23 protein-coding genes (1 of these 23 running past the window's edge) are annotated in these 57671 nt (G+C 64.8%); 15 read left to right on the top strand and 8 right to left on the bottom strand.

Features of this window, described 5'->3' with window-relative positions; genetic code table 11:
- The 11 genes from FRC96_RS19445 to hutI form a co-directional block, all read left to right on the top strand.
- A protein-coding gene (locus FRC96_RS19445) for an efflux RND transporter permease subunit (protein ID WP_146977027.1) crosses the window boundary here: on the top strand, window positions 1-2122 show its 3' portion. 506 nt of this gene lie to the left of the window's left edge; only the last 2122 of its 2628 coding nucleotides appear in the window; its start codon lies beyond the left edge, outside the window; its stop codon occupies window positions 2120-2122.
- A gap of 375 nt (window positions 2123-2497) precedes the next feature.
- Entirely contained in the window at window positions 2498-3598 is a 1101-nt protein-coding gene (locus FRC96_RS19440; protein WP_146977025.1) for a carotenoid 1,2-hydratase, read from the top strand.
- Window positions 3599-4108: 510 nt separating this feature from the next.
- Complete coding sequence (locus tag FRC96_RS19435; RefSeq protein ID WP_146977023.1) at window positions 4109-6427, top strand: EcsC family protein; 2319 nt, start codon at window positions 4109-4111, stop codon at window positions 6425-6427.
- 58 nt (window positions 6428-6485) lie between these two features.
- Entirely contained in the window at window positions 6486-7469 is a 984-nt protein-coding gene (locus FRC96_RS19430; protein ID WP_146977021.1) for a metallophosphoesterase family protein, read from the top strand.
- Between the two features lie 61 nt (window positions 7470-7530).
- Entirely contained in the window at window positions 7531-7701 is a 171-nt protein-coding gene (locus FRC96_RS22475; RefSeq protein WP_230470481.1) for a hypothetical protein, read from the top strand.
- 39 nt (window positions 7702-7740) lie between these two features.
- Window positions 7741-8808, top strand: a complete 1068-nt coding sequence (gene plsX / locus FRC96_RS19425; RefSeq protein WP_146977020.1) for a phosphate acyltransferase PlsX — start codon at window positions 7741-7743, stop codon at window positions 8806-8808.
- A 12-nt stretch (window positions 8809-8820) separates the two neighbouring features.
- Window positions 8821-9870 (top strand): phosphatase domain-containing protein, encoded by a 1050-nt coding sequence (locus tag FRC96_RS19420; RefSeq protein ID WP_146977018.1) that lies wholly within the window; start codon window positions 8821-8823, stop codon window positions 9868-9870.
- Between the two features lie 644 nt (window positions 9871-10514).
- Window positions 10515-12665 carry a sulfatase-like hydrolase/transferase gene (locus FRC96_RS19415; RefSeq protein ID WP_146977016.1) on the top strand — a complete coding sequence of 717 codons (2151 nt, stop codon included), beginning with the start codon at window positions 10515-10517 and terminating at the stop codon, window positions 12663-12665.
- A 584-nt stretch (window positions 12666-13249) separates the two neighbouring features.
- Window positions 13250-14515 carry an AgmX/PglI C-terminal domain-containing protein gene (locus tag FRC96_RS19410; RefSeq protein ID WP_146977015.1) on the top strand — a complete coding sequence of 422 codons (1266 nt, stop codon included), beginning with the start codon at window positions 13250-13252 and terminating at the stop codon, window positions 14513-14515.
- Window positions 14516-14809: 294 nt separating this feature from the next.
- The gene (gene hutU, locus FRC96_RS19405; protein WP_146977013.1) at window positions 14810-16468 is read left to right on the top strand and encodes a urocanate hydratase; all 1659 of its coding nucleotides are present in this window, start codon (window positions 14810-14812) and stop codon (window positions 16466-16468) included.
- A 349-nt stretch (window positions 16469-16817) separates the two neighbouring features.
- A complete protein-coding gene (gene hutI / locus FRC96_RS19400; protein WP_146977012.1) occupies window positions 16818-18101 on the top strand; it encodes an imidazolonepropionase in 1284 nt (427 codons plus the stop codon).
- Here hutI and FRC96_RS19395 read toward each other — a convergent pair.
- The 5 genes from FRC96_RS19395 to FRC96_RS19375 all read right to left on the bottom strand — a co-directional run bounded on the left by FRC96_RS19395 (window position 18068) and on the right by FRC96_RS19375 (window position 32382).
- Window positions 18068-19033 carry a transposase gene (locus tag FRC96_RS19395; protein ID WP_146977010.1) on the bottom strand — a complete coding sequence of 322 codons (966 nt, stop codon included), beginning with the start codon at window positions 19031-19033 and terminating at the stop codon, window positions 18068-18070. The genes hutI and FRC96_RS19395 overlap by 34 nt on opposite strands.
- A 320-nt stretch (window positions 19034-19353) precedes the next feature.
- Complete coding sequence (locus FRC96_RS19390) at window positions 19354-20391, bottom strand: hypothetical protein (RefSeq protein ID WP_146977009.1); 1038 nt, start codon at window positions 20389-20391, stop codon at window positions 19354-19356.
- Window positions 20388-24011: a DEAD/DEAH box helicase gene (locus tag FRC96_RS19385; RefSeq protein WP_146977007.1), complete on the bottom strand. Its 3624-nt coding sequence runs from the start codon at window positions 24009-24011 to the stop codon at window positions 20388-20390. Before FRC96_RS19385 ends, FRC96_RS19390 begins: the two co-directional genes overlap by 4 nt.
- On the bottom strand, window positions 24008-28381 hold the full coding sequence (locus FRC96_RS19380) for a hypothetical protein (protein ID WP_146977006.1): 4374 nt from the start codon (window positions 28379-28381) through the stop codon (window positions 24008-24010). The genes FRC96_RS19385 and FRC96_RS19380 overlap by 4 nt, the downstream gene beginning before the upstream one ends.
- Window positions 28382-28617: 236 nt before the next feature.
- A complete protein-coding gene (locus tag FRC96_RS19375; protein WP_146977004.1) occupies window positions 28618-32382 on the bottom strand; it encodes a tubulin-like doman-containing protein in 3765 nt (1254 codons plus the stop codon).
- A gap of 1192 nt (window positions 32383-33574) precedes the next feature.
- Here FRC96_RS19375 and FRC96_RS19370 point away from each other — a divergent pair.
- The 3 genes from FRC96_RS19370 to FRC96_RS19360 all read left to right on the top strand — a co-directional run bounded on the left by FRC96_RS19370 (window position 33575) and on the right by FRC96_RS19360 (window position 47996).
- Window positions 33575-45655 (top strand): type I polyketide synthase, encoded by a 12081-nt coding sequence (locus FRC96_RS19370; protein WP_230470482.1) that lies wholly within the window; start codon window positions 33575-33577, stop codon window positions 45653-45655.
- A gap of 62 nt (window positions 45656-45717) precedes the next feature.
- Window positions 45718-46317 (top strand): biotin/lipoyl-containing protein, encoded by a 600-nt coding sequence (locus FRC96_RS19365; RefSeq protein ID WP_230470478.1) that lies wholly within the window; start codon window positions 45718-45720, stop codon window positions 46315-46317.
- Window positions 46314-47996 carry an acyl-CoA carboxylase subunit beta gene (locus FRC96_RS19360; RefSeq protein WP_230470477.1) on the top strand — a complete coding sequence of 561 codons (1683 nt, stop codon included), beginning with the start codon at window positions 46314-46316 and terminating at the stop codon, window positions 47994-47996. The genes FRC96_RS19365 and FRC96_RS19360 overlap by 4 nt, the downstream gene beginning before the upstream one ends.
- Window positions 47997-48277: 281 nt before the next feature.
- Here FRC96_RS19360 and FRC96_RS19355 read toward each other — a convergent pair whose 3' ends face one another.
- Together FRC96_RS19355 and FRC96_RS19350 are read right to left on the bottom strand one after the other, a co-directional pair.
- Window positions 48278-51070, bottom strand: coding sequence for a vWA domain-containing protein (locus FRC96_RS19355; protein WP_146976998.1), 2793 nt, complete (start codon window positions 51068-51070; stop codon window positions 48278-48280).
- Between the two features lie 159 nt (window positions 51071-51229).
- Complete coding sequence (locus FRC96_RS19350; RefSeq protein ID WP_146976996.1) at window positions 51230-52474, bottom strand: serine/threonine-protein kinase; 1245 nt, start codon at window positions 52472-52474, stop codon at window positions 51230-51232.
- A 492-nt stretch (window positions 52475-52966) separates the two neighbouring features.
- Between FRC96_RS19350 and FRC96_RS19345 the strand changes: the two genes are divergently transcribed.
- A complete protein-coding gene (locus FRC96_RS19345; protein ID WP_230470476.1) occupies window positions 52967-55948 on the top strand; it encodes an MXAN_5808 family serine peptidase in 2982 nt (993 codons plus the stop codon).
- A gap of 493 nt (window positions 55949-56441) precedes the next feature.
- Here FRC96_RS19345 and rnz read toward each other — a convergent pair whose 3' ends face one another.
- Window positions 56442-57365, bottom strand: a complete 924-nt coding sequence (gene rnz, locus FRC96_RS19340; RefSeq protein ID WP_146976992.1) for a ribonuclease Z — start codon at window positions 57363-57365, stop codon at window positions 56442-56444.
- Window positions 57366-57671: the final 306 nt, after the last annotated feature.

The raw sequence follows: 57671 nt of genomic DNA, 5'->3' as shown, positions 1-57671 counted from the left end.
GGATATGGAGGCGCGCTACGAGGATCTGGCGCACCAGAGCTACAAAGAGTACCTGATGAGTGATGATGGGTATTCGCTGACGATCGTGGTGCGTTTTGTGGAGACGTCGACGGATCTGGCGGCGACCAACAAGCTGCTGGATCGGGTGCGGGAGCTTGGCGAGTCGCTGGATCCGGCGAGCTATCATCCGGAGATGAAGCTGGAGTACGGGGGAGGGCTGGTCTCGCGGCAGAGTGAGTATACCTCGATCGTGGGTGATATTCAGACCTCGGCGTTGTTTACGTTGCTGGGGTTGTTTCTGGTGATCGCGCTGTATTTTCGGCGGTTTCGGGCGGTGGTGCTGGTGCTGGGGCCGCTGGTGATGGGGGTGTTGTGGACGCTGGCGCTGGCGTTTGTGGCGCACGGTGAGTTGACCACGGTGACGGTGTTTATCTTTGCGATTTTGCTGGGGCTGGGGATCGATTTTTCGATTCACCTGCTCAACGGCTACGATCGGGAGCGGGCCGAGGGGCGCGAGCCAGTGGACGCGCTGTGGGCGTGTTATAACTCGGTGGGGCGGGCGACGGTGATGGGGGCGTCGACGACCTTTGCGACCTTTGTGGTGCTCTCGTTTGCGCAGTTTCGGGGGTTGAGTCAGTTCGGTCAGGTGGCCGCGGCCGGGGTGTTGATGACGGTGGTGGCGATGGTGGTCACGATGCCGGCGATGATCCTTGTGTTTCAGCGCATCTGGCCGCATCAGCCGAAGGTGGTGGAGGGGGAGCGGGCGATTGAAAAAGCGTTGAAGCGGGGGCGCTTGTTGCGGCTGGCGCCGGCGTCGCTGTTTGCCGCGGCGCTGGTCAGCGTGTGGGCGATCACGCAGGTGGGGCAGGTGCGCTTTGAGGAGAACTTTCGGCGCGTGGGGCAGGTGATTATGCCCTGGGAACGTGGCGAGCCCGACGCGAAGGATGTGGCCGAGCAGCAGGCCAGGGCGATGGGGCGGCAGCTTGCGCGCGCGGTGCAGGGGAGGGCGGTGGAGGTTCGCCGGGAGGTCGATCCCGAGAGCTACGTGGCCGAGCGCAAGCAGTTGAGCACCGGCGCGAAGTATACGAGCGCGCTCAAGGGGCAGCAGTCGTCTACGCCGACGCTGCTGCTGGTGGATGAGGCCGACGATGCTCGCCGTCTCTATGAGCATTTGCAGGCGCGTCAGCAGGCCGGGGAGCTTGAGACGGTGAGCTCGGTGGCGTCGATCTATGCGTTTTTGCCGGGCAGTGAAGCGGAGCAGGCCGAGCGGCTGGAGGTGATCGAGGCGATCAAGACGACGCTCGATGATGATTTGAGCTTTTTGAGCGGGAGCCAGCGCGAGCGCATCGATGAGATGCGTGAGAGTCTGGAGGTGGAGGCGATCGGGGTTGAGGATCTTCCGGTGTGGACCAAGAGATTGTTCAGGGAGGCGGGGCCGGAGGCGAAAGCGCCGGCGGAGGGAGAGGCGTTTGCCTATGAGTACTTGATCTACGTGAACGAGCGCATCGATCACATGGTCGGGGAGCAGGCGCGGCGTTTTCTGGGGGAGGTGGAGGCGGCCACCGATCTGGAGGGGGTGGATGTGCGGGTGGCCAGCCAGTCGTACATTTATACGGCGATGCTCGATGAGATTAAGGAGGACGGGGCGCGGATGCTGGGGATCGCGCTGGTGATCGTGCTGCTGATTCTGAGCTTCTTTTTTGGCAGCCCGCTGCGGGCGGTGATCTCACTGAGCCCGCTGATTGTGGGGGCGTTGTGGATGTTCGGGTTCTGCGGGTGGTTCGGGATCAAGCTGGACTTTTTCAACGTGGTGATCTTGCCTGTGGTCATCGGGATCGGGGTGGATGACGGGGTGCATTTCTACCACCGTTATCTGGAGGAGGGGCGAGGCCAGCTGGTGAGCGTGATCGATCATGTGGGCTCGGCGATCGGGATGACGACGGTAACCTCGATGATCGGGTTTGGGGGGCTTGCGGTGACCAATTACGCGGGGTTGCAGTCGCTGGGGTACCTGGCGATTGTGGGGATCGCGTCGGCGTTTCTGGCGACGATTCTGGTGATGCCGGCGTTTCTGTGGGTCGCCGAGCAGCGGGGATGGGGGTGGGTGTCGGCGAAGAAGTAGGCGGTGCGGGTGCAGAAGCTCGGGTGCCAGGCGTTCGAACATGTTGCAGAAGCTCGGGTGCCAGGCGTTCGACCATGTTTCGGAAGCTCGGGTGCCAGGCGTTCGATCACATCGCAGAAGCGCGGGTGCTGTAGAAGAGCGGGTGCCAGGCGTTCGACCATGTTTCGGAAGCTCGGGTGCCAGGCGTTCGAACACGTTGCGGAAGATCGGGTGCCAGGCGTTCGAACATGTTTCGGAAGATCGGGTGCTGCCGAGCGGGGTGCAAGGTGACGGGGCCTCGGTGTTAGAATGAATGCCTGCAAGGGATACGCGTCGAAAGACATGTGCGACGATGAGCTGAGAACAAAGCGCCACGAAGTGGCCTGAGGAGCGAGGATGCGACAGAGACGGACGACGACGTCGATGGTGGGGTTGATGATGGTGTGCGCGCTCAGCGCGCTGCCGGCTCTGGCGAGTGCTCAGGTGCAGGGGTGGAGTGAGGGGGCGGCGGCGCGTCAGGTGTCGATGCGGGAGTTGATCCCGCGGATGAGCTCGGGGCAGGCGTATTCGGAGCGCTACGGGTTTTCGGTGGATCTGGAGGGGGGCGGGCATATCGGGATGGATTTTACGATCTCGAACCTGGGGATCCGCAGCGGTTATGGGGCGGCGCAGGTGCGGGTGCGGCTGCCGGGTGAGGAGCGCTACGAGTATGGCGAGCGGGTCAGCCGGGGGGATTGGACGACGGCCGAGGATCGCTTTGCGCTCGATATCGCCAAAACGCAGGTGGAAGCTCAGGGCGATGATACCTTTGTGCTGCGGCATGATGGGGATGTGAAGGTGGAGCTGACCTTTCGCAACACGATGCCGATGTGGCGTCCCGGTAGCGGACAGATTCGTCAGGGGGAGGATTATTATCGCTTTACGCTGATCTCGCCGCGGGCCGATGTGGAGGGGCGCGTGCAGATCGACGGGGAGTGGCATCAGGTGGAAGCGTCCAGGGCCGGGTACGCCGATCATGTGGCGACGAACGTGGCGCCCTACGAGCTTGCGAAGCGTTTTTCGCGTTTTCGGGATTATAACGACGACGTGTTTGTGATCTGGAGGGAGATCGAGCTGAGCGAGAAGTTCGGGGGGCGCACGTTGACCTGGGCGATGGTGGGGGTTGGGGAGCGCATTGTGTTCAGCGACGCGGACGCGCAGCTGCGCCCGGGCAATGTGCGCGGTGATGGTGAAACGGGCTATCAGGTGCCGCATGCGGTGCAGTTGGAGGGGGATAGCGGCCAGGGGCAGATGCGTTTTGTGATGCGGGGAGATCGGATGGAGAAAAAAGATCTTCTGGCGAGCTACGGTCGGGCCGCGCGGTTGGTGGCCTCGGCGTTGAGCAAGCCCTGGCAGTACAACATCCACGGCGACTATGCGCTGGAACTGGAGGTGGGGGGGCGTACGCTGCGTACCCGCGGGCGCGGGCATTATACGGTGGATTTTGTAAATCCTTGAGGGGATGGGGGGCTTCGATCGGGTGCCAGGGGTTCGATCGAATTCGCTATGGCGAGGAACGGGTGCTGGTGTGCGGGAGCCAGGCGTTCGAGCTTTAGTGCGGTGTGCGGGAGCTTCGGGACCGGGAGCCAGGCGTTCGATCGAGTTCGCTATGCCCAGGATCGGGTGCCAGGCATTCGATCGTGTTTCCTACGATCAAGATCGGGTGCCAGGGGTTCGATCGAATTCGCTATGACGAGGATCGGGTGCTGACGAGGATCGGGTGCCAGGCATTCGATCATTGGTGTGCGGGTGCCAGGGGTTCGATCGCTGGTCAGGGAGCGCGCAGCGTGTAGCTTTGTCGTGGTGTTGAGGGCAGGCAGATCGACGTGACGTCTGGGGGGAAGGGCAAGGGGTGAACAACTCGCCGCGCTGGCGTGTTAGGATGAGAAAGCCGACGTGCGGCGGGTGCGCGGCAGGTGAGGCGATGGTTGAGAGCACTTCTACGATAGGGTTGGCCCGATGAGCCCGATGTTTGTGAAGCCTGAGAGCGAGGAGTTGGCCGGGGCCGGAGCGTTGGAGACGTCCGGGCTGGGCTCGGAGACCAGCGAGGTGGAGGCGCTGGAGGAGGAGGCGCGGGCGGTGGGGCTTCCGCTCGACGATTTTAAGGCGCTGTGGGAGGCGCTCTCCCGACGTCCGGTCGATGAGATTCTGGCGGTGGTGGCCGAGCAGCTCTCCGATGCGCCGGACAGGCGTCGGGAGGTGTTAACGGCCTGGATGGCACAGATGTTGGGGTACTCGCGGGTGTGGCGTCGTCAGAAGACGCTGGTCAGCGAGCCGCTGTGGGATGTGCTCTCGGCGAAGGGGTACGCGGAGTTGAGTGAGCGGGGGGAGGAGGCGCTGGCGATGATCGGGCGCACGATGAGCCCGTATCGCACGTATCTGCATCCGATGGCGGCGCTGGCCACGCTGGCGATCTGGCGTCATAGCGAGCGGGAGGCCCTGGTCGAGGAGGCCCGGGGGCGGTTGTTGGGGCGAGCGCTGCCCGATGAGCTGGCCTGGCTCTATGAGGTGGTGGTGGTCTTTGAGCGCGATGAGCGCCGCGAACGCGGGGGCAAGGACGACGGCGGGGGCCGCGGGTTGATGGAGCTTGTGGAGCTCTGTCTGGAGGGCTCGTACTGGGAGCTGGGGGCGCTGTTGAGCGCGCTGATGGTGTTGCGCTTAAAGGGGCGGCGTCATTCCCCGACGGTGGAGAATCTGGTGAAAGCGTGTGATCAGGCCGCGGAGGTTCAGCCCAGGGAGCGGGAGGTGTGGCTGCAGGTGATGGCGGATGCGACGCTTCAGGGGCAGCTCAGCTTTGCGTGGCTGGAGCGTCCGCTGGAGGCCGCCGTGCGCCTGAGCGTGGACGATCCGCAGCGTCAGGAGCGGCTTCGGGGGTATTTGAACCGGCGCGCTTTTGACGCAGATTACAGCCGGCTGGAGACGCTCTATGAGAGCTGGCTGGGGAGTCTCTGGCGAGAGGGGAGCGCGGCGCAGACGTGGCTCTTTGCGGAGGTTGGGCGCACGGCGGCCTACAATCCGGCCCGGGCGCAAAGGCTTTTGGAGTTGATGGCGGCGCGACGCGGACGGCGGCGCCGCGGGGTGGGCTCCAGGGCGTATCGCGTGCGGCTGGCCGTGGAGGAGTTGGGGCTTGGGGAGGAGCTGGATCGGCTCGAAGAGGAGCTGATCGGGCTGTATGTGCATAACCTGGCGTTGGATAGCCACGCGGTGCAGCTCGTGCGGCGGGCGGGGGGGCGGGTGGACTGGTCGCGAAACCCGTATGCCGGGGAGGACGATCTGTCGATGTATCTGGTGGTCAGCGATTATGAGCGGGCGTTTGACCAGCTGACCTGTAAGTTTGACGGGGTGACGATGTCGCATGCCGACAAGCATGCGGCTGCGCGGGTGAAGTATTTTGTGCAGCGCCGCCTGGATCCCAACCGGGTGCACCGACTGGTGCAGCGGGTGTTTACGCCGGTGGAGTGGCTGGGGAGCGGGCTCAGCGAGATCGGGCTTGTGCGTGGGGCGGTGGAGCGGGGGATGGAGCGTTTTGAGGCGCACGTGGCCGCCCAGGATCTTCGCCAGGAGGTGGTCGAGGAGTTTGGCGAGGCCGGTGTGGAGGTGGCCGATTTTGAGGCGATCGCCGAGCTTCCGGTGGAGCGGGTGTTCGGGATGTTGCGACGCCGGCGCAAGCAGCGGCTGCTTCTGGGAGCGGTCAGCGGCGGGGTGTTCGGGGGCCTGGCACCCTTTAGCTGGGGGATGTTGTCGCTGGCCGATGTGCCGGTGCTGTTATCGATTGCGGCGGATATCTCCAGTCGTTTTTGCTGGTACTTCGGGTTTGATCCGCGGGAGCATAAGGAGCTTCCGATGGAGATTCTGGCGGTGGCGCTCGGCGGAAGTCGGCCCTCGGCGGTGGAGCCGATGCTGGTGAGGCAGAACCTCAATGAGTATGTGCTGCGCAAGACGTTGATGGTGGGGGCGGTGGCGCACGGGGGGCTGACGCAGCTTGCGGGCCGCGGGCTTGCGCAGGTGGTGGAGCGGCAGCTGGGAGCGCGGGCGGCGCAACAGGCCGGCGAGATGGCCAAGAGAGCGGTGACGCGCAATCTGCAGCGACGGGCGGTGGAGGCGGCGCCCTCGCGGGCGCTGCCGGTGGTGGGGGCGCTGCTGGGGGCGTCGCTTAACGTGGCCCTGATCTATGATCTGTGTGAGGCGGCGCAGGCGGTGTTGACCGACCGTTTTCTGGAGCGAAAGTATCCGGAGTGGGTGCGCCACATTGGCCTGGAAGAGGACTCGGAGAGTCTGGCAGGCTGAGATCGTGGTGAGCGAATTGGAGGGGGATAACCTGTAAGCGAAGCGTCGAGGGCCAGGCATGAGCATGCCGGGAGCAATTTTTAAATGGATAGACTGCACGGACAAGACGCGGCCGCGGGATCTGCGCCGTCCGGAGGATACGATCCTGAGGCTCGCGCAGCTCACCGATCTGCATGTGCCCGGCGAAGTGGAGTTGGTCAGCCGGCTGCGGGATCTGATCTCGCCGCATGTCTCGTTGCAGAACATCTCGCATGAGATCTCGGCGATCTCCAATGAGGTGGGGCATCATTATCGCTCGGCGCGTAAGCTCTACAACGGGCTTGTGCGAAAGACGCTGGTAGGGTTGCACCGGCTGGGGGTGGACCACCTGGTGATCACCGGGGATCTGGTGCACTGCGGTCTGGCCGAGGAGTTTCTCGATGTGCGCGCGGCGCTGGAGGTGACCGGCTGGTGGGGGGAAGAGCGGCTGACGGTGATTCCGGGGAACCACGATCGTTTTAACATCTATGAGAGTTATCCCAGCGAGCCGATGGAGCACTTTTTTCCGGTGGTGACACCGCGGGAGCCGATGCTCAAGGAGCTGCCGGGCGGGGTGGCGCTGCTGGCGCTGGACAGCAACCGGGACCCGGTGGACGACCGGCATTATCTGGAGCGGTGGTTGCCGAACACGGTGGGACGCATTTACCCGGAGGCGTTGGACTGGATTGAGCGGCATCGCTCGCAGGTGGAGGGTCGACGGCTGGTGACGCTTTTGCATCACCACATCAGCTCGGACTGGCATCCGCGCAGCGCGACGAAATCGTTTGGCGGTTTGATGGAGCCGGCCGATGGCGCGGATGAGTTGATCGAGGCGATCGACTTGATCGATCCCTATTCGCTGATTCTGCACGGGCATAAGCATGATGTGATGCCGGTGGACTATGCGCTGGGGACGCATCAGCTGGGGAATCCGGGTGGTTTTGCCAACGCGCTGCGCTTTAATGTGATCGACTTCAATGTGCATGGGGAGCAGGTGATGACGCAGTTGGAGCTGCGTCCCTGATCGGGGATGTACGGGTGCCTGAGAAGATCGGGTGCCAGGATCGGGTGCCAGGCGTTCGATCATGATTGAGAAGATCGGGTGCCAGGCGTTCGATCATGCTGTCGAAGATCGGGTGCTAGGATCGGGTGCCAGGCGTTCGATCATGCTGTCGAAGATCGGGTACCAGGCGTTCGATCTCGAGTGGTTGGGTGTCACGTCGCGGTGTCAGGCGATCGCGCATGTGGTAGGGTGAGCGAGTTCGAGTGAGTACTTATGACGCGGGTCAGCGGGAGTGGCGAGGATCGTGAGGAGCGAAGAGTCGATAACGATCGCGGTGGATGCGATGGGTGGGGATCATGCGCCGGCGGCCGTTGTGGCGGCGGTGGCGGAGGCGAGCCTGAGGGGAGGGGTGGGGCAGGGGGTAAATTTCTTGCTGGTGGGCGATGAGATCGCGATGACCGAAGCGCTCTTTGAGTTGGATCATAACTCGGAGCGGATTCAGCTTTATCATGCGCCTACGGTGATCGGGATGGGGGAGAGGGCGCAGGTGGCGTTGGAGGCGCGCTCGGACGCGTCGATCGTGCAGGCGTGTGCGTTGGTGCAAGCCGGAGAGGCTGATGCGCTGGTGTCGGCGGGGCACCCGGGAGCGGCGGTGCTGGCGGCGACGCGGCATTTCGGGCTGGTGGGAGGGCTGGGGCGGGCGGCGCTGGCGAGCGTGTATCCGACGCCCAGGGTGCGGGGAGAGGCTGAGGATCCTTTTAGTTTGATTCTGGATGTGGGGGCGAGCCTGAGGGCCAGGCCCGAGGAACTGCTGGGGTTCGGGTTGATGGGCTCGGCGTATGCGCGGATTGTGAGTCGAAATGAGCGGCCGCGGGTGGCGCTCTTATCGAACAGCCGCGAGAGCACGATGGGGACGCCGGAGGTGGTGCAGGCGCATGCGTTGTTGAGTCGCCATGAGGCGATTCACTTTTATGGCAATATCGAGGGGCACGAGATCCCGCGAGGGCTTGCCGATGTGGTGGTCTGTGAGGGGTTTGTCGGGGATGTGGCGATCAAGATTTTGGAGGGGGTCAGTGAGGCGGCTTTTGATCTGGCCCGCGCGGCCTACCACGAGCGCATGGCATGGCGGATGGGGCTGAAGTTGTTGAGCGGCGGGCTTCAGAAGATCAAACAACTCACGGATTTTGAGGCCTATGGTGGGGCGCCTCTGCTGGGTTTGGAGAAGGTGGTGATCTTGTGCCATCCGCGATCGGGGCGCCGGGCGGTGGGCAATGCGTTGCGCCTGGCGATTAAGAATGTACGCGCGGAGTTGCCGGCGGCGATCGCCGAGGCGTTGGATACCGGCTTGAGTCAGGGGTGAGGGGAGAGGGACGTGTCGGAGTTGATGGTACGCCACATCTATCGGTGGGATCTGGATAAGACGTATCTGCGTACGGATTTCGATACGCTGCGGGATCTGATTCGCACGGCGCTGCAGACTCCGGAGGAGAAGGTCAACGTGCCCGGGGTGGTGACCCTGCTCAAGGAGTTGACCCACCAGAATGATGGGAGCCGCGCGCTGGTGACCTTTATCAGCGGGAGTCCGTCGCAGATGCGGCCGAAGCTGGAGAGGAAGTTTGAGCTCGATGGGATTCGGCCCGATGTTTTTATTCTCAAGCCGACCCTGCAGAATATTTTGAAGGGGCGCTTTCGCGCGGTGCGCGGGCAGGTGGGCTATAAGCTGGACAGTCTGCTCCGGGTGCGGGAGGGCGGACCGTCGGCGCCGGAGACCTTGTTTGGCGACGATGCGGAGCAGGACGCGTTTATTTATTCGCTGTACGCCGATCTTGCCGGGGGAAAAGTCGATCGCGACGGGTTGTTTGAGATCCTGGACCGGGCAGGGGTCTACAGCACGACGCGGGCCTCGATTCTGGAGCGCTACGCGCGGATGCGCATCGACGGGAATGTGGGGCGAATATTCATTCACCTGGATCGGCACAGCGCGCCGGGGCGCTTCTGGGTGTACGGTCCCCGGGTGGTGCCGATCACCAACTATTTTCAGGCCGCGCTGGTGCTGTATGCCGATGAGAGTCTGACGTTGGAGCCGGTCTTGCGGGTGGCGGCCGGGATGATGCGAGAGCATGGCTACGGGGTGGTGGAGCTTGCGAATTCGTTTCAGGATTTGATTCGACGACGGCACCTGGGGGCGGAGGCGATCGAGCGTCTCTCGCAGGATGCGCGCGGCAGCGAGGCGGTGGGCGGGTTGCCGGCGGGGTTTGTGGAGCGTCTTCTGGGGAGGGTGCGGGCGCTGGCGCCTCGGGGCGGAGGCGGTGCGACGCGAGGGTGGGAGGGGCCGCCGGATTACGTGGGGGTGTTGGAGGCGGATCGGAGGTTGAGGGAGACGATTGAGGCGGAGCCGGGGTTGTTCGGTCGCCGTCAGTGAGGCGCCTGGGAGGGCGGGTAAGGGGGCTCGAGGGTCTGGCCATGAACGGGTGCCAGGCACCCGAACTTCTGCGGCGCCGTGATCGAAGGCCTGGCACCCGAACGTCTGTACGATGATCGGGTGCCTACGATGAACGGGTGCCAGGCATCCGATCGTCTGCATCATGAACGGGTGCCAGGCATTCGATCGTCAGTGGCACCCGATCGTCCGGATGCCTGGCACTCGATCGTTTGCGTCATGATCGAAGGGCTGGCACGCGTGCATCGGTATGGGGAGAAGAGGCTCGAACGCCTGGCACAGGGGAGAGACGTGTCGCCGGGAAGTTTTTTTGAGAAAGTGGTTGACGCTTATTTAATCAGACTTATAGTACCAACTGTGCCCTACGGAGGACGGTCGGCATGCACTCCCCCCAGGCCGTTAGTCAGGTGCTTGTCCTATGGCTAGTCTCTCTCCTCCGGGGGCACACATATTTTAAGCTCGCAAAGCGAGCGAGATCCCGAGCTCCGGCTCGGGATTTTTTATTTTAAGCGCCTTACATTCATGGCAGCCTTGGCGGCGGCAAACTTCGGGTTTGCGGATGTCGTTGCGCGGAGCTGTGCGCAGTGGCGGGGAGCAGGACAAGACGAAAGGAGTGGCGAGTGGCCATGCGAGCGGTAGTCGAGGGTGTGCGTGCGGGGGTGGTTGTCGGGGCGGTGCTGGCGCTGTGGAGTGCGGCGGCGGTGTGGGGAGAGGTTGAGGGGCTCGGGGCGAGTTATGTGATGGCGGCGTATGGCTTGCTGGGGGTGTGGCAGGTGCTCTACGGCGCGGCGTTGGGGGTGGTGGTGGCGATCGCGCTCGACGTGTGTCGTCGCATGAGTGTCTGGCCCCCGGGCGAGGCGTTGAAGCGCGAGGAGGTGGACCGTCGGGTGGCGGCCGGGCTGTTGAGCGCGCCGGTGATGCTGGCCATGATCGGCGGTGGGGTGCTGGGCACGCATCTCGTCGTGACCTCGAAGATGGTGCGGGTCTCGTTTCAGGCGCTGGGGCTGGGGCTTGTATCGGCAGGGTTGGCTGCCGGGGCGTTGGTGGTAGCTCCGCTGGTGTATGGGGGGATCCTCTGGGTGGTGCAGCGGCTGGGGATGGGCGGTATGTGGACCCGTCTTGTTGCTGGCGTTTACGGTGTGGGAGCTGTAGGGGCGCTTGTGGTGGGGTACCGGTGGGCGGCCGGGCTCAGCGTGTGGGATAGCGCGACGTTGCAGATGGGGGTGGCCGGCGTGGTGCTGGTGCCAGCGGTGATGTGGGCGATGGCGAAGGTGTCGCCGGCGAGCCCTGTGTGGCGGTGGGGCGTGCCCGCGGTCGGGGCGGTGCTGGCGGTTGTGTGTGCTGCCCTGGCACCCGGTTGGGCGGTGTCGAGTGCGGCGATGCGGCAGGCGACGTTGCGGGATGCGCCGCTGGTCTCGATGATCGCGCCGCGTCTGGTGGATGTGGGAAGCCAGGGCGGCGAGGCGTTTGCGTTTGAGGACTGCGAGGAGGGGGAGGAGTGCGCCGACGAAGGAGCGCAGATCGCGCTGACCTCGGCGGAGCACCCGGCGCGGCGCGCGGTGCAGCTGGCGGTTGCGGCCGGGGATAAAGCGCAGATCGACCGGTTTGAGGCGATCCCTGAGCCGCCCAAAAACCTGGTGATGATTCTGGTCGACACGTTGCGCCAGGATCATATGGGCTATGCCGGATACGAGCGGCCGACGACGCCCCGGATCGATGCGCTGGCCGAGGACGCCACCGTCTTCTTAAATGCCTACGCCACCTCGCCGCATACGCCCCGCTCGGTGCCGCCGCTTCTGTTCAGCAATTACGCCAGCGAGATGAAGTGGTGGGGCGCGCAGTATAACTACCCGCGGGTGCGCCCGGAGAATGTGGGGATGTTCGAGGTGCTGGAGGCCGGAGGGTGGCGCAACCAGGCGTTTTCGAGTCATTTCTACTTCGATGAGCGCCGTAATGTGCATCAGGGGTTTGAGCGCTGGGATAATGAAGGTGCGCTTTCGATCGCGGAGTCCAACGATGACATCGCCGCGCCGCGCACCTGGGAGCGTCTGGAGCCGGTGATCGAGCAGCTGGGCAGGGAGCGGCGCGAGAAGGGGGATGAGGCCGAACCCTTCTCGCTCTTCGTGCACTTCTTTGAGCCGCACGCGCGCTGGATCGGTCATAAAGAGTACGATTTCGGCCGAGGCGAGACGACGCGGGAGCGCCACATCAACAACTACGACTCGGAGATCGCGTTTACCGATGCGTATGTGGGGCGGGTGATCGACAAGCTCAAAGAGGAGGGGCTCTACGATGAGGTCGTGATCGTGCTGACCAGCGATCACGGAGAGGCGTTTAATGAGCACGGGCACTATTTTCATGGCCAGACGCTCTACAATCCGGTGATCAAGGTGCCGCTTCTGGTGCGGGTGCCCGGGTGGTTCGGCCGTCAGGTGGAGGGGCCGGTCTCGATCATCGATGTGGCGCCGACGGTGGTCGATCTCTTCGGGCTGACGATTCCCACCGAGTTCGGAGGGCGGAGCATGACCGATGTGATGCTGGGGCGTGCGGAGGTGCCGGAGCGTCCGGTGTTTTCGGAGCTTTTGCCTTACACGAACTGGAAGGAGCACCACCGGGCGGTGGTGTTGGGGAATGAGAAGTTGATCGTGAACTTCACGCTGGGGCTGGAGGAGTATTTTGATCTCAGTGTGGATCCCGGCGAGCAGAACAACCTGGCGGCGCAGCGCCCGGAGCGGGTTAAAGCGTTGCGGGCTCTGCTGGAGGCGCGGATGCAGTGAGGGGGAGAGGGGCGTGTGACTGTCGGGGTGCCAGGCCTTCGATCGTGCTGGTGAGTCTGAACGGGTGCCAGGCATTCGATCGTGCTGGTGAGTCTGAACGGGTGCCAGGCATTCGATCGGAACGGGTGCCAGGCATTCGATCGCGGGCATTCGATCGGTGAGCCTGAACGGGTGCCAGGCATTCGATCGCGGGCATTCGATCGGTGAGCCTGAACGGGTGCCAGGCATTCGATCGCGGGCATTCGATCGGTGAGCCTGAACGGGTGCCAGGCGTTCGATCGCGCTGGTGAGTCTGAACGGGTGCCAGGCATTCGATCGCGTTGGAGAGTCTGAACGGGTGCCAGGCATTCGATCGCGCTGGTGAGCCTGAACGGGTGCCAGGCGTTCGATCGCGCTGGTGAGTCTGAACGGGTGCCAGGCGTTCGATCGTGAGGGTGGTCGCCAGGATATATGCGAGGGGCGTGGGACAGTCCGATGGAAGACGATCCATGGGTTGAAGCGTTTTGACCGGGCGTTTACTGATTGACGTGCCTGAGGAAGTGCCTCGGGTCGTGGCTGAACACAGAGATGACGAGAGGATCGCGATGAAGTTAAAGACGGCGTTATTGAGTCTGTTGGGAGTGATGATGGTTCCGGCGATGTCCGCAGCCGAGGTCGCTGTATACGACTGGCCCGATGCGGAGGCACCTGTGCTCGTGGATGCGGGAGAGGGGTTGGTGCTCCTGGGCAAGGATGGTGCGCCGATGCGAGCCTTTGACTGGCGAGCTAACAGCGGAGAGCGCGACCCGGGGCTGCGGCTTGTGGATATGCTCGGGGATGGAAAGCCTGAGATTGTGGGGTCGGGGAAGCCGAGTTTCGTACTTCGGGCGAACGGGGAGCCTGTCTTTGAGATCGAGGACGGGTGTGAGCAGCTGATTGTTGCCGATATTACGGCCAGTCGTGGGCTCGATGTCGGGTGTGTGAGCCGCAATGAGTTGCGGGCGTTTACCGGGGACGGGCAGTTTGCCTGGGGGGTGCAGCCGGGGCGCGCCCTGGAGTGGTGCCAGGTGGAGGATGTGACGGGGAATGTGAAGGCGGATTTTGAGTGCAAGCTGCGGGGGCGGGATGCTTATATCCGGATCTCGGACAGCGGCGAGCTGCTCACCGCGGAGCCCGGGGAGGCGGGGATGAGCGGGGAGGCGCCGGAGCTCAATGAGGCCGCAGCAGCCTCGGATGCCGTGTTGAAGGGGGAGGAGCGGTTTGACTTTGATGGGGACGGCAAGGCTGAAGAGCGTGTGGTGGCGGGGGAAGGGAGTCTGAAGATCGTTGGGGCTGCGGGTGAAGAGGCGCCGCTGGCGGAGGTGGCTGTGCGCGGCGGGGAGGTCGAGGCAGCGCTGGTCAAGCAGCTTGGTGAGCAAGGGGGGGTGAGTGTGGTCGCCGTCTCTGCGGAGCGGATTTATGTGGTGGACAAGGCGGAGGGGGAGGTGCGCGTGCGCGATTTCAGCGCGGATGCGTCGCGCTATCGTCGGGTGCCTTTTGCGGATCTGGCGAGCGTGTATGCCAATGGGTTTGAAGATGCGGGGGCAGCGCAGGAAGCGGTGCGGGCGATCGGGGATCGCATCGGCCAGTGTTATGCGAGTCGGCTGCGAGGCAACGCGTACGCGGGCAGTGGCCGACAGATTGTGCAGTTGACTGTGGGTCAGGATGGGAAGGTCAGGGAGGCGATGCAGATGCACAGCGATGTGGGGGACTCGCAGGTGGAGCGTTGCGCGCGTCAGGCGTTGGAGCGTGGGAGTTACCCGGGGGTGCAGGGGGAGAGTGGGACGATCAATGTGAATATTCTGTTTACGTTTCGGGATGTGGAGCGATGACGGGGATCGGGTGCCAGGCGTTCGATCGAAGTGGAGAGGTTGATGATCGGGTGCCAGGCGTTCGATCGAAGTGGAGAGGTTGATGATCGGGTGCCAGGCGTTCGATCGAAGTGGAGAGGTTGATGATCGGGTGCCAGGCGTTCGATCGAAGTGGAGAGGTTGTTGATCGGGTGCCAGGCGTTCGATCTCTACGTAGGGGGCGATGTGGTGGATAGTGGGGGGAATATGGTAGGGGCGGGGAGTACGTTGCGCACCGGAACAACGAAGTTAACCGACTCGAGCATGAGGTAGAGGATGTCGAAGCCCAGGACCATACGAGCGCCCCGAGGAGCCGAGTTGAGCTGCAAGGGTTGGGTGCAGGAAGCCGCGTTGAGGATGTTGATGAACAACCTCGATCCGGAGGTTGCCGAAGCTCCGGACCGCCTTGTGGTCTACGGTGGAAGTGGGCGGGCGGCGAGGTCCTGGGAGAGTTTTGATCGGATTGTATCGACGCTGCAGGGATTGGAAGAGGATGAGACGCTGCTAGTCCAGTCGGGCAAGCCCGTGGCGGTGTTTCGCACGCATACAGACGCGCCGCGCGTGTTGATCGCAAACTCCAATCTGGTGGGGAAGTGGGCGACCTGGGAGCACTTCCGGGAGTTGGAGCGGCAGGGGCTGATGATGTACGGCCAGATGACCGCGGGGAGCTGGATCTACATCGGGACGCAGGGGATCTTGCAGGGGACCTATGAGACCTTTGCTGAAGCCGCACGCCAGAAGTTCGGCGGAGACCTGAAGGGTCGGCTTGTGTTGACGGCCGGACTCGGAGGAATGGGCGGGGCGCAGCCGCTTGCGGCGACGATGAACGGGGCGGCGTGTCTGGTGGCCGAGGTCGATGCGAAACGTGCTCAGCGGCGCGTGGAGACGCGTTATGTGGACCGGGTTAGTGAGGACCTTGAAGAGGCGCTCTCGTGGGTTCTGGAGGCTAAAGAGGCCGGGGAGGCGTTGAGTGTGGGGGTGGTGGCCAATGCGGTGGATGTTTATGAGGGGCTGCTCAAGCGCGGTGTGGTGCCTGACGTTGTGACCGATCAGACCAGCGCGCATGATCCGCTCAACGGGTACGTGCCCGCCGGAATGAGCCTGGAGGAGGCGGAGGCGCTCAGGGAGCGGGATCCGCAGGGCTATGTGTTGGCGTCGAAAGCGTCGATGGCGCGGCATGTCTCGGCGATGGTGGCGTTTATGGATGCCGGGTCGGTGGTCTTTGATTATGGCAACAATATTCGTCAGGAGGCCTTTGAGGAAGGGGTGGAGCGCGCGTTTGATTTTCCGGGGTTTGTGCCGGCGTTTATCAGGCCGCTTTTCTGTGAGGGAAGCGGTCCGTTTCGTTGGGTGGCGCTCTCGGGAGATGAGGAGGATATCTATAAGACCGATGAGGCGCTTAAGGAGCTGTTTCCAAAGAAGACGTCGCTGCACCGGTGGCTGGATCTGGCGCGGGAGCGGGTGGCGTTTCAGGGGTTGCCGGCCAGGATTTGCTGGCTGGGCTACGGGGAGCGAGCCAGGGCCGGATTGAAGTTCAATGAGATGGTGGCAAGCGGGGAGTTGAAGGCGCCGGTCGTTATCGGCCGCGATCATCTGGATTCGGGGAGTGTGGCCAGTCCGAATCGTGAGACCGAGGCGATGAAGGACGGCAGCGATGCGGTGGCGGACTGGCCGATTCTCAACGCGTTGGTCAATGCGGTTAACGGAGCGAGCTGGGTGAGCTTTCACCACGGCGGGGGGGTCGGCATGGGGTATAGCCTGCACGCCGGTCAGGTGATTGTGGCCGATGGAAGCGAGGCTGCAGCTCGCCGGCTGGAGCGGGTGTTGACGAGTGATCCGGGGATGGGGGTGGTACGGCATGCGGATGCGGGGTACGAGCGGGCAAGAGCGGTTGCTCGGGAGCGAGGGGTGCGGATTCCGGGGGTGACGGAGTGATGCGAGTCAAATGGGGGGGCGGGGTGACCGGGTGGATTGAGACAATCCGGGTGGCGATCGGGTGCCAGGCGTTCGATCGAGATGAAGTGTGGGATCGGGTGCCAGGCGTTCGATCGAGATGAAGTGTGGGATCGGGTGCCAGGCGTTCGATCGTGTTGAAGTGCGGGATCGGGTGCCAGGCGTTCGATCGTGGGCGTTCGATGAGAAGTACGGGGGAAAGTGGTTGGGAGGGCGAGCGTAGAGACGCCTCGGGCTACGGGCTGTGGTATATGGCCGGTGATGTCGAGGTTGAGCCCCTTGCGGGCTGTTGTTTGCGGATTTGGGCAGTAAGAGCAGGAGAGGATAGGCGATGGGATATGTGATTCGGGCCGCGCAGTTGCTGACGATGCCGCAGGATGTGGCGCAGCTATCGCAATACGGGGATGGTGGCGAGGAGCGTGACGACGCCATCGTCGGTTTGATTGAAGATGGCTGCGTGCTTGTGGAGGACGAGACGATCGCGTGGGTGGGGCCATGGGAAGAGCGTCCGAAGGTTGCTCGGAGAGGGGATGTGGACGTGTTCGAGACGGCGGTGGCGATGCCCGGCTGGATCGATTGTCATACGCACGCTGTTTTTGCCGGGGAGCGCTCTCAGGAGTTTGCCTGGCGTAATGCGGGGAAGCCCTACGTCGAGGTGTTGGAGGAGGGCGGGGGGATATTGACGACTGTGGAGGCGGTACGTCGGGCCTCGGCGCAGGAGTTGACCGATACGCTGGTACGGCGGGCGTTTTTGTCAGTGCGCCAGGGGGTGACGACCCTGGAGGTCAAGAGTGGCTACGGTCTTACAACGGCCGACGAGATCAAGAGCCTGAAGGCGGTTCAGCGGGCCCAGAAGGAGGTGCCGTGTGAGCTGGTAGGGTGTTTTCTGGGGGCGCATGCGGTGCCTGCGGAGTATCGCGATCGTCGGGAGGCGTACATCGATTTGGTGTGTGAGGAGATGATTCCGCAGGTCGCAAAGGGGGGGTATGCGGCGTATTGCGATGTGTTCTGCGATCGGGGAGCGTTCAGTGCGGAGGAGGCCGAGCGCATCTTAAGGTGTGGTCAGGAGCACGGTTTAGCGGCTCGGATTCACGCCGATGAGATCACCGATGCAGGCGCGGCGATGGTGGCCGCGAAGGTCGGGGCGTCGAGCGCGGATCACCTTGAGTTTGTGAACCAGGACGGCATCGAGGCGATGGCTAAAGCCGGGGTAGTGGGGGTGTTAATGCCGGCGGTGAATCTTTTTCTGGGGACGATCGATCACCTGGCACCGGCGCGGGCTCTCCTGGATGCCGGGTGTGAGGTTGCGCTGGCGACGGATTTCAACCCGGGAAGTGCGATGACCCAGGACCTGGGGACGATTCTGATGCTGGGGTGCACGCTCTACAAATTAACGCCTGGCGAGGCTTTGCGCTCCATCACTGCGGGGGCAGCCAAGGCGCTGAAAAGGACGGATATCGGGGGGCTTCGCGCCGGGGCGCGCGCCGATGTGGCGTGCTTTGATGTGCCCCATTACCGCTATTTGACCTATCACTTCGGACAGACGCATACCGAGGCGGTGATCTACCGCGGAAATTTCGTCTACTGGACCGAAGAGGCTGATGTTGAGGAGTAGGGTGGGGGGATGTCCGGGGCGGAGGTGGTACAGCTCCATCCGGGGGGGATCGTCCCCGGGGGGAAGGTGGGAAGGTGTCCCTCGCGCCAGAGCGCGTTGGCGGCGCGGTAGGCCTCGGTGATCTCGCGGACGTGCTTTCGATATGTGTTTCGCCGGATGGGGCATCGGGTGTGGCAGAGGGGGCGCGGAGAGCGGGCGGGGTTTTTGGGACGCTCAAGAGGGTTCTGGGTACGGACGTTGATAGCGCCCAGGACCTTCTCACCGCGCTTATTGCGGTGTTTTGTGAGCACGCGGGTGTGGGCACTCAGCGCGCGCTTGAAGAAGCGCGTGCGTTGGACTGGCGTGTGGTCTTTTAGAAAGGGCAGGGGGGCGAGGTGAAGTTCGATGTGTCGGTCGGCCAGGACCTCGTCTTCGGGGACGTGGTTCTTGCGGCGGCGCAGGGCGCGTAGTTTGTCGCGATCGGTCCACACCGCGTTGATGGGGGCCTGGTCCATGTGGGCCTGGTAAGAGGACTGGCCCGGCCAGAATCGGACGTGGGAGACGAGGTTGGCCTCCACGGGGTTGGTCATGGTGTAGCGCCATTTTTGCATCATGGCGTCGTCATCGAGCATGGGCTCGGCGCTGTAGCGGCGTGCGAACAAAGAGCCGGTGCGTTTGAGGATTTGGTTCACGTCGCCGGCGAGGTTGCATTGAAAATAGCCCATGAAGCGATGGAGGTTTTCGCGGGGCGCGCGCACCGCCAGGTGAAAATGGTTGCTCATAAAGAGAAAGAAAAAGATTTCGACGTCGTAGCGTTTGGCTGCGCGGGCCAGCCAGCCCAGGATCAGGGCGTTGATCTCGGGGGTCGGGGTTAGAAAGAAGCGCTCCTGGAAACAGCGGTTCGTGACGAAGTAGCAGTGCGAGGGGTCCTGGATGCGGAGAGGGCGTCCCATGTCGGTCTCGTGGTTGAAGGTCAGAGAGTGAGAGACGTCGTAGGACTATTATCGTGTGGGATGATGTAGGTTTGCGTGGGATGTGAAGTTTTTTCATGGCGACGAGGAACGAACGCCTGGCACCCTTACAGGCGCATTTCCGAATGCCTGGCACCCTTACAGGCGCATTTCAATCGCTCGAATGCCTGGCACCCCAACGCAAGGCATACAATCGCACGGACGCCTGGCACCCTTACAGGCGGGCACCCTTGGCGGCTCGAATGCCTGGCACCCTTACACGGCAGCACCCGTACACGAGGGCACCCGTTCAGGGCGCAGGTTCAAGGGAGGGTGATCTGGAGTTGTTGCGAGTGTTCGGCGAGCGAGAGCGTAGGAGCGGAGGTTGGGACGCCATCCGACGAGATGCTCTCGAGGAAGCGAGTGATGTGGGGGGCCTGGGGGCAGCTGGTGGTTCCGGAGCAGAGGAGGGCCAGGTGAAGGCCCTGCGAGGGCGATGCTTCGATGGTCGAGACGATGAGACGCGCCGACTCCGGGGGGCGGCGAGCTTGAGGTGTTGAGCCGGTGGCGCTTGGAGAGGGCGTTGAGAGACTCTCGAGCATGTTGAGCGATTCGTTGAGGCGATCTTCGGGGATGAGGCCTGCGGGGAGGTTTTTGGCGAGTTGCAATGAGAGCGACGAGATACTCTGTGGGGTAAGGCCCACGGGGAGGTTGGGCTGGGAGGTCCAGGTGCCGTCGTAGTGCGCCAGGCGGATGTGGGTTCCCGACGCGTTCTGGCCGATGGTTCGCCAGCCCGAGAAGGTGTCGGGTGAGGGGGAAAAACCGAGTCCGCGGCCGCCCGTCAGCGCAGTTTGCAAGGATTGCAGTTCAGTAGCGAGTTGAGGAAGGTCGCCTGCGATTGAGGTCAGCGAGAGGGGAGAGGCGTCGGGGAGGAGCTCGTCGATGAAGTTATGAAGGGCCTGCGAGGGGCGTTGCGCGCGAGCAGGTGAGTAGGGTTGGGCGAGGATGAGGATGTCGGGGTGTGGGGCGGCGCTCTGGTGAGAGATCAGGGTGAGGCCGGTGCGTTGGGACCAGGACCAGTCGGGGCTGTGGGGGAGTTCGCCTGAGAGTGAGGCTCCCAGGGGGATGCGGATGCGCGAGTGGGCGGCCGGGGAGGGATCGGGAGCGTCGGCCAGCTGACGGAAACGCTCCTCGCTGGTGGTGAGGTCGGTCCCGAGCGCTGCCGTGGCATCCGTCTGGGGAAAGATCCGGGAGAGGTCGAGGCGCGGGGCGGGAAGCTCTCGGGGACCCTCGGGGGGGGCGCAGGCGACCAGGCAGAGAGCCGCAGTCGTGAAGACGGAGAGCAGGTGAGAGGTCTTCATACGCGATCGCCGTTGTGGATATGGTTTTGAAGCCAGATCAGCGCGCCTTGAAGGGCGCTGGATGCTTCTTCATCGGAGAGGGGGGCGTCCCAGTCGTCGTGTGCGTTGAGCAGCGCGTGGGGGGAGGGGAGGTTGGCCAGGAGGCTCCAGGCCAGGCGCAGCAGGAGGGAGACGCCATCGCGTTCGATCGAACGGCTGGCACCGTTACCGTCGCTGTGAAGGTCGATGAAGAAGATCGCGTCGGTGGTGGTGAGGAGGTGGTCCTGGGGGAGGTCCGATTCGGGGATATCGGTGGCGACGCTGAGCGCTGTGGTGATGGCGTTATCGGCGCCGCGATAGACCAGCGGGATGATCACGCGCAGGGCTGCGGCAAGCAGACGCGCGGAGGCCAGGCTCAGGCAGGCGTCAGCCTCCAGGTTGGGGAAGATTCCTAAGGCGCGGGTGCGCATTCTGGGGGGCGGCTCGTCGTCGGGGCGCGGGTAGATGCGCTCGCGGATGCTGGCAGATTCGGGTGCCAGGCGTCGGGTCGCCCGATGGTGGAGGCGACATTGTACCGGGAAGTGCGCCAGGCCCAGGGGCTGCTCGCCCAGAAAATGTCGCTCGGGGGTAAAGCCTCGGTCGGGCTCGGCGATGAGGTCGACGTGGATGCGTCGAACAGGCGCGGTGCGGTCGTCCCCGAGGTAAGGTTCGACGATGATGTCGCCGACGTTAAAGGCGCCCTGAGCCGCGCTGTCGTCGGCGTACGCTACGACGACGTGGCGGCCGTGCACCGATTCGAAGATGCGGCCCGGGTAGTAGAGGAAGCGCGCGCTGTGAGCGTCGACGCGTCCGAGCTCGATGAGCGTGGTCCGCTCGCGCAGGCAGACGTGGTGCGGGGAGGCGACTTCGACCTGGGTGACCGGGGTGGGGAGCGAGGCGTCGGTGGAGGCGTGTTCCGGGGTGATTGAGGATTCCAGGGCGCGTACGTAGAGACGTTGCTCGTAGGTCCGGGTGGTCTGGGAGATGGCGGTGCGGGGATCGAGCAGAAGTTCGCCGCGACGCGCCAGGGTTCGAAGGAGGGGGGCGATGTCGTTGCCGAAGACTTCGAGCAGAGGGGCGACTTCGGTGGTGTGCTGGGTGAGTTCGCTGGCGAGGTGGCGTCGGGTGAGTTCGCCGGCGGGGGGGCGTAAAAAGGGGCGAGGCAGGGTGGTGAGGATGTGGGGATCGACGCGTGGTGTGGGGCGATCGAGGTGATCGAGATCGGGTGCCAGGCGTTCGGACGCGGGGAGATGATCGAGTGCCAGGCGTTCGATCGGATCGATGATGGTGATCAGGGCGACGGGGTTGGTCGGTGCGACCTTGCCGGGGGCTTCGGACTCGGGGAGCGGTTGCGGTGGGAGCAGGGCGCCGGCGCGCTGTAAGGCGTTGAGCTGGCGCGTCACGCTGGTGGCGTGACCTTCGATGAAGACGACGCGGGCGCGGAGGGGATCGTCGACGTGGTGGAGGGGCTCTTCGCGCAGCGGAAGGGTGGCGCGGCCTAAGTGGGTGCGGTCGTCGCCGGCGGTGCGCCAGTGCCAGGGGACGGCGCAGGCTTCGCAGGCCGCGATGATGTCGAAGGCCGAGAGGGGAGTCCCCTCGGTGGAGGTGAAGGCGTCGAGGTCGTAGATGAGGTGCTGGTCGGGAGCAGATGTGGTGTCGGGGGAGTCCTCGGAGGCGTGTGCCGCCGCGGTGCCAGGCGTTGGGGCAGACGGTGATGACGGGGTGCCAGGCGTTGCGACGTCTTGATTCTGGGGGGGAAGCGTGAAGATCCGGGGGGCCGCGTCGACGCCGCAGAGGGCGCGGGCGAAGGTGGGGAGGTTGTCCATGGTCTCGGTGGCGAGCATCAAAAAGATCGGTGCCAGGCGTTCGTCGGCATCGTCGGAGCGACGAAGCGCGCGAAGGCGCAGGTCGAGGCGGCGCATGGCGAGCTGCGTGTGGACTTCGACCGGGCCGCAGAAGGTGTGAAGATCGTCGACGACGATAAGTCCCAGGTTGGTGAGCAGGGGGCGGAAGGTCTCAATGTCGGCCAGGATGGCGGTGGTGAGTTCGTGGAGATCGCAGACGAGCACGTCAGGGATGATGCCGGTGGCCAGATCTTCGACGAGGTGGCTGTCGATGCGTCGAGTGCGCAGGTTCCAGCGCAGGGTGGAGGGGGTGAGCAGGTTGCGCAGGTGCTCGGCGGTGTGACCGGCGCGTGCGTCGTCGCGTACGATAAAGAGGGTGCTGCGGGTGTGGGTCAGGGCGTTGTTGAGGGCGGCGAGCATGCCGAGGGTGGACTTGCCGGCGCCTTCGGGGGCGATGACCAGTTGGTTGCGGTGTCGCAGTCGGGAGCTGGTCGGGGTGGCGCGTTGTCCCAGGCCTAAGGTTCGGGTGTCGGCCGGGGGATCGAGGTGCACAAAGGAGCTGTGGGAGAGGTGGGTGAGGACGTCGTGTTGCATGGCGGTGAGGCGGGCCGGCGCCGGAAGAAGTTCGGTGAGCAGCGGGGAGATGAGCGCGTCGGCGTCTTCAGCGAGCGAGCGCAAGTCGAGGCCGGGCAGGGGGCGGGCCGGCCGGGCCAGGGGAGGTTGGCTCAGGTTGCGGGTGGATTGCAGGTGGTCGAGGACATCGAGCCAGTCTGTCTGGGGGGAGCGTTCGGGGGCGCCGGGCTTTGTATCTTCGAGGCGTGTGTCGGGTCGGTAGAGGCCTTTAAGGGTGAGGTGCAGGCTCCAGGCGCTAAGCGCGACAAGTGCCAGGGCAAAAGAGGAGGCGTTGACCCTGTAGGGTTCTGCGCCCAGGGCGCTAAAGGAGATGACGAGAAGGGGGGCGGCGGCCAGAGGGAGCCAGCGCGCCCAGGTGGTGAAGGAGGCGTCGAGGTCATGCAGGGAGGAAGCGGCGAAGTAGGTACGCCACGATGTAAGGGTGCCAGGCGCTCGAACACGGTCGATGAGGTTGAGGCCGATGTCGTCCCAGTGGGTCAGGCGGACGATGCGGGCCAAGCTCCACCAGAGCATAAGCCAGAAGGAGGTGGTGATCAGGGTGGCGAGCCAGGGGTAGGTATCCAGCGGCAGAAAAGGGGCGAGTTCGGGGCGGTGTCCGATGGCCAGGTAGGACCAGAGGGGGAAGTGGGCGGGCACGTCGAGCTGCCAGCGCAGAAGGGGGGTGAGGGCCAGGGAGAGCAGGAAGATCGCGGCGGTGATGAGCATCGCCCAGAGGTAACTCGGTCCTAAGGTGGGGACGAGGATAGGCGGGGGTTCGGGGGGAGGGGCGCTCTGTGTGGCGGCGTTGGAGCGGAAGATGTTGAGGAGGGCGCGGAGCAGGCGTGCGGGCAGGGTAACGATCCAGATCACGACGCGCAGGGCGATGCCGGGCAGGGTGTGGCGAAGCTCCAGGATAAGGGGGTTGATGCGGGTCTCGGGGGCGCGGTCGAGGGTGCGGTTGAGCTCCGACTGCATGGAGCGTGCGGTGGCGAGGAGCGTCACCACGAGAGCGACGAGAACGAAGGCGACCTGGAGGGGAGAGGATGAAGAGAGGGCGTCCAGGGTGAAGGCCAGCGCGCGCCAGGCCAGCTCGTTGAGCAACGAGAGCAGGGCGCGGATGTCGGTGAGGAGAGCGATGATGGTCATGAGTTGTTCTCCTCGTCGGACGTGGTGCTGGAGGATCGGGTGCCAGGCGTCCGCGCAGACGATGAGGCGTCCGAAGACGATCGGGTGCCAGGCGTTCGATCCGAAGAAGCGGCGTCGAATGATCGGGTGCCAGGCGTTCGATCCGAAGAAGCGGCGTCGGATGATCGGGTGCCAGGCGTTCGATCCGAAGAAGCGGCGTCGAATGATCGGGTGCCAGGCGTTCGATCCGAAGAAGCGGCGTCGGATGATCGGGTGCCAGGCGTTCGATCCGAAGAAGCGGCATCCGACGATCGGGTGCCAGGCGATGTGACGGGGGCAACTGCGCGATGCCGGGCGGCGATGGTCAGGGGGGGGCGCTGCCAGGGGGTGGCGGGGTCGGGGAGCTCAAGGCGATCGAAGAAGGACTCCTGGCGGCGCAGGTTTTTGATGCTGCGGGCGTTGATGCCCTGGACCAGCGAGAGCAGAAAGGCGGTGTTGGGAAGGATCGGGGCCTCGATGATGTCGAGGGTCTCGGTGGTGGGAGGGGCGTCGGGGGAGATGCGGGCGCGGTCGAGGGCGGGACGAAGCTGCGGGTGGATGAGCAGAGAGGCGTCGGCGAGTTTGCGCTGGCCGGAGGTGTCGAACCCTTCGTAGCCGACAAATCGTGCGCCGAAGCCAAGCGAGGCGTAGTGGTGTGAGACAAAGCGCGCCAGGTTGAGACCCACTGAGAGCTCGAAGGCCGGCTGGGCACCGACGGGGGTGGTGAGCAGTTCGCCGAAGTAGTCGCGGCCAAAGCTCAAGATGTGCTCGGTGCTGGCGAGGCAGGCCTGCTCGCGCCAGCGGTGAAAGCCGCCGGCGGTGGCGAGGAAGGCGGGGAGGCAGGCGTCGACGTCGGCCAGGGCCGGGAAGTGGCGGTGGTAGTGCTCCAGGAGGTGCTCGGGTGCCAGCAGCGTGTGTTGACGGGCGGCGCCAGCCTGTGCCGGGTTGAGCGCGAAGATCTTTTGGGCGTCGTCACTCAGGCGCTCCGAGGCCATGGCGAGGTCGGGGGGGGCGGGGCGGGCGCCGAGGGATTCGGCGTGCTGTTGGAGGCGGCGCTCCTGAAGTTCGACGCTCTGGATGAGGCGGAAGGCCAGGTTGCGGTCGGAGTCGACGCGCTCGTGGAGGTGATCGGCGACGTTGCGGGTGCTCAACGCGTGGCTTAAATCCAGGCGAGCCGCGAAGAAGGAGTGGATCGATGGGGAGCCGTGAAGCGGGTTGGAGGAGGCGCCGGCGACGACGTCGCGCAGGGCGCTGCTCAAGGCCTCGATGGCGTCGTGGACGGTGTTGAGGTGTTTACGCAGGTGGGCGCGCAGGATGAGGGCCAGGGGGAGCACGATCAGCAGTCCGCCCACCAGCCAGCCGCCCGGGCCGAGGAAGGGTTCGAAGAGGTTGGGCTGCTGGTGAAGGTTCAGCGCGCGGGCTGTGGCGTGGGCCAGGGGGGCGCCCAGGGCGGGGGCCATGATGGCCCAGGTGATCAGCCCTAAGCGCAGCGGGTTGAGGTCGGGCTTTTTATTGGCGGCCTCGATCAGATCCTGTCTGGCGAGGGCGATGGGCGTGGGGTCGGGGAGGTTATGCTTGAGGCAGATCTCCTGGGCGCCGACGCGCTGGCGCTCGGCCTCGTCGAGGAGGTTGCGGGAGTTCTGGTGAAGAAGGTTAAAGCCGGCCAGGGCGCGTGCGAGTCCACCGTCGGAGGCGCGCTCCTCGATGAGGCGGTCGGCGTTTTTTCGGCTCAAGGTGAGCGCGTCGCTCAGGTGCAGGTTGGCGTTCTGGCGCAGGGCGTTGACCATCAGGTCCATATCACCGCGCTGACGGGTGAGGGCGTGCCAGGCGTTGTGCACCTGCTGAAAGAGGTGATCTTCAAATGCCTCATCGAAACGCGCGCAGAGCTCCTCGGAGGTTGTGGATTTATGGACGTGCAGGCGGTCGTCGACGTCGGCGCAGAGGCGCGAGGCGGTCTGAGAGGTCAGGTGCGCGAGTTTTTCGCGGGCCGGGTCGAGCAGGGCGCGGGGCGGGGGGAGGACCGGGTCGAGGCGATCGTCGGTGTCGGCGCCCGCGGCAGCGTTTGCCGAGGATGGCGCGCGCAGGCGACGCAGAGACTCGCGCGCCAGGCGATTGGCGAGGTAGTCGCGGGCGCGCTCGGCGGGGAAGTTGATCTGGACGCAGCTGAAGGTGGCGAAGAGGTCGTGATCGTCGAAGCCCTGGGCGGTGTGGCGCAGCCAGGGGTCTTTGCCGAGTTCGTTGCGGATCTGCAGAGAGATGAAGTCGTGGGTCTGGCGGATGGCGTCGTCGAGGCCGAGCACGGCGCTGGCGGTGACGCGGCTGTTGATGAAGATCTGGGGGATGCAGCGGTGGGCCGGGGGGACGGATTCGACCCAGCGGCGCAGATCGTGCACCGATTTGAGGATGGCGGCTTCTTCGGTGATGTTGGCCCGGGGGTGTTCGCCGCCGAAGGCGTCGGCGGGGTGGGGCGTCCAGATGATGGGGACGATGGCCAGGGTGCGATCGAAGCCCTGTCGGCTGGTGTCGAGAAGCGGGCCGTAGGCGCGGATGAGCTCCTGGTGGATGGCTCGCAAGACCGGGCGCAGGGCGCGGCGGGTGAAGGGCTCTTTGGCGTCGGCGACCAGGTAGACGGTCAGGCGCGGGGGCTGGCGGGTGGTGCGCTGGCGGTAGCTTGCGAGGTGGTCGAAGCTCAACAGGTGGCGTGCTTCCTGGTTGACGATGCTTCGCAACGGGGTCAGTCGCGCCTCCCCGCTGAGATCGTCGGGGCGGAGGGAGAGGGTGCGCAGGAGGGGGCGCTCACCGAGCTCATCGAGGCCGAAGTTCAGTCCCAGGGCGCGCAGGCGTTGCAGCAGCGGTCTCTCCAGGGAGGAGCGAGCGTCTTCGGTGTCGACGATGGCCTGTCGGAGTGCGGAGGAGGGTGTGAGGGGCAGGGTGGGGCCATCGACCCAGCGGTCGGGGCGGTGGGAGACGCGGGGCAGCGGGGAGTCGTCGGCGTGTCGGGTCAGGGGGGTGACGACGAGCTCGGCCAGAAGCTCCAGGCATTGCTCGGCGGAGGCTTCGGCGTTGAGGCGTCGGCGCTCCTGGAGGGAGAGTAGCGGGTCTTCGTGGCGCTCCTGTTGAAGATCGAGCCAGATGCGCAGAAGGCCGCGGTTGAGAAGTTCGCCCAGCTCCTTTAAGGCGTCGGCGGTGGCGTCGTGGTCGAATCCGGGGGAGGCGTCGTGATCGAAGAGTCCCAGGCGAAAGGGGCTTACGTCGAGGGGGAGGAACTCGATGGTCTCCAGGGTGTCGAGCTCGCTTGCGACCCAGCCGGTGGTTTCCCAGTCGATGCTCAGCAGGCGTGTGGGGGCGAGGGGGGAGGTCAGGTCGCCGGGCACCGGGCAGAAGTTGGGGGGGATGGTGATGGGATGTGGGGTGCCGTCGGGGGATTCGGGCGGGGTGGCGAGGTGGGCTTGCAGGGCGGGGTGGAGATCGTCTTCGTGCGTCCAGTCCGGGGTCGGAGTAAGGCGGAGGGCAGAAGGGGTGCCAGGCGCTCGATCATGTTCGGATCGGGTGCCAGGCGTACGATCATGTTCGGATCGGGTGCCAGGCGCTCGATCATGTTCGGATCGGGTGCCAGGCGCTCGATCATGTTCGGATCGGGTGCCAGGCGCTCGATCATGTTCGGATCGGGTGCCGGATCGGGTGCCAGGCGTACGATCATGTTCGGATCGGGTGCCAGGCGTTCGATCATGGCTGATGTGGGGTGTGAGCCAGGCCCAGGGGGATGGGTCACGGCCCTGAGCGTAAGCACGGGCGCGGGCGATGAGGTTGAGAAGCAGGCGCGGGCTCTGGCCGTGGAGGACGCGTTCGACAATGGGCGTGAGGAAGAGGTCGACTTCGGGGTCGCGGCTTGCCAGTCGGTGGAGGCGTTCGACGGCGCGGCGAGGGTCGGAGTCGAGCGGGAGCCACTCGAAGAAGCGCTTGCGGCGGGTTGTGTGGCTGTGGCCTGTCTCAATAGGGCCGCGATCTCGAGGGATGGCGAGTTGGTAGGAGCCGTCGCGGAAACGGATGAGCCCCAGGGATCGAATGATCGCAAAGTGCAGGGTAAGGGTGGGAAGATCGTCGTTGCCGGCGAGCAGGGCGATTCTGGCGTGACGAGTTTCGGGGTGGCGCCAGCGCAGATCGTCAACCTCGGTGTTGGGGAGGATGGAGAGCAGTCGCAGGTTCTTGACCGAGGTGTCGTCGGCAGCGGTGCGTGAGAGCCAGCGCCAGTCCTGGCCAAGCTCTTCGAGAAGGGCCAGGCCGACGCGACCGACACCGACCACGAGCGTGGGGTTGGGGTAGAGGTTGGGTGTGGCGGGGCGGTCGGGCATGGGGAGGAGTTCCTGCGCGATAAAGATAGGAAATCAGGAGATCAGAGTTTCGATCGGGTGCGCCATCGATCGGGTGCCAGGCGTTCGATCGAAATTCACGGCATGATCGGGTGCCAGGCGTTCGATCGAAATTCACCATGATCGGGTGCCAGGCGTTCGATCGAAATTCACCATGATCGGGTGCCAGGCACCCGATCGAAATCCATGATCGGGTGCCAGGCGTTCGATCGGGGGCATCACTCCTGTTCGTCGAGGGCAGCAGAGGTCTGGGTGCCAGGCGTTCGCTCCGGCGAGGGTTCGGGGGCCGAGGTGCCGATGCGTAGCGACTCAAGGGTGTTGTGAAGCTCGTCATCGCCCAGGGGGCGAAAAAGGGAGCGGAAGGAGGGGGGCACCGAGGTGGAGCGCTCGGGTTGCTCCATCGATTGCCAGCCCTGCTGGAAGCCGCGCAGGATCTCCACGCTCTGGCGCAGGTTCTCGCCGGCCTGGGCGGGGGTGAGACCGGCGGCGTTGGCGCTGGCGTCGCCGCCCAGGGTGAGGCGCTCGGTCTCGATGTTGCGCAGGTGCTCGAGCAGGCCGTCGAGGGCTTCGCGCAGGCGGTTGAAGGCGTCGGTGAAGTCGCTGAGTTTGAGTTGTTGCAGCGCGGAGGGGGCGGTGCCGTACTGGGTGCGCAATTCGTCGCGGTTTTTGCGCCACTGGAAGGGGAGTTTGACGATCTGCTGGAGGACGGCCGGTGCCATGCCCTCGCGCACCGCGGTGAGGAGCTGGAGGTAGGGGAGGTACTTGACGCGCTCGGCGTCGAGGGCTGCGGGCAGGGCGTTGATGGCGGGTGCCAGGCGATCGCCCAGGGGCTTGAAGCCCGCGGAGCTGTCGGAGCCGGTGTTCTGCAGCGAGGCGGGGTTTTGCGGGTCGCGCAGAAGGTAGGTGCCGTCGCGAAGGACGATGTAGCCCTGGTTGGTCAGGGGATCTTTGAGCGTCCAGAGCGCGGCGAAGTTGACGATGTTCGCGCGCATCTGCTCCTGGCGATGCTGCTCCTGGGCGGTGTCAGGGTCGAGATCGGGGAGGGTCTCCTCCCAGGACCGGTCGATGTGCAGGATCTTGGAGCGCTTGGAGAGGTTTTTGAAGCGGTAGTAGTGGTCTTTCATCTCGCTCATACGACCGAAGACGTAGAGCGGGACGTTGAGCACGGCGCGGTAGAAGACGATCTGGCGGGGGTTGTGCCAGCCCTGCTTGACCCAGCGCATGCCGCCGAGGTTGGCGCCGTCGAGGGCGCGCTCGACGGTGGTGTCGTGGAAGGATTCGTCGATGGCGGCCAGAAACACGTGGTTGGGGCGCACGCCGCCGTGCTGATCGCGGGACTCGTCGTAGCTGACGAGGAGGTCTGCGCGTTCGTTGACGACGCGGCGGATCTTGTCGCGCAGGTAATCCTGGTGGATGGCCTCATTGAGATCGAGGCGGCGCTCGGCGGGCTGGGCGCGGTAGCGTGCGACGACCTCGGTGATGGCGGCATCTTTGCGCTGCTGGATCTCTTCAAGGTTGCTCATGTAAAGAGCGCGGTAGACGACCTCGAGCTCCAGGGCCTGGGCCAGGGTGAGGCCGTCGCGGCGGGCCGGGTCGGCGATTTTGGGGTCGCCGCAGAGGGTGCGGGTGAGGTGGTTGTGGGCCAGGCCCTTGAGGGCGTCGAAGAGCTGGTTGAGCGTGGCGGTGGTGGAGCCGGAGCCGCGCAGGCTCAAGTCGCGCACCGTGCCGCTTAAGCGTTGCTGGATGCGGGGGTTGCTCATGGCGAGCTCAGGCATCGGGGCGACGCGGTCGGCGTAGAAGAAGTCCCACATGCGGCGGCCGTTCTCGATCTGGAAGGCCTCGGCGTCGAGCACAAACTGGTTGGTGGAGTGATCGCCCTGCTCGCGAAGACGCTCCAGCTGGCGGGTCTGGTCGCGCTCAAAGTCATCGAAGCCCTGCTCAAGCACGCGCAGGATACGCAGGGATTCGGCGAGTTTGTCGCGAAGGGCGGTGCGCTGCTCGATGAAGTGGGTGAGGAGCTCGTGGGTGGCGCGTTCGATGGCCTGGTCGATGAGACGACGGATGAGATCGGGGGCATCTTTTTCTTTGATCTTTTCGTCGTCATCGACCCCGTCGAGCTCAAAAGGCGTGGGGGCGGGGGGCTGGCGCATCTCGGTGCGCAGCTCGTCGCGCATCGCCAGGACGGCGAAGCGTTTGGCGGCCAGGCTGACGTCTTCGGTGTCGGAGGCCAGGAAGTTGAGCTCCAGGAGCTCCTCTAAGCCGGGGAAGGCGATGCCGTGCTGGGTGTAGCCCTGGTCGAGGACGCGTTGGCCGCGGCGTTTGAGGTCTTCGGACCAGTAGAGGGCGCGGCCGACGAGATCGCGGGCCAGGGTGTTGCGCTCGATGGAGACTTCGGCCTCGAGCTCTTCGCTGGCGGCCTCAAGGGCGCGGCGGGCTGCAGCGAGGAGACCGGGCTGAGCGCCGGCTTTGGGGCCGCAGAGGGCTTCTAAGGTCAGCGCTCCGATCGAGAAGTTCATGCCGCGGTCGGCGAGCTGCTCGCGGTCGGGGGTGAGGCGCTCGGGATCGAGGGCCCAGGTGGCGTTCTCGCGCGGGACCTCGCCCAGACGATGGCCGTGGCGGAAGATGGCCATGAATCTGCCGAATTCGCCGGCGTCGGCCTCACAGCGGGCCAGAAGTCGCACGCGTTTCTGGAAGAGGCGGTCGCGTAGAAGATGTCGGATGCCTTCTTCTTTTTTGACAAAGTCGGCCATCTTCACGGGGCGAGCGTCTTCGTCGTCGTCGCGTTCGGTGACTTCGTAGAAGGGCTCCGGATGGGAGCGCAGGCTGTTGTAGAGGGGATCGGCGGGGATGGCGCCCAAAAAGCTCTGCCGCATGATGTTAAGGGCGGCGGCCCGGGAGCAGTACTCGGCCAGTCCGTCGGTGGGCACGAGCAGCACCGCCGATCCGTAGGAGCCGTAAAAACTGGAAAAGCCGGGGATGCCCTTGGCCTCGAAGTCGTGGGGGACGAGGAAGCGCTGGTGCTGGGTGTAGTTGTCGTAGTCGCCGGCCTGGACGGCAAAGAGTGGCGAGAAGAGCTGGAGGTAGAGGCCGTCGGCGGCCGCATCGACGGGGCGGTCGACCGAGAAGCTCTCGGGCTTGTCGATGAGGTAGAGAAACTCGAAGGGTTTCTCGCGGACGGCGCGCTTGGAGGTGTCGGAGGGATCGTAGTGGAACTCGATGCCGTCGGAGGGGAAGAAGGAGGACTCGGGGGAGCCGAGCTTCATCAGGTGCTCGACCTCTTTGAGCGCCGCATAGGAGTTGGCGAAGGTGCCGTCTTTGTTGGCGCCGGTTTTGTCTTCAAAGACCGCCGGGAGCACGCAGACGCCGAGCATGTTGGGTTTACCCAGGGCGCGGGCGTGATCGCGGAGCATGTAGGCCAGGGGCAAAAAGGATCCGGAGCCGGTGCCGCCGGCGATCGAGAAGCAGAGGACGATGCGAATCTCGGAGGTGTCCAGGCGGCGGTGACCGTGCTCGTGGCGTTTGAGCGACTCGAGCAGGCGGCGGAAGCGGGGCACCAGATCGCCGTGCTTCATCTGGTAGTAGGAGCCCAGGCGCGATTCGATGCGGATTTGCCCTGCGCCGGCGGTGTCTCCGGCGCGGAAGCGGTAATCTTTAGGGACCCACTGCGTGAAATACTCGTCAGCCTCTAAGAAGAGTTTGCCGCTGGCGAGGTTGGCGTAGGCTTCTTTCTCAAAGTCGCTGATCAGGAAGGATTCATCGGCGTCTTCGCGATGAAGCTCCAGATCGTTGATGTTGGTGTCGATGAGGGCGAACTTGGTCAGGTCCTTGTAGCGCTCGGCGTAGTCGGGGCGTGACTTGAGATGCCGCGCGACGCGCATGACGATCTGGCAGCCGCAGCCGCCCAGGCCCACAAAGAGGGTGGGGCAGACGTTGCTGGGGCGAGTGAGGAGTTCGTCGACTACGAGGTTTTGACGGTTCGCCATCGTGGGAGGCCTTCTGGGAGGCAAGGGGAAGAGTGCCAGGCGATCGCGCTGGTGGCGTTCGCAGGCAAGGGGGTCCCCTCGCGGGAGCAGCGAGGTCCGTCCGTGGGTTGGCGAGAGGTCATCCGTGACGTCTCGGGTGTGAAGTGAGGGGAGTATCGGGGAAGGGGGCGGGTGGGGGCAAGATTATTTCGGATCGTGAGGAGATGATCGGGTGCCAGGGGTTCGATCGTGGAGTTTGTGATCGGGTGCCAGGGGTTCGATCGTGGAGTTTGTGATCGGGTGCCAGGGGTTCGAGCATGCTCGAGTGCCAGGCATTCGCTCGAAGAGATGGCGGTCGTGAAGGAGAAGATCGGGTGCCAGGGGTTCGATCGTGGAGGAGAAGATCGGGTGCGAGGAGAAGATCGGGTGCCAGGGGTTCGATCGTGGGGGGTTCGATCATGTTCGGATCGGGTGCTGGTGATCGGGTGCAAGATCGGGTGCCAGGGGTTCGATCGAAGAGATGGCGCTCGTGAGAGGATGAACGGGTGCCAGGCATTCGATCGAAGAGCTGGCGATCGTGAAGGAGAAGATCGGGTGCCTGATGTTCGGGTGCCAGGGGTTCGATCGTGAGGCTGGTGGGGGGACGTCTGGCCATCAGATAAATGACTGATGATTCATTCAGAGTGAAACGTTCGTGCTGACTGAAGGGTCATTTTATGTATGGAGTGAATTTAACTGATTGGTCAGTCTTTTGTAAGTTATTGTAGTGACTGGTGTGTCATTCATGGTTTTGGTGTTTGTGAATGGCTATTCATTCAATAAAATTAATGATTTATGGCTTGTCATGATGAATTTAGTCCTCTAGTGAGTAGACGCTCAGCAAGATCGGGGGTGGGGTAAACCACGAGAGGACGAGGAACTGATGCGGGATATTCGGTCGACGGATAGAGTTCAGGTTTTTGTTTATTTTCAGGCGGTTGGGGAGGCGTTTGGCGCAGATGTGGAGGCCAGGGAGGCCGGTGCGCGCGTGGTGTGGGTAGGGCGAGACGTTGCGGGAGACCGCCTTGCCGCGGGTGATTGGGGACGGATCGGGCTGCGCGACGAGGTTCGCGAGTGGGACGGTGTCGCGGGGGTGGTGCTGGCATGCGAACATCGATTTGATGCCGACGCGCTGCGTCGTAAAGTGCACTTTTCAAAAGAGGCAGGCTTGGGGGTGTGGGTGGAGGTTTGCTCGGTTGAAGAGGCGGAGTTCGCTGCTGCTGTGGGGGCGGACGGGGTGGTGATCTGCGGGTTGGAGGCCGGGGGGCTCTGCGGGGAGGAGTCGGGTCTGGTGTTGCTGGGACGCGTGCAGCGGGAGGTGGGGCTGCCGGCGGTGGTGCGGGGGGCGATGGGGCTGGATGCGGCAGCGGCGGTGATGGTGGCCGGGGCCTCGGGGTATGTGCTGGAGGAGGCGCTGTGGCTGTGTGAGGGGATGGCGCCTTCGGCTGAGGCGGTGAAGGTGTTGGAGCGGGTCGGCGCGACCGATACGCGTTGTCTGGGGGTTGTGGTGGGCGCGCGGTTCAGGGCGTGGTCGCTCCTGGCCACGCGGCCTACGAGAGAGCTTGGGGCCTGTGAGATCGATTTTGTGGATCGTCCAGACGGAGCCAGCGCGTATCTCGCTGAGGTTCAGGGGCGGCGATTTGCACGCTGGGAGACGCTCGATCCGAAGCGCGAGCTGTGGCCGATGGGGCAGGGCGGGGCGCTGGCGCGGGTGTTTCGCGAGCGATACGGGAGTGTCGGGGCGGCGGTGCGCGGGGTCCGAGAGCATGTGGCGGAAGTCATGGGACGATTGAGCGAGGACTTTCCGCTGGCGGAGTCGCGAGGGGTGGCGCGCATCAACGGGACGCGGCTTCCGATTCATCAGGGGCCGATGGCGCAGGTCAGCGATACGCCGGAGTTCGCAAAAGCGGTGGTGGAGGCCGGGGCGCTCCCCTGGCTGGCGCTGGGCAATATGCCCACGGACGTCGCTCGCCAGGTGATTTCTTCAACGGCGCAGTGTCTGGGCGATGCGCCATTCGGGGCGGGGATCATCGGGCTTGAGGCCAATCCTTATCGCGATGCCCACATCGATGAGATGGCGGTGATGTCCGGGCGTCGCGGGAACTTTCTGGGGCTGGTGGCCGCCGGGAGCGCCGAGCAGGCGATGGTGCTCGAGGGGCAGGGCGTGCCGACGTATCTGCATACGCCGACGCCGGGGGTGCTGGAGGCGGCGCTCAAACAGGGGCAGCGCCGCTTTATCTGGGAGGGCTCTGAGGCCGGGGGGCATGTGGGCACGCTCGGGGCGCTGGCGTTGTGGCAGATGGGGGTGATCGCGGTGGAGGATGCGCTGGCGGCCGGGGTTGAGCCGGCTGAGCTTGCGGTGGTGGTCGCCGGGGGGATCGGCAGCGCGGAGAGTGCGGCGGCAGCGGCGGCGATGCTCTTCGGGTTGCATCGTCGCGGGGTGGCGGTCGGGATTCAGATGGGGACAGCGTATCTGATGTGCCGGGAGGCCGTGGAGAGCGGGGCGGTGAGCCGCACCTACCAGGAGGTCGCGCAACGATCGTCTGGCACGGTGATCATGGGGGAGTCGGTGAATACGCCGACGCGAGTGCTCAAGAGTGCGGCAGCCGAGCGTGTGCTGGCCCGCGAGGTGGAGCGCTTAAAGGAGGGCGTCAAGCTCAGTGAGCGCAAGCATCTCTATGAGCGCGACAACCTTGGGGGGCTGCGGGCGGCCGCCAAGTCCGAGCGCATCGCCGAGGTGATGGCCGGCGGCGGCGCGCGCTTTGAGAGGCTCAGTGAGGAGGAGCAGCTCGACAGCGGGCTCTTTCATTGCGGGCAGGGGGTGAGGTTGTGCGCGGCGGACTCGATTGAGGCGCTGCATCAGGAGGTGAGTGAGGGGGCCAGGCGATGGGCGCAGACGCGTTGGGCGTGGTGGCAGGGCGTCGAAGCGGCCCAGTCGACCCGATTGATGACGACGGGTGCCAGGCGTTCGGACATGTCTTCTGAGTTGGGATCGGGTGCCAGGCGTTCGGACATGTCTTCTGAGTTGGGATCGGGTGCCAGGCGTTCGGACACGTCTTCTGAGTTGGGATCGGGTGCCAGGCGTTCGGACACGTCTTCTGAGTTGGGATCGGGTGCCAGGCATTCGGACATGTCGAGTGGCGTGAACGAGATGTCCGGGTGCCAGGCGTCCGAACACCGTGATGATCAGGGATCGATGCAGCGACAAGGGGAAGCGATGGGTGAGCGTGAGCGTGGCGTGATGGTCGATGGGGATCGGGCGGTGGCGATTGTAGGGATCGGCGCAAAAATGCCCGGGGCGCTGAGCGCGTCGAAGTTCTGGGAGAATATCCTGTTCGGGGTCTCGGCGATCAAAGAGGTGCCGGCAGACCGGTGGGATCCGGCGCTCTATTTTGATGAAGATCCGGCAGCGCCGGATAAGACGTACAGCAAGATCGGGGGGTGGATTGAGGGCTTTGAGTTCGACCGGCGCCGCTTTCGGATGCCGCCGAAGGTGGTGGCCAGCGTGGACCCGACGCAGCTTCTGTGTCTGGAGGCGGTGCATGAGGCGCTGGAGGATGCAGGGTATCTGGAAAACGAGTTTCCCAGGGATCGTTGCGCGGTGATTCTGGGCAACGCGCTGGGGGGGGATCTGCGGGATGATTCGACGTTGCGGATCCTCTACCCGAAGATGGACCAGGCGCTCAGGGGGGCGTTGATGGCGCTCTCGTCGAGCGCGCTGAGCGGGGGAGAGCGCGAGGCGCTTCTGGCCGAGGTGGAGGCGCGCTTTAAGGGGGGGCTTGGCGAGGTGAGTGAAGACTCGATGCCCGGGGAGCTGGCCAATGTGATCGCCGGGAGGGTCGCCCAGGTCTTTGATCTGCGGGGGCCGAACTTCGTGACCGACGCGGCGTGCGCGTCGAGTCTGGCGGCGATTGAGGCCGGGGTCCGGGGCTTGAGAAGTGGGGAGTACGATATGGTGGTGTGCGGGGGGGCAGACCGCACCATGGGGCCGACGAGTTTTGTGAAGTTCTCGAAAATCGGGGCGCTCTCGCCGGATGGTTCGCGCCCCTTTGACGAGGGAGCCAACGGCTTTGTGATGGGGGAAGGGGCCGGGATTCTGGTGCTCAAACGCCTGAGCGATGCGGTTAAGGATGGCGACTCGATCTACGCGGTGATTCGTGGGGTGGGCGGCTCCAGTGATGGGAAGGGTAAGGCGATCACTGCGCCCAACCCCCAGGGGCAGCGGCGCGCTCTGGACCGAGCCTATGAGGACGCGGGGTTCGGGCCGCGTTCGGTGAGCCTCTTTGAGGCGCATGGGACGAGCACGCCGGTGGGGGATCCGACCGAGGTTGCCAGCCTCAGGTCTGCGCTCGAGGAAGATTCGGGGGAGTGGGCCGCGGAGCGGATCTCGCTGGGGAGTGTCAAGTCGATGATCGGGCATCTGAAGTCGGCCGCCGGGGCGGCCGGGGTGATCAAGGTGGCGATGGCGCTCAAGCATCGGGTGTTGCCGCCGACGCTGGGGGTTCGGCGAGTGAATCCGGCGCTGGAGCTGGAGGGGACGCGCGTACGAGTTCAGACCGAGGCGCAGCCCTGGGAGGTGTTCCCCGGGCAGGTGCGGCGCGCCGGGGTGAGCGCGTTCGGGTTCGGAGGGACAAATTTCCATGTGGTGCTGGAGGAGTATCAGGCCGGGCGGGATGTGTCGGGTGCCAGGCGTCCGAACATGGGTGCCGAGTTGGGAACGGGTGCCAGGCGTTCGGACATGGGTGCCGAGTTGGGATCGGGTGCCAGGCGTCCGAACATGGGTGCGGAGTTGGGATCGGGTGCCAGGCGTTCGAACATGGGTGCCGAGTTGGGATCGGGTGCCAGGCGTTCGGACATGGGTGCCGAGTTGGGATCGGGTGCCAGGCGTCCGAACATGGCTGCCGAGTTGGGATCGGGTGCCAGGCGTCCGAACGAAGGCATTCTCGGGTTGAGCGCGGCGTCAATCGGAGAGCTGGAGCGCGTCATCGACGAGGTGATGCAGCGCCTCTCTCATGGAGGTGTGCAAGGGGTTGCTCCGTGGCGTTTGCCGCTTGCTGGAGAAGACGATGGTGCCGGGCGCAGCGTTGAGGGGAAGGTGCGTCTGGCGGTGGCTTTTGGCGATGTGCAGGAGTTGCAAGAACGACTCGAGCGCGCAAAGCGTGCGGCGAGTCGCAATAAGGGCTGGAAGGTGCTGGCGAACCAGGGGGTGGTGTTGGCTGAGCAGCCGATGGGCGGAGAGCTGGCGATGCTCTTCCCGGGGCAAGGCACGCAGTACCTGGGGATGCTCTCGGCGCTCAAAGAGCGCTTTGAGGTGGCGCGCCGCACCTTTGAGGAGGCTGATGAGGTGATGTTGCCGGTGCTGGGGCGGCGGCTCAGCGAGGTGATCGATCCGGGGGTGTTGGAGGGAGCGGAGGCCGAGCGCCGGGCGTTTGCCGCGTTGACGCAGACCGAGATCACCCAGCCCGCGGTGCTGACGGCGGATATCGCCCTGTATCGCCTGCTCGGGGAGCTGGGGATCGTTCCGCAGATGGTCGCGGGCCACAGCCTCGGGGAGTACGGGGCGTGTGTGGCGGCCGGGATCATGAGCTTTGCGGACGCGCTGCGCACGGTGGCCGCCCGGGGCACGGAGATGGCCAAAGTGACACCGATGAACGGTGACACCGGGCTGATGGCCGGGGTGAGTGCGTCGGTGGAGGTGGTGCAGCCGGTGCTCGATCGCATCGACGGATATGTGGTCTGCGCGAATATCAACTGCCCCACGCAGACGATCATCGCCGGGTTGAGTGAGCCGGTGCGTGAGGCGGTGAGACTCTTTGAGGAGATGGGGCTTCAGGCGCCGCTCTTGCCGGTGAGTCACGCCTTTCATACCGAGGTGGTGGCCGCGGCCAGCGGCCCGTTGCGTCGGCACCTGGGCAACATCGAGGTGAGCTCGCCGCGGGTGCCGATTCTCACCAACGTGACCGGTGGGTATTACCCCTCGGGGGCGGGATGTGAGGAGGCGATTCGCGATCTTCTCTCGGAGCAGGTGGCCGCGCCGGTGCAGTTCATCAAGGTCATTGAGACGATGTACGCCGGTGGGGCGCGCGCGTTCGTGGAGGTGGGGCCCAAGCGCGCGCAGGCCTCCTTTGTGGGGAGCATTCTGGAGGGTCGCGAGCATCTGGCGCTGCATACCAACCATCCTAAAAAGGGGGATGTGGCCTCGTTGTATGAGGCGTTGGCCGGGATGTGGGCGGCGGGTGTGTGGCGTCCGGGTGAGGCTAAGGCGGACGTTCGAGCTGTTAATGTTGATCGGGTGCCAGGCGTTCGATCGGAAGCTGCGGGCGTTCGATCGGAAGTTGCGGATCGGGTGCCAGGCGTTCGATCGGAAGCCGTTGACCGGGTGCCAGGCGTCCGCGCACATGTGAATCGAGCGTCGATCGACGCCGAGTTAATGCGAGTGCTGTGCGAGCAGACGGGCTATGAGGCCGAGGAGATCGAGGTCGACTATGAGCTGGAGGCCGATCTTGGCGTCGACACGGTGAAGCAGGCCGAGATCATGGCGCAGGTTCGCGAGCTCTACGGTCTTGAGCGCGATGAGAGCTTTCGTCTCTCGGAGTATCCGACGTTGAGGCGGATGGGGGATTATGTGGCGGAGCGTGTGGGGATGATGGGTGAACTCGCCGCGGTGCAACTCGCCGCGGTGCCGGGGGTTCGAACGGACGATGCTGATCGGGTGCCAGGCGTTCGAACGGAAGAGGCGGATCGGGTGCCAGGGGTTCGATCGGAAGCCGCTGACCGGGTGCCAGGCGTTCGCGCAGATGTGAATCGAGCGTCGATCGATGCCGAGTTAATGCGGGTGCTGTGCGAGCAGACGGGCTATGAGGCCGAAGAGATCGAGGTCGATTACGAGCTGGAGGCCGATCTTGGCGTCGACACGGTGAAGCAGGCCGAGATCATGGCGCAGGTTCGCGAGCTCTACGGTCTTGAGCGGGATGAGAGCTTCCGTCTCTCGGAGTATCCGACGTTGAGGCGGATGGGGGATTATGTGGCGGAGCGTGTGGGGATGATGGGTGAACCCGCCGCGGTGCCAGGCGTTCGAACGGAAGCTGCTGAACGGGTGCCAGGCGTTCGAACGGAAGCTGCTGATCGGGTGCCAGGCGTTCGATCGGAAGCCGCTGACCGGGTGCCAGGCGTTCGATCGGAAGCCGCTGACCGGGTGCCAGGCGTTCGATCGGAAGATGTAGATCGAGCGTCGATCGATGCCGAGCTAATGCGAGTGCTGTGCGAGCAGACGGGCTATGAGGCCGAGGAGATCGAGGTCGACTATGAGCTGGAGGCCGACCTTGGCGTCGATACGGTGAAGCAGGCCGAGATCATGGCGCAGGTTCGCGAGCTCTACGGTCTTGAGCGGGATGAGAGCTTTCGTCTCTCGGAGTATCCGACGTTGAGGCGGATGGGGGATTATGTGGCGGAGCGTGTGGGGATGATGGGTGAATCCGCCGCGGTGCCAGGCGTTCGAACGGACGACGTTGACCGGGTGCCAGGCGTTCAATCGGAAGCTGCTGATCGGGTGCCAGGCGTTCGATCGGATGAAGTACGGGTGCCAGGCGTCCGTACTGAGGTTCACGCAGCAACGATCGACGTCATGCCCAACGCTGCCGCGCACCACGCGAGGTTCGACAGCGCCGATTCCCGCGATGTGTCGGACCATCAGGCAACGCCTCTGGACGGGGCTGTGCCCTATCAGCCGCATCACCATGCCGTGGCGGCCGATGTGGAGATCTCGGGTTGCGCGGTGGGGTTGCCTGGTGAGGGAGCGATCTTTCGGCGCCATGCCATCGATGAGTTGCTGGCGGGCAAGAACATGATCGGGCAGGTGCCGGTGGGGGCGCGAGAGGCGATGGTCAATAACCGCATCGTGCGTCTTCAGAAGCATGAAGGCGGCGGCGGGGAGATGCGTCAGGTCACCGAGCTGGAGGAGGTGATCAAGCTCGCCGGCCTCGGAGACGACTTTGACCTGGATGAGTGGGGGGTGCCGGAGCGGCTGCGGGAGTCGCTCGACCGCACAAGTCAGCTGGCGTTTGCGGCGGGCTTTGAGGCCCTGCGCGATGCCGGGCTTCCTCTTGTGCCGCGCTACCGCGAGACGACCACCGGCAAGCGGGTCACCACCGGGTGGACCCTGCCGGAGTCAGTGGGGCGAGAGACAGGGGTGATCTTTGCGTCGGCGTTTGCGGGCCAGGATGCGTTGATCGAAGAGCTGCGGGCCCAACGGAGCGAGGACTATCAGTTCAACCATCGCTTTTTGCTGCTGGTGCTGGGGATCGCAAACTCGCGTTTTGCCGAGTTCGTGGGCGCGCGCGGGCCGAATACGAAGATCAATAATGCGTGTGCCTCGACGACCACCGCAATAGGAATGGCGCAGGACTGGATTCGTTGCGGACGGTGTAAACGCGTGCTGATTCTGTCGGCGGATGAGGCCAGCGGCAGCACCCTGATGGAGTGGATCGGCAGCGGGTTTTTGGCCACCGGGGCGGCGACCACCGAGGGCGATGTCAGACAGGCGGCGCTCCCCTTCGACAGGCGTCGTCATGGCATGATCATCGGGATGGGGGCGCTCTCGTTGGTGGTGGAGCAGGCCGGGCTGGCCGAGGCCCGCGGCATTGAACCCGTGGCCGACGTGCTCGCCACGCGCTTTGTGAACAGCGCTCATCATCCCACTCGCCTCGACGTCGATCATATCGCCGGGGAGGTCTCCGGGTTGGTCGAAGAGGTCGAGCAGCGCTTCGGGGTGCAGCGAGAGGCGATCGCTGAGCGGACGGTGTTCATCTCGCATGAGACCTACACGCCGGCGCGAGGCGGTAGCGCTTCGGCGGAGATCGCCGCGCTGCGGCGCACCTTTGGCAAGCAGGCCAACCGGGTGGTGATCGCCAACACCAAGGGGTTTACGGGCCACGCGATGGCAGCGGGCATCGAAGATGTGCTGGCGATGAAGGTGTTGCAGCGCCAGGTGGTGCCCCCGATCGCCAACTTTGAGGAGCCCGATCCGGAGCTCGGCGATTTGAGGTTGAGCCAGGGCGGCAGCTATCCGGCCGATTATGCGCTGCGACTGGCCGCCGGCTTTGGCAGTCAGCTGGCCCTGGCGCTCTTTCGCTATCGGGCGCGCCGCGAGCAGCGGGTCTTCGACCCGGCGCGCTACGGTCGGTGGTTGGGCGAGGTTGCCGGAGCCGAGCGTTATGAGCTGGAGGTGGTCTCGCGGGTGTTGAGGTTGCGACCGGTGCAGCCCGAGGATCGTCCGCCGGGAGACCGCCACGAGCGCGATGAACTCACGCGCTCGTGGCCTCCGATGTCGGAGGTGCCGCTTCCGGCTCCCGGGGCGGTGATGCAGCACAAGGCGTCGGTTGCAGAGGCGTCGGGCGTTCCGGTGCGGCGACCGGCTCCGGGGCTTGTAGCCGGGGAGGAGCACGCCTCCTTTTCGATGCGTCCGGTGGCCATTGAGGCCGCACCCGCCGAGGCCACCGATGTGCTTCGCCTGCAACACGCGCTTCGTCACCGGACGGTGGCGCTGGTGGGGGGGCCGGTGCTTGTGGCGGAGCTTTTTGCCAACACGCTGCGACACTTCGGGGCTCGGGTAGTCCGCCTGGCCAGCGATCGGCATCGAGGCCCGCTCGATGAGGCCGGCGTGGATCTGTGTGATGAGTCGATGTTGCGTGCGACGTTCAAGGAGCAGCGCGTCGACGCGGTGATCAACCTGCTGGGAGTGGTCGGTGCCCGGGAGGATGCCGAGGAGGTGTACCTGGCGGCGCGGCATACCTTTCATCTGGCGCGGGCGTTTCAGGCGCATCACGACGATCGGGTGCCTGGCACCCTGACACAAGATCGAGACGATCGGGTGCCAGGCACCCTGACCGCCGCGTTTATGAGCGTGACGATGATGGGGGGATGTTTTGGGCTGAACCCGGGATCGTCGCCGAGCGTGGCCGGTGGGGCGGTCAGCGGGTTTACCAAATCACTCGCCCGGGAGTGGGATTGGGCGCGGGTGAAGGTGGTGGATGTGGCCGGCCAGGAGCTGGACCAGCGTCGGGTCACCGAGGTGTTGGGAGAACTGGTGGGGGGGCGCCGCGATTGTGAGGTGGGGCTCGCGGGAGGTTTGAGCAACCGTCCGGTGGTGCTTGAAGCCTCCGATCTGCGCGCGTCGTCGTCGACGCATCCTGCGCCCGGGCCCGACTCGGTGATCCTTGTCACGGGCGGGGGGCGCGGGATCTCTGCGGAGGTGTGCGTTGATCTGGCCGGCCGCTTTAGGTGCGCGTTGGCGCTGGTGGGTCGCACGCCGCTTACGCACCCGGATCCGTTGAGCGTGGACTTGAAGGCGGAGCGCGCGCGGATCAAGGAGGCGCTTAAGGCCGCCGGTGAGCGTGCGACGCCTGTGGCGGTGCGTCAGAAGTTGCGACCGCTGGAGGCGCAGCAAGAGATCGCTACCAACCTCAATCGCATGCGTCAGGCCGGCGCTCGCGCCGAGTACTTCAGCTGCGATGTGGCCGATGCCTCTCAGGTGCAGAGGCTGGTGTCTGAGGTGGAGGCGCGTTTCGGGGCGGTCAGCGGCGTGATTCACGGCGCGGGCGTCGAGGACAGCCGACTGCTCGCTGATAAGGATGTGCAGGCTTTCGACAGGGTCTTTCGCGGCAAGGCGGTGGGGGGTGTCAACCTCTGGCGCGCGCTGGGCGATCGGGGGCTTGCGTTCTATGTGGCGTTTACCAGTGTGGCCGGGCGTTTCGGCAACGCCGGGCAGACCGACTATGCCGCGGCCAATGATGCCCTGGCTCGCCAGGTGATGCAGATCAACCAGCTGTCTCGCGAGCGTGGACGCGGGGCGCGCGCGCTGGCGATCGACTGGACGGCCTGGGATGAGGTGGGCATGGCGGTCGAGGGTTCGATGCGCACGATTCTGGAGGCGAAGGGGGTGGAGTTTTTGCCGCCGGAGGTCGGAGCGCCGATGGTCGGAGAGTCGCTGGAACGGGGCTTAAGCGGTGAGTTTGTGGTCGCCGGGGAGCTCGGCGAGTTGGGTCAGGATCGGGTTCCAGGCGCTCGGACAGATGATCGGGTGCCAGGCGATCGTACACATGATCGGGTTCCAGGCGCTCGGACAGATGATCGGGTGCCAGGCGATCGTACACATGATCGAGCGCCTGGCACCGTGACGAGTTTTGCGATGATCGATCGCGTGGTGGCACACACCTCCGATGAGGTGAGGGTCGAGCGCATCTTCGACCCGCAGCGCGACCTTTTCTTAAGCGATCATCGTTATGAGGGGCGAGAGCTTGTGCCGGGGGTAATGGGCTACGAGCTGATGAGCGCGGCGGCGATGGTGCTGACCGGGGAGCCCATTGCCGAGGTGCGCGACGTGAGGTTTGAGCGCGCGCTCAAGCTGGCGCATTCCGAGCCGATTCGCGCGTTGGCCACCGCGCAGATGGCGGGTCAGCAGGACGGCTGTGCAGTTGTCGAGGTGCAGGTGAGTTCGGAGCGCGTGGCGCGCACCGGGAAGACCATCCGCCAGCACCATTTCCGCGCTCGGGTGCTCTGTGGCTCGCCGCTCCCGCGTACGGACGTGCCGGTCTCGGTGATGCGCGAGGAGACGACCTGGTGGCAGGGCCCCGATCGCGAGTCGATTTACCGGCGCTTCTTTCATACCGGGAGCTTTCAACTTCTCGGCGGGGAGGTCTGGCACCATGAGGATGCGATTCTGGCCACGGGCGAGCTCTCGAACCATCGTCTGATGGCCGGCACGCTGGCCCAGCGCTGGGTCAGCGATCCGCTGGTGCGGGAGCTCGGGTTGCAGGCGGTGGGGTTGTGGGGGCTGATTCACCACGGGCGCACCTACCTGCCGCTGGGGATCGGACGCAGCCGCATGGCGGGGCAGGCCTCGGTGGGTGAGCCGCTGCTGGTGCGGGCGCATCGCTTGAGCGATGCGGCGGAGGGCACGATCGCGTTCGATGTGGAGGTGCGTGGTCACGATGGTCGCCTGCTGCAGCTGATGGAGCGCGTGGAGATGATCGCCCATGCGCCTCTGCGTGAGATCGATCGCCTGGCACCCGGACGGGAGGCGAATGTCCTGGAGGTGCGTCTGAGTGCGGACGAGGCTCAGGCGATCCTCCAGGGGCGGGGAGGCGACATCAGCGGGGTGCTCAGTGAGGCGGAGCGGGAGGGGTATGAGCGGCTCCGCAGCGCGCAGCGGCGTGGGGAATGGTTGGCTGCGCGTCTGGCCGCGCGAGAAGCCGCCCGGCGATGGGCGTTGCTTTTTTATGGCGAACGCATCGACCCGACAGACATCTGTGTGTTTAAGAGCGAGAGCGGAGAGCCGCAGCTGCGCTGGAGAGACGGGGCGAAGGGGGGCCGACCGCTGCCGGCGCTGAGTCTGACGCATACCTCCGGGCTGGCCGTGGCGGTGGTGTCGATGCCTGGCACCCGCTGCCGGCTGGGCGTCGACCTTGAGCCGCTGGAGGCGCGCTCTGAGGCCTTCGGTAGCGCCTATTTTAACGACGACGAGCGGGCGCTCTCGGTGGGTTCGCTCCCGGTGGGCCAGCGGGAGACGGCGCTGTGGACGGTGAAAGAGGCCGTCTCGAAGGCGCTGGGGCTGGGGCTGCAGCTAAGCGCCTCGGAGATCGAGATCGTCGCGGTGCGTCTGGAAGATGTCGGGGTGCCAGGCGATCGATCCTGGCGAGCGTCAGGAGATCGACTGTGGGCTGAGGTGGAGGTTGCGTTGCACGGTCAGGCGCGGGCCAGGCAGGTGGAGCTCGGAGTGAGCTCGGTGAGCGTGACCCTTCGGGTGGAAGGAGGCTTCTCGAAGTCGGTGGCGCTGGCATGGGGTCAGGGGCTACGCGACGAAGAAGATCGAGCGCCTGGCACCCGTACGAATGGTTGGTCACGGCAAGAAGATCGAGTGCCTGGCACCCGTACGAGTGGTTGGGCACGGCAAGAAGATCGATCGCCTGGCACCCGTACGAATGGCACCGGCGCGAATGTTCGAGCGCATCAAGAAGATCGAGTGCCTGGCACCGGTACAGATGTTCGAGCGCATCAAGAAGATCGAGTGCCTGGCACCCGTACGAATGGTTGGTCACGGCAAGAAGATCGATCGCCTGGCACCGGTGCGGAGACCCTGAGCGACGAAGAGCTCGCTGCGGTTGTGGCGTTGCTGCGTCACCGAGGCATCTGGGGAGGTGCCGAGTCCGATGTGGATTCGCAGGTCGTCCGTCGCGCGCTCTCCCCGTGGAAGGTTTGAGGGCGTTTGTCAGGGCATGATGGCGAGAGGCATCGGTGAGAGACACGAACCTGGAGAAGATGATGGCACAGTATGTCGTTGAGCTTGATGGTTGGCGCGAGCACCTGGTGCAGGTCCGCGAGGAGAGGCGCGGGCAGTGGGTGGCGTCTGTCGAACAAGGGGACACTCGCCGAAAGGTAGCTCTGCAGCTGATCGGTCGCCTGGAGGGCGAGCGCGTGGTGGTGCGGGTCAACGGGGCGGAGCACATCCTCGATGTCCGCGCGCTCTCGGGAGCGGCTGGCGAGGTCCGGGTGCCGGGCGCTCGGGCGAGTGCGGAGGGTGAGGCGCGCCATGTCAGGGTGCAGTCGGCCGGGGAGGTCGTGCTCCGGCGCAGTGCGCACGATCGCCCGGCCCAGCCGAGTGAGCCGGCGGTGTCTCCCGAGGTGCAGCGCGCTCCGATGACCGGGGTGGTGCTCTCGGTGGAGGTCGCTGCGGGTCAGCGTGTGGAGCGCGGTCAGGCGCTGGCGGTGATCGAGGCGATGAAGATGGAGAACACCCTCTACGCGTCGCACGCCGGCGTGGTCGGCGAGGTCTGTGTGGCCCCCGGTGAGACGGTGCGAAAAGACGACGTGTTAATGCGCTGGGATTCGGGCGCGATGAACGCAAGCGAGGTGCTGCGATGAGTCAGTCTCATGAGGTGATCGAGTTGCAAACTATCGCGAAGACACAGGATCGAGTGCCTGGCACCCGTGCAGAGGGCGAGCGTGGTCGAGAAGATCGGGTGCCTGGCACCCGTGCAGAGGGCCAGCGGGCTCAAGAAGATCGAGCGCCTGGCACCCGTGCAGAGGGCCAGCGGGCTCAAGAAGATCGAGCGCCTGGCACCGACGCTATCTGGAACGCGCGGGCGAAGGTCAGCGTGGCGATGGCCCGGCTGGAGCGTTTGTTTGATGCGGGGACGCTGGAGGTGATCGGGGCCGAAGTTACCCATCGGGCGCAGGGGTTCGGGCTGGAGAACAAAAAGATCCCGGGCGATGGGGTGGTTACCGCCAGTGGGCTTGTCGACGGCCGGCCGGTGTTTGCCTACGCGCAGGATCGCACCGTGCTTGGGGGGAGTCTGGGGCAGGCGCACGCTCAGAAGATCGCTCGCCTGCAGGACCTGGCGATGCGGGCCGGGGCCCCCTTTGTGGGCATCAATGATTCGGGAGGGGCGCGCATTCAGGAGGGGGTCGATGCGCTGGGAGGCTACGGGGAGATTTTTCGACGCAACGTGGCGGCCTCCGGTCTTATCCCGCAGATCAGCGTGATTGCCGGGCCCTGCGCCGGCGGGGCAGTGTATTCGCCGGCGCTTACCGACTTTGTGGGCATGGTCGATCAGTCGAGCTTTATGTTTTTGACCGGCCCGAAGGTGGTCAAGACGGTGACCTTTGAAGAGATCACGGTCGAAGATCTGGGCGGGGCCCGCACGCACGCCGAGCGCACCGGAGTGAGCCATTTTCGGTGGGAGAATGATGAGGAGGCGATCTCACAGGTGCGTCGCCTCTTAAGCTACCTGCCATCGAATCACCGGGAGGAGCCGCCTTTTGTGGCTCCCGAGGATGATGTGGCGCGTATGGATGTGGCGTTTAACACCATCGTGCCCGAGGATCCTCGCAAACCTTACGATGTGCGTCGGGTGGTGGAGCTGGTTGTGGACGCCGGCTCGTTTATGGAGGTGCAAGCCGGCTGGGCCCAAAATGTGGTCGTGGGGCTGGGGCGATTAGGCGGGCATGTGGTCGGGATGGTGGCCAATCAGCCTCTGGTCAACGCCGGGGTGCTCGATATTGATGCGAGTCGAAAGGCGGCGCGTTTTATTCGCACGTGCAACGCGTTTGGGATTCCACTGGTCAGTCTGGTGGATGTTCCGGGGTTTCTGCCCGGGCGCGAGCAGGAGTACGGCGGGGTGATCGACCACGGAGCGAAGCTGCTCTACGCGTACTGCGAGGCCAGCGTACCGAAGCTCTCGGTGATTCTGCGCAAAGCCTACGGAGGGGCGTATATCGTGATGAGCTCGCAGCATGTGGGCGGGGATGTGAACCTGGCCTGGCCGCGCGCCGAGATTGCGGTGATGGGGGCCAGCGGGGCGGTGGAGGTGCTTAACCGACGCGAGATCGCCGCCGCCAAGGACCCGGAGGCGCGCGCCGCAGAGCTCCGTGCGGACTACGAGGAGCGCTTTCTCAATCCCAATATCGCCGCGCAGCGCGGCTATATCGATGCGGTGATCGAGCCGTGTGAGACGCGCTCCAGGCTCTACCGACATCTCCGGGTGATGCTCAACAAGCGGGAGTGGAGTGCGCCGAAACGTCATGGCAACGGGCCACTTTGAGTTTTTCGAACATGAAGGCTGTGATCGGGTGCCAGGCGTTCGATCGCGCCGCATCTGTGATCGGGTGCCAGGCGTTCGATCGCGCCGCATCTGTGATCGGGTGCCAGGCGTTCGAACATGAAGGCTGTGATCGGGTGCCAGGCGTTCAAACATGAAGGCTGTGATCGGGTGCCAGGCGTTCGAACATGAAGGCTGTGATCGGGTGCCAGGCGTTCGAACATGAAGGCTGTGATCGGGTGCCAGGCGTTCGATCGCCTGGCACCCGGGCGCTTTGAATCAAATCAACCGATGCGCCAGCCGGCCATCGTGTCGGGCTCGCGGTCGGAGTGCATAGCGATGAGCTCGGTGCGTCGGCGCAGGTTGATGAGTTTGGGTTCGAACTCGACGGTCGGATCTGCGAAGTCGTCGAACTCGCGTTGCATTTCGAAGACCCCAAGGCGGTTGCCCTCGGCGGGCACCGCGTAGAAGGAGATGCCCCCCTGGGCGGTGGTGTAGATCTTGGCCAGGCCGCGGCGAGGGGTGGTGCGAAGTTCGCTGAGAAGCTCGCGCTCGTGGCTCAGGCGCAGGCGACTGCGGTGGATGTTGCGCGTGGCGTCGAGCACGAGCTCGGCGCTCTCATAGTAGTCGCGGCCGGGGAGACCGAAGACCAGGGGGTTGGCGGCAAGCCAGGCTTTAAGGCGCGGCCACAGCCCGAGGCTTTTGCGTACCATGCGGCGCACATCTTCGGCCGAGCGGGTCTGGGGGCGCGTCTCACCGTAGTCGCTCCAGTAGAGGGGGACGAGGCGGTCGGCCAGTCGGTCGCGGTCCAGAAAATGGCTGGAGCGCCACATGTTGGCGATGTAGGCCAGCAGCAGGGCCAGGAGTAGAACGAGGAGGGTGCGGGCGATGGTGGTGCCCCAGCAGCGCCACATGCCGGCCGCCTCCACGTGTACGGTCAACGGAAGGCGCAGCGGTGCGCTCGCACCCTGGCGGGGCACGAGCGCGATCTCGGTGGTGTAGGTGCCGGCCTCGCAGCAGGCGTCGGCGCGCAGGTGCAGTGTGAGGACGGGGCTTGATGCGGAGGGCGTGCCCTCGGTGCCAGGCGCGTGGACCACATCGGTGGTGACCTGGCCCTGGTCGCTCTCGGGGAGGGGTTTGCCATCGGCATCGAGGAAGGTCAGCCGGAGATCATCGCCGGGCCAGCCGGTGCGCTCGTCGGTGGGGAGGATGACGGCGTCGAAGTGCTGCGCGCGGCGGTGGTTGCCGGAGAGGCTGACGCGGAGGTCGCGTTTTTGTCCGCCACGCAGAGTGGTCTCAAGCCCGGTGGGAGCGGCCAGCTGGCTTATCAGCTCGGCGCGCACCGGGACCACCAAAGTAGGGATGGGGATGGAGTGCGCGCCGCGGTCGAACTCCAGTCGCAGGGCGTTGTCGAGGGTGCGCCGCAGATCGACCGGGCCGCAGTAGGGGGCGACACGCGTCTCCAGGGTGTAGGTCTGGCCGGGGGTAATGGTCTGGGCCTGGCCTGCGGGTACGCCGCTGAGCGCGAAGGTGACGCATTCGGGAAGATCGTCGGGGCGAGCCACCGTGAGGCGGGCGCGGGTGGCGGGGAAGTTCCCGTCGATGACGATTTCTTGAAAATGATCGGTGCCGGGCAAGAGATCCCCGGCCTCCAGGTTGGCCGGGGTCGCGGAGATGCGGCGGGTGGAGACCTGGAGGGTGCGCGCGGCCCCGCGCAGGGTCACCGGAGCGCCCTGGGCCGAGGGGAGCGTGATGCGCGGCGAGAGGATGTGATCGCCTTCCTGCAGGTTGACGCGCTCAAAGCGGAAGACCGCAGCCTCGTCGGTGGCCGCCGCCGGAAGACGGCGCGGCTCGGCGCCCGGCTCCTGGTAGAGGATGGCCGCCTCGGTGCCGCGGGAGGCGACATCGGCGCTGACCACCTGACCCTTTTCGTTGACGAGCGAGAGGGTCACGCAGATGCCCGCGCCCACCTGCACAAAGTTGGTATCTTCGCCCTGGCCACCGCAGCGGCCCTGCTGAACGCGGGTCTCGACAAAGAGGCGGTAGTCCGGGAGCGCGACAACGCGCCAGCGGTTGGCGCCGCCGGCGACCTGGACGGTGACCGGGGTGGTGCCGGGCTCGTAGTCGAGGGCGACGTAGCGGTAGCGTTTGCCATCTTCGTACTGATGCAGGCCGGTGCGTGAGGCGCCGAGCGTGCGCGGCTGGCCTTCTGGCGAGTTGAGGTTGAGGCGAAGTTCGCTCCCCTGGTCTGGGGCGACGGCCAGAAGCCTCATTCGCCGCGCGCCGGTGTGGGCGGGGATGGTGGTGGTGCCCGGGCGCAGCAAGTGCGCGCTGTACCCCTGGGAGCGCGAGAGGGCGTTGGCAAAGGGGGCGAGCAGGTCGGTGGGGTCATCGGCGCCGACTTCTCCAACGCTGCCGCCGCTCTCTCTGGCGAGGTCGACCAGGTACTGAGAGAAGACTCGCCCGCGCCAGCGCAGCAGGTAGAACTGAAAGAGGCCGTCTTTATGCGCATCGATTGAGTTCAGGTAGCGCGTGGCGTTCACCTGTGCGTCGTTGCATTCGCCGTCGGTCAGAAAGAGCACGACCTGGGCTGTGTTAGGGCGTCGCGCGCGGTTGAGCTCCTCGCGGACCGCCTCCAGCGCCGAGGCGCAGGGGGTGAGCTTGCCCGGGTAGGCGGCCACCGGGCCGTCATTTGCGAGCATGGTGCCCAGGCGCGTGCGGTTCTCCGCCAGCGGCGCGATCGGCATCGGGGACTCGCCCTCGCGCGCGCCATTGAGGCGCAGCACGCTGACCTCATCGCGATCGTCGAGCATGCTGAGCAGCGAGCGGGTGGCGAAGATGGCCAGGCGCTCCGGATCGGCGGCCGGTCCCTCGGCGGTGCGCACGCGCATCGATCCGGAGTCGTCGATGACGATGAGATATTGAACGCTTCGCGACTGCGCACTCAACGCCGGCGCGCTCTCCTGGGCGTGGAGCACAGGCGCAGAGAGCAGCGTCACGCTGGCGAGCAGCAGTGCGGCCAGAAGCAGTACCGGGCGGGCCAGTGGGGCGTTGTGGGCAGGGGCAGAGGTAAGCACGCGGGAGAACCTTCGGTCGGAGGTCGTCGTCGATGTTCCCACCCTAAGGGAGAGCGCGGTGCTTCGCCAGTTCGTCACCGAGGGCTCACCGTGTTGAAGACGCGCATCAGTGAGACAAACGTGCTCTCAAGTGTGTGGTGGGGGCGAGACGATGCGTCGTCAGGTGAAGAAAAAGAGGATGGCGCCCAGCGCGACGCCGCCAATGACGAGCCCCAGCGCGATGTCAACCCAGGCGGAGCGTCCCTCCTCGGCTGGCTCTTCGGGCAGGGCGGTGGCCATGGTGGCCGTGGAGCTGCGCGAAATGGCCGGCATCTGCGCGGTGGGGCGGTAGCCCGCCTGGCGAGGCTGCAGTTGTGGCTGGGTGTTGCGGGGGTAGTCGACGGTGGGCTCGCTCTCGAGCACCAGGTGCTGGGCGGAGGCGTTGGCCAGGGCCTGGTCGACCTCCACAAGGGAGGGGCGCCCGTCCGAGCGGGGGCGCGTGTGGGCCTGCTGGTCGGCGGTGCCGGTGGAGGGCGGCGCGCTGGTCAGGGGCACATCGTCGGTGTAGGGACCGACGCCTTCGAGATTGAGCGCGCGCAGCGCGTCGATCATCTCGATGGCGCTCGGGTAGCGGCGGTCGAGGTCTTTGGCGATGGCCCGCTCGAGGATGGGAGCAAAGACCGAGCGGCGCAGCTCACGGGGAAGTTTGATGTCTTTCTTGGAGCCCTGAAAGACGATCGTGTCGTAGACATTCTCGATGTTGACGACTTTCTCGCCGGTGAGCATCTCGGCCAGAATAAGGCCTAAGGCGTAGATGTCGGCCTGAGGGCCGACGTTCTTTTTGTGCACCAGCTCCGGCGACATGTAGGCGGGGGTTCCCACCAGGGTGCCGGCGTTGGTGATCTCAAAGTCGGTATCCCCGTCGAGGGCTTTGGCAAAGCCGAAGTCCAGAACCTTGACCTGGCCGCGGTCGCCGTCGTTGACGAGAAAGATGTTGGCCGGCTTTAAGTCGCGGTGGACGATGCCGGTGGCGTGGGCGGCATGCAGGGCGGCCAGGGCCTCGATGGTGATGCGGCGCGCCAGGGCCTCGGAGAGGGCACCGTGGTGCTGGAGCAACGAGCGCAGGTCGGTGCCCTGCAGGTACTCCATGGCCATGTAGGGGAGACCCGACTCGGTCTGCCCGTAGTAGTAGACCTGGACGACGTGGGGGTGTCGCAGGCTGTAGATGAGGCTGGCCTCGCGCTCAAAGCGCTGGCGCAGCTCGTTCTCATCGTGGGGGCCGGGCTTGAGGACCTTGAGCGCGAGCGTGCGGTGCTCCAGAAGATCACGAACTTTGTAGACGGCGCCGAAGTTGCCGCTGTCGATCTCTTCTTCGACGCGGAAGACATCGTCGACGATGTCGCCGGCAGCGGGCATCAGGGCCATGGGAACAACTCGATCTACGGGCAGCTAAAAAGAGGGGTCAGGCGTGGCGAGCCATGATGGCCTGTGTGGGGAAAGGTGGCAAGAGTAAAGGAGATGGGCGTTGTGAAGATGTACGAACGCCTGGCACCCGTGCGTGAGTGAGATGTACGGATGCCTGGCACCCGTACGAGTGCCGTGTACGAATGCCTGGCACCCGTGCGTGAGTGAGATGTACGAATGCCTGGCACCCGGTTCGATCTGTAAGAAGATGTGGGACAATTTGGGCGGGAATGGTAGGGTGCCGGGGCGACGTTGAATCTGGCAGTGGGGGAACCACCTTTGATGGGCGGAAAGACGCCATGCGTCGAGCCAACGCGCTTTGAGGTGGGGCAGCACGGGTTGTCGATTGGTGAGGCGTCGACCTAAGATCCCGATGGTGAATTTGAGACAAAAAACCGCTCGCGGCGTGCGTGCATGTAGCGAGGGGAGACGATCAGGAAAGACATGAGCTTTATGAAACGACAGGGTCGCTATGTGGTAGCGGCGGTCGCCGTGACGATCGCGTTCGCGCTGAGCGTGCAGCTTGGCGAGCGCGGGGTGCAGTTTGATCTGAGTCAGGCGACGGTCTCGGCCCAGGAGGGGGAGGAAGAAGCCTATCGCTTCTCGTCGTTGCGGATCCTCAACCGGGTGCTCCTGCAGTTGAAGGATAACTACGTGGAGCCCGAGCGCATTGAGCCGGCCAAGATGTTGATCGCGTCTCTGGAGGCGGTGCAAAACCAGATCCCGGAGTTTGTGGTCAGCTATGAGGTCGACGACCCCGAGCAGAGCCCGGAGAAGGTGGTGGTGCAGGTGGGCTCGGAGCGGCGTGAGTTTGAGGCCAACTCCATGGAGAGCCTCTGGGAGATGAGCCTTCGTCTCAAAGAGATCTTTTTGTTTGTGGAGCAGCATCTACCCGAGGATCCCGAGCGCAAGAATGAGGATATCGAGTACGCCGCGATCAACGGGCTGCTCTCCACGCTGGATCCGCACAGCAACCTTTTGCCGCCGACCTATTATGAGGAGATGCAGACCCAGACGGGGGGGCGTTTTGGTGGGCTGGGGATCGTGATCTCGATCCGCGATGGTCAGCTGACCGTGATCAGCCCGATTGAAGGGACGCCGGCCTCGCAGCGGGGCATCAAGGCTCAGGATCGCATTGTGCGCATCGGGGAGGAGTCGACGATCAACATGAACCTCAACGAGGCGGTGAATTTGCTTCGCGGGGAGCCGGGCACCGATGTGAATCTCTGGATTCAGCGGGCGAACTGGCCGGAGCCGCGCGAGTTCACGGTGACGCGCGCGGTGATCAAGATCGAGAGCGTGGACTCCAAGCCGCTGGCCGAGAAGGTGGGGTATCTGCGCATCAAGAATTTCCAGGCCAACACCTACAGCGATGTGCGTACGCATCTTGCCGAGCTTAAAGAGCAGATGGGAGGGATGCAGGGGCTGATCCTGGATATGCGCGATAACCCGGGCGGGCTTCTGGAGCAGTCGATTCGCATCAGCGATCTCTTTGTCGACGAGGGGACGATCGTGAGCACGGTCGGGGTCGGCAATAAGCTGCGGGAGACGAAGTCCGCGAATCGTGCCGGGACCGAGCCGAACTACCCGATCGTGGTGCTGGTCAACGGTGGTAGCGCTTCGGCCAGTGAGATTGTGGCCGGCGCGCTGCAGAAGAACGATCGCGCGGTGGTGCTGGGCGACACGACCTTTGGTAAGGGCACGGTGCAGATTCTTTATGAGTTCCCGGACGACTCGGCGCTCAAGCTGACGGTGGCGCAGTACCTGACCCCGGGCGGCGTTTCGATCCAGAATGAAGGGATCATCCCCGATCTGCGCACAATTCCGGTGGTGGTGACCCCGGACTCGGTCAATATGTTTTTGTCGCAGTCGATGCAGCGTGAGAGCGACCTGGCGATGACGCTGGCCAATCCCACCACGCAGCCGGATGCCGGTGGTGTGGTGCGGCAGATCCGCTACCTGGATGAAGACGCCCTCAATGAAGAGGAAGAGGAGTTCGTCAACCCGGATGAGTTCCGCGAAGATTTTGAGATTCGTCTGGCGCAGCGACTCCTTGTCGCCGCCGGCGAAGAGCATCGCCGGGAGGCGCTTCTGGAGAAGCTTCAGGGCGAGCTGCAGACGATCTTTGATACGGAGCTAAGCGAGATCAAAGCCGAGCTGAGCAAGATGGGCGTCGACTGGAGCGCCGGAGAGTCGGTGGCAAACGCCGATTATGAGCTTGAGGTTCGCGCCGCAAGCGAAGGCCCCTGGGAGGCCGGTCAGGAGGTGGAGGTCACCGCCGCGCTGACCAACCGGGGCACCGAGCCGCTCTACCGCGTTAAAGCGCTGACGCGCTCCGACAACCTCCTGCTGCGTCACCGTGAGTTCATCTTCGGGAAAGTCGATCCCGGCGAGACCCGTGAGTGGACCGTCACTCTGGAGATCCCCAAAGACAGCGCCAGCCGCCACGATCGCATGGAATTTGTGGTCAGCGATGACGAGCAGGAGTTTGCCGGCGAACACCACTTCGATCTTCCCATCGAGGGGCAGGAGCGTCCGCAGTTCGCGTTCTCCTACGAGGTGCTCGGTGGCAACGGTGACGGGATCTTACAGACAGAAGAAGACGTCACCCTGCGCATTCACCTGGAGAACGTCGGTGCGGTGCCCAGCGATGAGGTCATGGTCTACCTCAAGAACCTCTCTGGTGACGCCATCTACCTGAATCGCGGGCGAGGCACCGTGGAAGACCTGGCGGCAGGCGGCACCGAGCAGTTCGACTTCGAGTTCCGTGTGCGTCGAAGCCCCGATGAAGGCGTGGCTCGCCTGGAGCTCGACCTCTACGACATGGCCTACCGTGAGTTTGTGCAAAAGATCCTGGAGATCCCGGTGATCGACGATGTGGCGCCGGTGGAGGACGCCGAAGGCGTGGCCACGATCGGTGCGCAGGGCGCCGTCTCGCACGTCGGCGCGCACGCCCAAAGCGCCGAGGTGGCGCGTCTGGAACCCGGTGCTCGCCTGGAGGTCGAAGCTCGCAGCGGTGACTGGCTCAAGCTCAAGCTCGGGGAGCGCGAGGTCTGGGTCAGCGCCGACAACGCCACGATGGACGGTGGCGAGGCGTCGGCCGATGAGAGTGTGGCGACCTGGAGCCGTTTCCAGAAGCCGATGGTGTCGCTCAACCCCACTCAGATGCTGACGGGCGATGCGGCCGTGCAGCTCAAGGGCACCATCCGCGATGAGGGCCTGATTCAAGACTACTACGTGGTGGTGCAACGTCAGGGGGGCCCCCGCGATGTCCAGACGCGCAAGCTCAACTACGAGCGCGTCGATCGCGACGAGGTGTCGTTTGACGCGCAAGTGCCTCTCTTCGAAGGCATGAACCGCATCTCGCTGGTGACACGTGACGAGTCCGGCTTGATGACCACCGAGAGCGTGTACGTTTACCGCGAACGCAGCTGATTCGTCGGGACGAAGACCCCGTAGCATAAAAACGCCCGGATCCTGCGATCCGGGCGTTTTTTGTGTTCTGGGGGCGTGATCGGGTGCCAGGCGTCCGAACATGGTGTTGAAGATCGGGTGCCAGGCGTTCGAACATGGTGTTGAAGATCGGGTGCCAGGCGTTCGAACATGGTGTTGAAGATCGGGTGCCAGGCGTTCGAACATGGTGTTGAAGATCGGGTGCCAGGCAATCGAACGAGGCATCTGTGATCGGGTGCCAGGCGTTCGAACATGGTGCTGAAGATCGGGTGCCAGGCGTTCGAACATGATGCTGAAGATCGGGTGCCAGGCGTTCGAACATGGTGTTGAAGATCGGGTGCCAGGCGTCCGAACATGGTGTTGAAGATCGGGTGCCAGGCGTTCGAACACAAGGATTTTGCGCGGGTGCCAGGCGTTCGAACACAAGGATTTTGCGCGGGTGCCAGGCGTCGCTGCAGGTGATGCGCCCACCGCGTTAGCTATCGCGGCGCTCGACCGTAAATTCAGCCAGATCGCGCGCGATCTCAACGTTGGGAAAGATGGAGCGCGCTCCCTGAACAACCTCTTCCAGGTTGAGGTGTTTTTGGGAGATGTGCGTCAGGATCAGGCGCTTTGCGTTGGCATCACGGGCGCATCGTGCGGCATCGGCGGAGGTTGAGTGTCCACGCTGATGGGCGCTTCGTTCATCGCCAGCCACGTAGGTCGCCTCGTGGATGAGGAGGTCGGCGTCGCGGGCCAACGCGATGGCTTCGGGGCAGGGAACGGTGTCGCAGCAGTAGGCGATCTTCAGACCGGGCCGAGCCGGGCCGAGCACCTGCGAAGGCTCGATCGTACGGCCGTCCTCGAGCGTGATGGTTTCGCCACGCTGCAACTTCCCGAAGATGGGGCCCGAGGGGATGTTCAGAGCGCGGGCCCGCTCCAGATCAAAGCGTCCCGGGCGGCTGTCTTCGACGAGGGCGTAACCCCAGGTGTCGATGCGGTGGTTCAGGGCCTGCGTCTCGACGTGGAAGCCCTCGCCATCAAAGACCCTGCTGGCTTCCGTGATCTCGTGCAGACGCACCCGAAACCCCGGGCGAAGAATGTGGAGGTCGTGAAGGGTTTTGAACCAACGCCGCAAGCCGCGAGGCCCGTAGATATCGAGCGCATCGTCACGCTGGTTCAGTGTCAGTGAGCCCAGCAGGCCCGGCAGGCCGTTGACGTGGTCGCCGTGAAAGTGGCTCAGAAAGATCGCGCGCAGCGCGCCGGGGCGGAGTCCGGAGCGGGTCAGCTGCAGCTGTGTGGCCTCGCCGCAGTCGAAGAGAAAGAGCTCCCCTTCGCGAAAGAGTGCGACCGATGAGACGTTGCGCTGCGGCATGGGTTTGCCGCTGCCGGTCCCGAGAAAAACGAGTTGAATGGACATGGTACGATGGTCGAGGCAGGCAAAATCGATGAAGCGTCAGGGCGCCCGCGGAGGCAGCGCCAGAAGGTCGGCCACCATGGACGATCGCAGGGATCGGGTCAACCGGGGTCATGGGTTCCTGCACGGGTGCCAGGCGTTCGAACATGGAAGTGAGGATCGGGTGCCAGGCGTTCGAACATGGAAGTTGAGGTTCCTTCAATTTCCCGGACACATCGAAGAGAATGGTTTTAGTAACCACAACGAGGTGTTCCGATGAGCAGACAATATCCCAAGGACTTCAAGACCGAGGCCGTCCGCCTATCCAAT

The organism is Lujinxingia vulgaris (assembly GCF_007997005.1).
GTDB lineage: Bacteria > Myxococcota_A > Bradymonadia > Bradymonadales > Bradymonadaceae > Lujinxingia.
The sequence above is the reverse complement of the archived record's forward strand: the minus strand, read 5'-3'. Positions and strand labels throughout refer to the sequence as shown.

Excerpts from the sequence above, each read along its gene's own strand:
- hutU (WP_146977013.1), top strand. The coding sequence starts at position 14,810 with ATGTCGAAGCCCAGGACCATACGAGCGCCCCGAGGAGCCGAGTTGAGC.
- rnz (WP_146976992.1), bottom strand. The coding sequence starts at position 57,365 with ATGTCCATTCAACTCGTTTTTCTCGGGACCGGCAGCGGCAAACCCATG.
- FRC96_RS19345 (WP_230470476.1), top strand. The coding sequence starts at position 52,967 with ATGAAACGACAGGGTCGCTATGTGGTAGCGGCGGTCGCCGTGACGATC.
- FRC96_RS22475 (WP_230470481.1), top strand. The coding sequence starts at position 7,531 with ATGATTGAGAAGATCGGGTGCCAGGCGTTCGATCATGCTGTCGAAGAT.
- FRC96_RS19360 (WP_230470477.1), top strand. The coding sequence starts at position 46,314 with ATGAGTCAGTCTCATGAGGTGATCGAGTTGCAAACTATCGCGAAGACA.
- FRC96_RS19410 (WP_146977015.1), top strand. The coding sequence starts at position 13,250 with ATGAAGTTAAAGACGGCGTTATTGAGTCTGTTGGGAGTGATGATGGTT.
- FRC96_RS19365 (WP_230470478.1), top strand. The coding sequence starts at position 45,718 with ATGGCACAGTATGTCGTTGAGCTTGATGGTTGGCGCGAGCACCTGGTG.
- FRC96_RS19390 (WP_146977009.1), bottom strand. The coding sequence starts at position 20,391 with ATGAAGACCTCTCACCTGCTCTCCGTCTTCACGACTGCGGCTCTCTGC.
- FRC96_RS19350 (WP_146976996.1), bottom strand. The coding sequence starts at position 52,474 with ATGGCCCTGATGCCCGCTGCCGGCGACATCGTCGACGATGTCTTCCGC.
- FRC96_RS19435 (WP_146977023.1), top strand. The coding sequence starts at position 4,109 with ATGTTTGTGAAGCCTGAGAGCGAGGAGTTGGCCGGGGCCGGAGCGTTG.
- FRC96_RS19395 (WP_146977010.1), bottom strand. The coding sequence starts at position 19,033 with ATGGGACGCCCTCTCCGCATCCAGGACCCCTCGCACTGCTACTTCGTC.
- FRC96_RS19430 (WP_146977021.1), top strand. The coding sequence starts at position 6,486 with ATGAGCATGCCGGGAGCAATTTTTAAATGGATAGACTGCACGGACAAG.
- FRC96_RS19415 (WP_146977016.1), top strand. The coding sequence starts at position 10,515 with ATGCGAGCGGTAGTCGAGGGTGTGCGTGCGGGGGTGGTTGTCGGGGCG.
- FRC96_RS19380 (WP_146977006.1), bottom strand. The coding sequence starts at position 28,381 with ATGCCCGACCGCCCCGCCACACCCAACCTCTACCCCAACCCCACGCTC.
- FRC96_RS19375 (WP_146977004.1), bottom strand. The coding sequence starts at position 32,382 with ATGGCGAACCGTCAAAACCTCGTAGTCGACGAACTCCTCACTCGCCCC.
- FRC96_RS19440 (WP_146977025.1), top strand. The coding sequence starts at position 2,498 with ATGCGACAGAGACGGACGACGACGTCGATGGTGGGGTTGATGATGGTG.
- FRC96_RS19385 (WP_146977007.1), bottom strand. The coding sequence starts at position 24,011 with ATGACCATCATCGCTCTCCTCACCGACATCCGCGCCCTGCTCTCGTTG.
- hutI (WP_146977012.1), top strand. The coding sequence starts at position 16,818 with ATGGGATATGTGATTCGGGCCGCGCAGTTGCTGACGATGCCGCAGGAT.